This is a genomic window from Microcoleus sp. S28C3 (genome assembly GCF_036700785.1).
GTDB lineage: Bacteria > Cyanobacteriota > Cyanobacteriia > Cyanobacteriales > Microcoleaceae > Microcoleus > Microcoleus asticus.
This window is the reverse complement of sequence record NZ_JAUBPO010000036.1, coordinates 15,869-61,297: the sequence shown is the minus strand read 5'-3', so window position 1 is coordinate 61,297 and position 45,429 is coordinate 15,869. Positions and strand designations below refer to the sequence as shown.

Below are 45,429 nucleotides of genomic sequence, written 5' to 3'. Positions count from 1 at the left end.
CTTTGATAACTTTCGGGCGAGGCTATTAGCTTGCTTTTCTAATTAGTTTTGCTTATCACCTTGACTCCAGAAGAGCCAGTTTTTCCCTCTACATAAGTCTGTATCAGGGCAAATCCTTTACTGTCTGGTTCGTCAATTTCCAGGTAGTCGAGGTAGCGAGGAATTGCTGGATGATCGAGTTTTTTTAAAGTTTCCGCTTCCCGTTCAAATAGGTTGAGGTCTTGCCATTCAAAATCGTTACCAAGGAATAGCTGTTTGATGACAACTAATTCTTGAGTTTGCAAATCACGAGCCAGCAGCGTTTGGCGACCTGTTTGTTTTCCCAGTTGCCCCTGCACTTCATAGCGTTCTGCTAATACTTTCGCAATCATTTTTTTTTACCTTAATGTTAACTTGAGTGCAAGCCAAAATTATGTACGTTGGTTTGAGGTCACGAAACTCAAGTTTTCATTTAAAATAAAGTTTTGGGTTTCGCTTTTTTATTTAAAATAAAGTTTTGGGTTTCGCTATCGCTCTACCCAACCTACTTTATATAAATTTTAGACTCCACTTTTTCTTTGATACCAGCGGGCAAAATACTTGCTACTTTCCCCCATAGATAGTCCTGCAATTAGCGACGGTGCAAGCACCAAAATATAATAATAACTTGAACTTGAGTAATACGGCAGCGAAGTCTTCGGAAGGAAGTCGAGGCTTACCAAAGTACAGAGTACGATACTAATTCCATTTAAAACCTGTCGGTGAAGTTTGGGATTAGTTAGGGGGAAAAAACACAATCGGGTCACAATTGCTACGATTATTCCGTTCCCCAACCCCAGCAGCAAGCCGAGAAAAATGCCCAGGATTCCTTGGACAATTATCGTCATCAGTGCCGAAAAGAAAAAGGTGCTGTAAATTGCTGCACAAGCTCCTACAGCTAGACATCCTGTCCCAATGCTGCGCCCGATCGCATTCCAGAACAAGCTAAAGGTATTCACGGTTTTTCCCTGTTTCAATGGTAGGGAATATTTATTTATTGTCTGTGGTTTTTCGAGAACTTCTTTTGCGATTTGGACTAAGGCGGGACGGCGTTCTAAACTGGGATGCGTCATCCACTTCAGCCAATTGGTAAAACCGGGACTTAATTTGGTGAATTGCTCGAATTCGAGCTGCAAATCTTTCTGCGGCAAGTCCGCAGGATGCTGATTGGTAATTAAGGCGATTAATGTTGCTCCCAAGCCGTACAAGTCGGAAGCGGGGACTGCCCTCCCGCCAAATTGTTCGGGCGGCATATAGCCGTAGGTTCCGACAACGGTGACTGTTTTTCCTTGTTGGGTTGCTAGGGTTTGAACTGCACCGAAATCCACTAGGTAGACTTCGCCGACGCTGTTGCCCGATCGATTTTTGAGTAAAATATTGCTGGGTTTAATGTCGCGGTGAATGACGGGGGGCTGTCGCTGGTGCAGGTAGGCGAGGATGTCTAATAATGCTGTGGCTAATTGTTTGACTTCGCTTTCGCTGAAGGTGCGGCCGTCTGAGAGATATTCTTGTAGGGATTTGGCTTCGATGTAAGTCTGAACTAGGGCGAATCCTTTGCGGTTGGGAGTGTCGATTTCAAAGGAGTCTAAATATCGGGGAATTGCGACATGGGATAGGGATTTTAAGGTTTCGACTTCTCGCTCAAACAGTTTTAAGTCTTCCCAGTTAAAGTCGCTGCTGAATGAGAGGAGTTTGACGACTACTTGCTGTTGCGTTTTTAAGTCGCGGGCGAGTAAGGTTTGCCTTCCTGCTTGCTTGCCGAGCCGCCGATCGCACTGATAGCGATCGGCTAATATTTCTTTTGACAAATCGCCGATGTTTTGTCCGCTCATGTTCTCTTGCCCTAGAACCGATTAAACCTAGTTTAGTTGACTAAAAGGCAATAATCGGAAATGTTCGGGCTGCGGCAAAAAATTTTTATGTCAAAGGGCAACCGCCTTTAAGAGCCAGCGATCTCGCACAATAAAGACGCGCCTGATTTAAGCTTGAATTTAATTTTCGATTTGCTTGTAAATTGACTGCACTACGTCGAGCAGGCTCAATACTTGCTGCCATTCGGGGGCATCCGGGTTGTAACTTTTGGCGCGCTGAGTTTTCAAACTGTGGTGCAATAGGGAAAGCAGCGCGTCTGGAGACTGTAAGGAATTTTCATCTTCATCTGCTGGGGTTTCGGCTGCATTTTCTTCGATGTCTTCTTTAATTTTTTGTGCTCGATCGGCGAGGGCTAAAGCTCTGCCTGCAAGGTTTTCCGGCATTTTTGGCTGTGCGGACAAAGACGCGCTGGTTAGTTCTACCAATAGTTGGCAGACTCGATCGACCCATTCGCGATCGTTTACTGAAAAGGAACCTGATTTGAACACTTGCCCGTCAGGTCTTTGTTGAATGCTTTGTACCTTCTGGATCAGAGGGATGGCCTTAACAGTGAGATTTTCCGGGATTCTGGGGATATCTGACAGGGAGCTCCGAGCAATCTCCAGCAATAGTTGGTAAACATGATCTACCCACTCAACATCTCCTGATTGCGAATTCCAATTATTCATAACTGACGCTAGTGATTTTCTATATCTAAGACTAGAACATTGACTATCTGCGAAGGAAGCTCTTTTTAGGAGCCGCTAACGCTATTAAGACTTACGCGGGCGGGGTGAGAAACCCGGTTTTCGATCGGATGTTTCGTCGCCTTTCTCCAAGATTTTTCTCAGAAACCGGCTAACGCTGCCGCAAGTCTTAACTATTTTTAAGCGCTTCAAATACTAGAAGTGCTAAGTTTGTTGCAGTAGGTAGTGCGAACGAAACAGGTAGGGCGAAACACAGGCATCTGGCTTGCGAGTTCAAATCCGGTTATCTAACCATAATACCTGTTGGAGCTTCTTTACAATTAATCTCAATTGGATATTAAGGTTAATGGGTGGTCGGATGGGAGGCGCACCCCGATCGCGATTGCCCCCGCCCCCCCGGAACCCTGGCGCCACCGCCAGCATTTGCTGTGGGCCACTGTTATTTTTCTGTAAGATTCCAGACCCCATCCCAGTTGAGTACGTCTGAAAAACCATGCTGAAATAACATACAGCGATCGACGTGCAATTTAGCTGCCTTGTTTTTCGAGTCAACTTCCAGAACGGCGTTAAATTCGCCTTCAGCGTCTTTAAAGGCTTGCTTGGCTTTGGGTTCTAAGGCTTTCTTAAACTCGCTCAGTAGTTTTTTCACCCGATCGAGTCCCAGATTTTCAAATTTCTCATCTAACATTTCTGCAACTGTCTCGGAGGCCCGACTTTTAATTTTAGCCTGCAATAGCCGCCTGATCTCTGCAGGTTTCAGCTTCTTGATTTTGGGATTTGATGGTTCTAAGATGTCTGCTTCCAACAGCTTTTTGACTTCGCCTTCTTGCAAGTATTTAATCTCCTCTGCTGATAGCGGCTTGATTTTTGCTTGCAGCAGCATTTTGGCTTCCTCTTCCGAGAGGTTTTTGATGCCTTCCAATCTCAGCAGTTGGATTTCTGACTGTAGCAGCACAATGAGTTGGTCTGCTTCGGACAGGTTTTTTGGATCGTATTCTGACAGCTTTTTCAGTTGATGTAACAGGTTCTTGAGTTCGTCTTCCAACTGTTGATCTAAATTGTAGGAGAGGTTCTTAATCTCTGCCTCCGGCATTGCGGCGACATTATCTAAGATGTTTTTCACCTCACTTTCTGATAGTCTTTGGGTGACTGGAGTTTTGTAATGTTCGCGCCCCTTGGTGTAATGTTCTATAATTTTTTGCTGTTTTTCGGTTAGTGACTTGCCCACTGGCGAGTATCCCTCGCGGATGCCGACGAGTTCGTAAACGATTACGGGTTCGCTTTTGCCTTTGACAGTAATAAAGTCGAGTTCTCGCACGTACAGCCGATCGGCATAATCTCTGTAAGTATTGTCGCTGATGATCAAGTCGGTGCCGTACTGCTTGCTGGCGCCTTCTAAGCGAGAGGCGAGGTTTACGCCGTCTCCGATCGAAGTCAATTCCATGCGTTTGCTACTACCGATGTTGCCGCTGACAACTTCATCGGAATGTACGCCCATACCGATGCCGATCGGCAGTTCGCCATGTGCCATACGCTCTTGATTGAACTCTGCCAGTTTTGCCCGCATTTTCACTGCCGTTTGCATCGCGCACCAAGCATGATCCTCTAGGGGTGCTGGAGAGCCAAAAACAGCCATTAGAGCGTCGCCGATGTATTTGTCGAGAGTCCCTCCGTACTCGAATACGACATCTACCATCACTTCAAAATATTTATTGAGCATCACTACCACTTCTTCGGCTTGCAATTTTTCCGTAAGTGTGGTATAGCTGCGAATGTCTGAGAACAGCACCGAAACGTTTTTGCGCTTGCCGCCCAATCCAGTATCCCCTGAAGCTAACAAAGCTTCGGCTACTTCTGGGGTCATGTAACGGTACATCAAGTTTTTGACTTGCTTGGCGCTGCTAATATCTTCCATGACAACTAATGCGCCGTTGACCTTGCTGGAGTCGGTAGCGTCGGTCATTGAGTTAATCGAGAGATTGATACTCTGCGATTCTCCTTTAAAGGAGAGCAAAACTTGATCGGGGTAATACTGCTGGCGGTCGTTATCGTCTTCGGGGGACAAAGACGCATCGAACCATTTGGCAAAATCGCCTTTTTCTAACTTAATTAACTCGCGCACAGATTGACCTTCGGCTAATTCTGCATCGCTGACACCCAGTAATTTTTTGGCACTGGGATTTGTCGCTACTATATTACCTTTTTTATCGGTAGAAATCACGCCGTTAGTCAATGCGTGCAGCATATCTTTTTGTCTTTGTTCTTGCTGTTTGACTTCTGCAAACAGTTTGGCGTTTTGCAGGGCGACTCCTGCTTGGATGTTAAACGCCTTCATAAATTCCAGGTCGTTGCGATTGAAACTCGCTTTCCACTGATCGGGGGCGTGCGGCCAATCTTCCGGGTTGTAGGGCGGAAAATCTCCTTGTCGTTTTTTATTAACTAATTGGGTGACACCAATCAATTTGTGGTTGGAGTTAAACACCGGCATACACAGCATACTGCAAGTGCGATACCCCGACTTTTGATCCACTTCTTTGGAAATTGCAGCGCGGGGATCGTCGTACACGTCGAAGGGAATCAGCAGCGGTGCACTGGATTGGGCGACGATGCCTGCGAAACCGGCTGTTCTGGGTATGCGAATTTCTTGAAGTTGACCTGCGATCGGGATTTTTGTCCACAGTTGATTTCTATCTTCGTCAATTAGCCACAGGGTGCTGCGATCGGCGTTCATCAGTTCTTGGGCCTGATCCATCACCCGCTTTAGGGTATCTTCTAAGTCTAAACTGCTCTGAGAAAGAGCGTTGACGGCGTTCATCAGCGCTGTCGCCGCACGTTGTCTTTGAGTTGCTGCGTAAAAAGATTTAGAAGACTCTAGAATTAGGCGAATCGACGGGGCAAATTCTCGAAAAACTTGTTCGTCTTCTTGAGTAAATCCTGCCTTGTCAATCTGTGATTCTAAAGTACCATAATGTTCGTGGTTGGGCTTGAGTTTATTAATCAGTTGAACGACTGCTACTAACTCTCCTGTTTCTTCGTTGATCAGGGGCATCGCCAGCATTGTATAAGTGCGATATCCTGTTCTTTCGTCAGTTTTTTTGGCGTTAGCCGATCGGGGGTCGTTATAAAAATCATAAGGAATGTTCACCACTTTTTTCTCTGTGGCTACTTCTCCCGCAATGCCCACATGGGAGGGAAATCGGAACTCTAGGTTGTTGCCATTTTCGTCTTTAGCAACGATCGCCCAGAGTTCATTTTTTTCGTCGTCTAATAAATATATCGTGCTGCGAGCGGCATTTAGCAATTCCCCGGTTTTGAGGGTAATCGACTGCAACATTTCGTTAAGAATGGCGTCAAATCCCTGGCTGTCAAGGATATTGTCGAGCATTCCCAGCGTTTGATTGACAACCCTCAGTTTTTCCTCAACTTCCCTGGCGACTCCTTTAAAACTATCTTTGTTTAGGGGTGCGAGGAAACTGGAGAAGTTTCCTTGGCTTTTGACGATTTGATTATTACTAGAGGGATAATGAGAATGCTGTTCCTGATGATTTTCAGTTACAGGAGTAAAATCATCCTTTTCACTGACAACAGTGGCCTCTACTGTCATTGTCATGTTGTTTTCCATAGCTGGCAGATTGGGAGATGCAGATGTCATAGACCTTTACAGAATCTTAAGCGTAAGGGTTAGTCTCTAAGCTAGGAGAGCGGGCAAGTTCATTAGGGAGTCACCTGTCGCACAAAACTCAAGTATGTGTGAAAGTATTTCCCAGTTTACAGAACTCCGACCACAGGGCAAGGGCAATTCAGTTGGGATGGCTAGTGAACTCCTGGTGCGACGGTAATGCTGCTGTGGCATTGCTGCACTCTTTTTAGAGAATGCGAATCCTGTTTAAATGATTTATTAACTGATTTTGACATTGTGCGTGCCTGGTTTAAGTAGGTTCGGCAGGTCTAAGAGCCGATCGCCCGCAATAACATGAATGCGTACTGCAGGGAGGACTGCTGAAAGAGGGATGGCATTGTGGGACTAGCTGCAATTGTGACACCACCAGTTGCTAGTGATGTGTGCCCTTCTGTACACAATTGTGGTTTTTAACTAGAATTTCTCTCAATTTTGCTGCTCTTAGCTCTCGTCCCGTGACTAAACTCACGGGCCTTTCAGCTTTTTTTTTGTAAAACTTGCTGTTGCCATTTTTAGTGTAACCTCCGGCTCGGAAAAACTCCGCCTTTTGGCCCCCCGATCGGCTGGAGGGTCGGGTAAGGGTATGAAAAACTGAGTTTGACCCCGTTCGATCATCGGTTTCCGTTGCAGCTTTTTTTCCCGTCTTGGACGCATAAACCGGGTTTTTTTACTCCCATACTTTTTTCAACCCTCAATAAAGATTTAAGACAATCGGTTTTGGAGACTCCGAAGGCGGAGTGGACTATTTTCGACTGGCGGTGCGCAAACAATTGTTGTGTTTTCAGGGTTTTGCCCACTGAGTTTGGCGCAGTCCGGCGGCTTCGACAAGCAGGGATTCGGCGAAGGCGATCGCTTCTGTTGCTGAGCGGCCGCTGGCGAGTTGGGCGAGTTCTTCGCGCCGCTGCTCGCTGTTGAGGGCGGCAACTCTGACTACTGTGCGTTCCAATGGTTCGGAATTGGCTGCGGGTTCGCCGATACTCGGCTCTGCTTCGATCGTCTGTTTGTTGACGCGAAAATGAAAATCAGCCATCGCCGCGATCAGCGGCTGGTGCGTGACGCAGAGAACTTGGTGTTTGTCGGAAAGTTGGTAGAGTTTTTTGGCGATCGCGCCGGCGACTCTCCCGGAGACTCCGGCGTCGATTTCGTCAAAAATCAGCGTACCAGCGCTTTCTATTTGAGAAAAACAGGCTTTGACGGCGAGCAAAAAGCGGCTCATTTCTCCCCCGGAGGCGATCGCGCCCAGGGGTTGCAGGGGTTCGCCCGGATTGGGACTGAAACAAAAGGCGATTTGGTCGGCACCGCTAGCGGTTGGGGTAGAAGGCGAGATCTCGACTTGAAATTGCACTTTTTCCATTGCTAACGGCTTAAGTTCTCCTACGAGGTGCGTTTCTAGTTTGAGGGCTGCTTCGCGCCGCAGGGTAGTGAGGTGGCTGCAAGCGTCTTTTAATTGCTCTAAAGCGGTCTGATATGCGAGTTCTAAGGCTTCCATTGAGTCGCCTCCTTCTAAAAGTTCGTTTAGTTCGTTTTGAATGCTTTGGTAGTAGGCGATCGCTTCTTTGAGCGGCCCGTATTTGCGGCAAATTTGTTTGAGTTCGCGAATCCGATCTTCTACTTCTTCGAGTCTTTCGGGATCTGCTTCTAATTGTTCGCCGTAGCTGCTAATTTGCCTGCTGGCTTCTGTGGCTTGAGCTAAAGCATCGCTGACCATTTCTAGGATTGGTTGCAACTGCACATCGTAAACGGCCATGTCGCTTAAAATTACTTCCGCTTTGCTCAACAAGTCGGCGGCTGATGCGCTGTCGCCCTCGTTTTGGTACAGGGCTTGGTGGACTTGGTAACTTTGCTGCTGCAATTCCACGACGTGGCCCAGCCGGATTGATTCTTGTTCTAGCTGTTCGAGTTCGTCGGCATCTTCGATGTGGGCTTCGCCGAGTTCTCGGACTTGGTATTCTAACAAATCAAGTCTTTGCAGCCGCTGCTGTTCCGACTGACGCCTGCGTTTGAGGGCTGTTTTGGCGCTGCTGGCTGAGAGCCACGCGGAGCCGATTGTCGATCGCGCTTCAGCGAGCCTTTGGCCGCCGTATAAATCGAGCCATTCTCGCTGGAGGGTTTCTTGTCCGAGGTGGACGGTTTGGCCTTGGGCTGTCATTTCCACAAGCCGATCGCGCAATTGGTCCATTAACTGGCGGTTGACCAGAATTCCGTTCAAGCGCGATCTGGTGCGCAGAGCCCCGCTAGATGCGTTAATTTCCCGGCTGCAAACGGCTAAATTTCCGTCTATGGGTTCGATTTCTTGCTCGCCCAGCCACAAAGCTGCGGCTTTGTCCAGTTCAAAGGTAGCTTCCAATATTGCCCGCGTTGCTCCGGTGCGAATCGATCGGCGATCGACCTTGCCGCCCAACACTGCATCGATCGCATCTAGGATAATCGATTTACCGGCGCCAGTTTCGCCTGTAAATACGTTCAAACTCGGGCCAAATTCTAGATCCAGGCAGTCAATTAAGGCAAAGTTTTCTATTCTGAGGTATAGCAACATGGGGAATTTGTAATTTGTAATTTGTAATGCGTAATTGGAATTAGTAATTGGTAATGTGTAATTGTAATTGGAATTAGTAATTGGTAATTGGAGGCACAGCCGGAAAAATTATTGGTACCCAATAACAAATAACAACTGTCAACTGTCAACTGACCGAAAGTAATTAGGTCCGGGCCCCCGGATTCATCCGTGGAGGTAGAAAAAAAGCTCCGAATCATCTTGTGCTCGCCCCCGGATTCATCCGTGGGGTCGATTCTAAAATCTAAAATCTAAAATCTAAAATCTAAAATCGATTGACTTCTGCTATAGTTTCAACCATCCAAACAAATCTCCTACTGTCAGCCGCAATTCTGCTGCCCAATCTGGAACCGGCAACAATTCTTCGGGTTTTGCTAAAATTTCCGGTTGCTTTTCAGGGGGATAAATTAATATCGATCGCACCATCGGATCGATCAGCCAACCCATTTTAGTGCCGTTTTTCAGACAGTGTAAAATATTCCCAGTTACTTTAGATTGACTCTGGCCTGGAGAGAGAATTTCAATTGTCCAATCTGGGTAAGTTTCAAATACATTAGCAACATCCCCATTTTCATCAACAGGTATTCTGTCCCAAGTAAATACTGTGACATCTGGCACGATCGATCTGCCGTCAAAAGTACACCGCAATTCGGGAAAAGCTAAGGCAATTTTCGGCTTTTTAACTAAGACATTGATGGCTGGGACTAATTCACCTTGAATCCTGCTATGTTTTCCTTGTGGTATTGGTTTTTGGATGATTTCACCGTTGATATATTCGCTAGCTGGTTCTGTTTCTGGTAGTTTGAGAAACTCTGACAAAGGTAGTGTTTTTGTTTGTATCTGTACCATTTTCTACTCCTTCTATTCAATAAAACCCAAGTGTTTTCTAGCAGCAACCGTTACCATCCTTCCGCGACTTGTCCGCTGCAAAAATCCGATTTGCATTAAATAAGGTTCGTATACATCCTCAATGGTTTGAGTGTCTTCTCCTGTAGAAGCTGCGAGGGTTTCTAAGCCCACTGGGCCGCCGTTAAAATTCTCAATCATTGCTGTCAAAATCCGCCGATCTGTCCAATCTAAACCTAGCGGATCGACGTTGAATAATTCCAAGGCGAGTGAGGCAACTTCGGCATCAATTGGCTTTAAATTTTTGACTTCGCTGTAGTCTCTAACTCGCCGCAGCAAGCGGTTAGCGATCCGGGGGGTTCCGCGAGCTCGGCGGGCAATTTCTGTGGCTCCTTCTGGGGTAATTTGAGTGTCGAGAACTTGGGCGGTTCTTTGGACAATGAGACTGAGTTCGTCTATTTCGTAGTAGCGCAATCTTTGGATCAAGCCGAAGCGATCGCGCAATGGAGATGTTAGAGAACCGACTTTGGTTGTTGCTCCTACCAAAGTAAACGGTTTCAGAGGTATGCTGCGGATTTTTGCGGTTTTTCCTTGCCCGATCGTAATATCTAAGCGGCAGTCTTCCATCGCCGGATAGAGGATTTCTTCTGTAACTTTAGATAAACGGTGAATTTCGTCGATAAACAGCACGTCGCCTGCTTTGAGGTTGATCAACAATCCAACAATATCTCGCGGTTTTTCTAAAGCGGGGGCAGTGGTGATTTTGCATTCAACTTCCATTTCTGCTGCTAAAATTAGCGACATTGTGGTTTTTCCCAACCCTGGAGGCCCGTAGAGTAACAGGTGATCCATCGGTTCGCCGCGAGATTTTGCCGCTGCAATTGCGATCGCCAAAACTTCTCTCAAGTCTTTTTGCCCGATGTATTCAGCTAACCGCTGGGGTCGGATTTTGTCGTCTTGTTTGCTGTTGATTTCGTCGGGTAGTTCTTGCGATTCTAGCAAAGATTCCGTCTGGGGTTTGACGGCTTTTTTGCGACGGGTTGGAGCTATGTCTTCGGGTAGATTTGGGTCGGGGGGCTGTTGTTTGGAGGAGATAATAGCCATATTTATTTGCGATCGGGCAGCGGGAATTGTTTACAATTGTTAGCAGAATCTTTACAATTATTGAGTTCGTGATGAGTATTCCATCTTCTTTATTAGCATCGGAAAGCATAACTTTTGAGGGGGCGATCGATCTGACTGAATCTTTACTGTCGTTGATTGAGGACAATCGAGTTTCAGAGGCCGACATCGAGCAAGCTGTTAGATCTCTGGTGAAAACACAGAACGGCGCTAGGGGTTTTTTTGTCACCTATCTAACGGACGATCGACAGGAGGCAGATCGACCGTCACCCGGAGTAGTCGAGGCGCTGCGATCGGCTCCTGAGATCGTAGCAGAACTGCTGGTGAAAAATTTGGCGATGTCGGCGGCAATGGTCGTGCATCACTCGCGCCAGCAAAAGGAGAAAATGGCGGCCGGTTCTGCTAGAGTGCAGGAGCGATCGCGCAATTTAATTCAAATCCTGCAAATGCCCGCCTGTCAAACTATAGCGTCGCAAATGCTAGAAAGTTTGCAGAGTGCCAACGGCGAGTACGGAGAATTTTTCCAGCGGTGGGGCTACGACAACGAGCAAAAACTAGCGATCGGTTCGGCAGTTCGATCGGCGATCGGCTAAAATAACATCCTTCGCCAGAGTGACAGATGGTTGCTCAAAGCGACGGGGCTGTGGAATAATTGCGGTTTAGCAAAAGCTGCACAATTGTAGCTTGAGTTGATTTAGGTGTGAAGGTAGTGAACGAGGGCGAAAAAATTGCATAGAACGGTGAAAGGAGTTGCCCAAAAAGCCCGAAGGGTGGGCGGCAGGCTGCCCGGAAGTAGCCAGCGCTGGGCGAAGCTGAATCTGCTGGCAACATTGGTGCGCCGGGACTTGGAAGCTCAATACAAAGGCTCGATTCTGGGCAATTTGTGGCCGCTGCTGAATCAGCTATCGCAATTGGTGATTTACACATACGTATTTTCGATCGTCCTCAAGGTAAAACTCAGCCTTGCAGGCTTCCCGGAAAACAGCGACATTACATTTGGAGTCTGGCTGTTTGCAGGTTTGTTGCCTTGGAGTGCCTTCACCAGCGGTTTGATCAAATCGGGAGTATCGGTGGTGGGGCAGCCGAATTTAGTGAAAAAAGTGGTATTTCCCCTCGGTTTGCTGCCGTTAGTACCGATTTTTACAGCTTTTATTGAAAGTTCTCTGGGTTTAGCAGCTTTGATTGTCATAGTGGTAGTGTCCTCGCAAAAGCTCAACGCTACTTTATGCTTGCTACCGCTGGTTTGGGTTCCTCAGTTGCTGCTGACAGCGGGTTTGGGATATTTGACAGCGGGCTTGACAGTGTTTTTGCGAGACATTCCTCAGACATTAGGTGTTATTCTAAATTTTTGGTTTTATTTGACGCCGATCGTCTACCCAGCATCAGTAATCCCCCAAGAGTGGCGAGCGTGGATATTTTGGCTAAATCCAATGGCCGCCATCTCCGAGGTTTATCGAGACCTCATACTGCTTGGAGAAGTTAAGCACTGGGGCGAATGGGGTGTCGCCACCCTGATTTCTGCTGCTATATTTTGTGGAGGTTTGGCGGTTTACCGGCGTTTGCGTCCCGCTTTTGCTGACGTGCTGTAAATTTGTTTGAGAGCGAAAATCCATCTAAAATCTAAAATCGAGCGTGCTGTAAATTTGTTTTATATCTACAGTCAATCTAAAATCTAAAATCTAAAATCTAAAATCGATTGTGCTGTAAATTTGTTTAAGATTTCAAGTCAATCTAAAATCTAAAATCTAAAATCTAAAATCGATTGACTGCCGCCAATGACAGAAAATGTAATTTCACTAAAAAATGTTTCCAAATGCTTTAAGCGGTACGATCGTCCAGGAGACCGCTTAAAGGAAATTATTTACCCCAGTAAAAAACTCGCTGACGAATTTTGGGCGCTGCACGATATCAATCTAGAAATTCCTCAAGGACAAACTTTGGGAATCGTCGGTCGCAACGGTTCCGGAAAAAGCACTCTCCTGCAAATAATTGTGGGGACGCTGACCCCTACCGCAGGAAGCGTGGATGTTAAAGGGCGAGTCTCCGCTTTGTTGGAACTCGGAAGCGGGTTTAACCCGGAATTTACCGGGCGGCAAAATGTGTTTTTTAACGCTCAATTACTCGGATTCAATCAAAAAGAAACTGAAGCAAAGTTTGACGATATAGCTGCCTTTGCTGATATTGGGGATTTCATCGAACAGCCAGTCAAAACTTATTCTAGCGGTATGTTTGTCAGGCTAGCTTTTGCCGTTGCGACTAGCGTCGAGCCGGATATTTTGGTAGTTGATGAGGCGCTTTCGGTGGGCGACGAAGCTTTTCAACGAAAGTGTTTTGCCCGCTTGCAAAGCATTCAGGAAGGTGGCGGAACGATTTTATTTGTTTCTCATGCTGCTACTTCTGTGGTGCAACTTTGTACGTCGGCGATTTTAATGGATAGCGGTGAATTACTGCTGGCTCACACTCCGAAGGTGGTAATTTCTAAGTATCAAAAGCTGATTTATGCCGATCCGGATAAGGTTCTCGGGTTGAAGTCAGATATTCGGACCCTGAACCAACTGACAAAACAGGAAAGTCAAGAGAAACTTCAGGATGCTAATTTAGAAAGCACAAAGAAAGAAGTTAAACCCGAGCAACATCTCTCCAAACCTAAGGAATATTATGATGAATTTTACGATCCGGGGATGATACCGTCGAATACTGTGAGGTATCCGTCTCGCGGAGCGGAAATTATCAACCCCCGCATCGAGACGCTGAAGGGAAATGTGGTAAATCACTTGATCGGTCGTCAAGATTATATTTACACTTACTCTGTCACTTTCTCGCGGTCAACTTCCAAAGTTAGGTTTGGAATGTTGATTAAAACGATTAGCGGTTTTGAGTTGGCGGGTGCTTCTTTGAAGGGTTCTACTCAGTCAGTTCGGTATGTGGAAGCGGGAACGACAATTGTGGTGAAGTTTCAGTTTAAATGTTTGCTGAATCCCGGGGTTTATTTTCTGAATGCTGGGGTTGTGGGAACGGTTGATGGGGATTTAACTTATCTGGATCGCTGCGTTGATGTGGCGATGTTTAGAGTTCAGTCTTGTACTGAGTCGTGCGGTAACGGCATCGTTGACTTGCTGATCGAACCGTGTTTAACTGTTGTTAATCCTGATTCTCTGGTGAAAGAGCCGTCAACCGAGGTAATCTAAAATTCTGTGAAAACCATGAGCAATATCAATTTAGATTTAGTAGAAAATCCCGTAATCAAAGCATTTATTCGAGAGCAAGCTAAGTTTCCCGAAGATTTTAAACAGAATATTTGCGAAGACGATGAAATGTATTTGTTCAGCTTGAGCAATGTCAAAGACGATCGCGATCGGGCTTTCGTGCGCTATTATGCGATCGGGCGTCGCATCCTGGATACCGTTAAACAAGTTGTGGATTGGCATTTTGGGAGTTTTGAAAATGTACCGTCTTTTCTAGATTTTGCCTGCGGTTACGGTCGATTTACCCGGTTTTTGATTCAGGAAATGCCGCCGGAAAAAATTTGGGTTTCTGATATTTATGCTAACGCGGTCAAGTTTCAAACTGAATACTTTGGCGTCAGCGGTATTGTCTCGACGGGAAAACCAGAAAATTATTTAATTGACCGAAAGTTTGACTGCATTCTGGCTAATTCTTTTTTCAGCCATATGCCGGAAAGAACTTTTACGAGTTGGGTGCAAAATTTGTACGATTTGTTGACTCAAGACGGGATTTTGATGTTCAGTGTTCACGATGAGAGTCTGCTGGAATCTAGCATAGAAATGCCGGCAAAAGGAATTCTGTTTAGCGCAGATAGCGAAAGTCAGTCTTTAGATAAGGAAGAATACGGCACAACTTATGTAACGGAAAAGTTTGTTAGAGAAATTGTCGATAAAGTTAGTGGTGGCAAAGCATTTGTGCATCGAATTGAAAAAGGCATATGCAGGTTTCAGGATTTGTATGTGGTTACAAATCAACTGAATAGAGAATTTTCTAGTTTGAAATTCAGTCACCACCCGGAAGGATATGTTGATGTTGCTGCTTTAACTAATAAGGATAATTTGTATCTGGAAGGGTGGGCTGCCGATGTGAACGAGGAGGGCCGCATTGAGGAGGTGCAAGTGCTGGTCAACGGCGAATTAGTAGAGAAATGCGAGCCTTTTTACAATAGGTCGGATGTGGCTGGATACTTTAAAACAGATGCTGCTTTGCAGTCTGGTTGGCGCTGTTATTTACCGAAAAACACTGTGACGCCACAGGATGTGTTAATAGTTAAAGCAATCAATAACTACGGTGCGGAGTGGATTATGGAAACTTGCACTGTGAAATCGCTGCTGAGCCAAAGGCAATCGCAGTCTCTTTTGGGGTCTACTCAGACTAAAATCCAACTAATGGAGACTCAGTTAGCTTCGGCTCAAATAGAATGGGAGCAAAGTCAAAGTAAGTTAATGATTACTCAAACGCAGTTGGAAGAATCTCAAACGAATTTGCAAGAAACTCAAAGTCAATTAATTTCAGCTCACACGCAGTTGGAGCAAACTCAAAATCAGTTAATATCTGTCCAAATGCAGTTGGAACAAACTCAAAATCAGCTAATTAATCTCAAGGAAAAACTAGAGCAAGCGAACAGTCGAGTTTTGGCAATGGAAAGCAGCAAGTTCTGGAAGGTGAGAACCGCCTGGTTTCAAGTCAGGCGGTCGCTCGGCTTAGCGGGAGACTAGCGATCGAGTAAAATTGGTGTGGGAATTAGGGCGAGGGAGAGAAATTGTGAGTACAAATGACACCAAACCGTCGGTTTTTATTGTTACCGGAATGCACCGTTCCGGTACGTCTTTAACAGCTTCTTTGTTTCAGGAAGTCGGGGTTGATATTGGCAAAAAGTTAGTGGGCCCGGCCGACGGAAATGTGAAAGGTCATTTCGAGAATGTTGATTTTGTGGAGTTTCACAAAAGTGTTTTGCGATCGCACGGTATTGATGAACTAGGCTGTACGTTTGAAAAAACGATTCCGGTAGCAGCAGAATACGTGGAAATCGCCAAACGCGCGATCGACCAAAATCAACAAACTCACAAACATTGGGGTTGGAAAGACCCGCGAACAACTCTTTTTTTGGATTTTTGGCTGACTTTGCTCCCAGAAGCTAATTTTATCTGTGTTTATCGATCGCCCTGGGAAGTAGTCGATTCCCTTTACCGCCGGGGAACCGATGTCAGCTTGCTGCAAAATCCCGAAATGGCAGTAAAAATGTGGGTTCACTACAATCAAAAAGTTTTAGAACTTTACGAACGTTTTCCCGATCGCTGTCTGCTAGCAAACGTTTACCCGATCGGCAACACTCCCGAACTTTTCATCGAGCGAATAAACGAAAATTTTCATGTTAACTTAGGTGCGATACCGGGCGACAACTTTGAAGAATCTTTATTAGTCAACGATATTGTCAAAAGTCACAGACCGAGTTTAATAGAAAAATATTTTCCCGAAGCCTTAGAACTATATGAACTTTTGGAAACCCAAGCTGGCAATCTCAGCAGCGAATCGAAATTCGCGATCGATCGAGTTATTCATTTCCCAGCATCTCCAGTCTGGCCATTTGAAGATTGGTTGAAAATCCGCTTGCTGGAAAAACAGCAAAAAAACAGCAATTCCGAAGTCAAACAGTGGCAAGAACAATTTCACCATGCCCAGGCGAAAGTGTTGGGATTAGAGACAGAATTAGGAGCAACTCAAGTACAGCTTGCAGGCCAAGAATCAAATTTTCAAGAAGCTTTAGCGAAACTGCTCGGATTAGAAACAGAATTAGGACAAACTCAAGTACAGCTTGCAGGCAAAGAATCGCAATTTCAAGAAGCTTTAACAAAAATATTACAATTAGAAGCTGAATTAGGGCAAACTCAGGTACAGCTTGCAGGCAAAGAATCACAATTTCAAGAAGCTTTAGCAAAACTGCTCGGATTAGAAACAGAATTAGGACAAACTCAGGTACAGTTTGCAGGCAAAGAATCGCAATTTCAAGAAGCTTTAGCCAAAGTATTAGAATTAGAAGCTGAATTAGGGCAAACTCAGGTACAATTTGAAGAGACTGAATTTATATTGCAGCAAAAGTTAGCTGAATTACTTCAGTTAGAAACAGCACAAAGTCAAAGTCAGGAAAAATTAAAGGATACTCAGGAAAATTTAGAACAATCCCGCCAGGAGAATGAAAACTTCCGAACAGAACTTGCTAAAATTAAGTCTTCTAGATGGTGGAAACTCAGAGAAAAATGGTCGGAAGTTCAGCACAGAATCCGCGACTTGTTCCCTAAATTTATTTTTTCCTTAGATCAACCCACTACTTGGCAAGTTTGCGATTCCAATCTGCTAATTGCGGGCTGGGTTTTTCACAAAAAAAGAGAGATTACAGCAGTTCGCGCCCGAGTTGAAGACAAGAGTTTCGCGGGTGTTTACGGCATAGAAAGAAGCGATATAGCCCTAGCATATTGTAATATTCCGACGGCGAATAAATCTGGTTTTACAATTGAATTGCAAGCGCCTGCCGGACGGCACGAAGTGCTGCTGGAAGCACAAGACGAGCGAGGTAAATGGCATCTTTTGGCAGCTTATCCGCTGTTAGTTTCAACGATTCAAGCATCGTTAGATGTACCAGTGGTCTGGGAACAGCGTCAGGGTCAAATTTTGTTTGCAGGTTGGTGCTGTCACCACGATCGCAAAATTGCTAAATTAAGCCTTTTATGCGGCGATACTTCTGTAGAGTGCGCCTACGGTTTGCGGCGAAAAGATGTCGGCGAAGTGTTTCCCGACTGGGTTAACAGTTCGGAAAGCGGCTTTGAGGCCCTTGTCGATTTGCCGGCTGGTGAATGGCACGTTTCTCTGCAAGCTGAGTTAGAAAGCGGGGAAATTTTGTATTTTCAAGCGCCAAAAAAATTGACCGTGCGCCGCTACCATATCTGGCAGCGAAGTGCGGATAAATTTGAGGAGTTGTCGAATTTGATAGAGGCAATCCGCCAGCGGGCGAGGGAGAGAAAACAGCGTCTCGGCAGAATTGTGCCGATGCCTTGGGAAATTGTCAGGGTGATTCGCCAGTTCGGGAAGATTTACCGACAGCAAAAACAGTTAATTTCCCCGGGAGATTTGCTGCCGCCTGCGGGTTTTGTGGTGCCTAAACCTATTGATAGGTACGACGCATGGCTGGAAGTGAATCAGTGGAACGATCGCGCGCGCAATTATTTGATTTCTAGGTTAAAATCCTGCCGGGAACCGCTGCCAAAAATCTCGGTGGTGATGCCAGTTTACAATCCGCAGATAGATTTTCTCGAAAGTGCGATCGCTAGCGTGCTCAATCAAGTTTATCCAAATTGGGAACTCTGCATTGCCGACGATTGCAGCACCGAATTCACTGTTTCTGAAAATTTGAAAAACTGGGCCCAAAAGGACGATCGTATCCGCATCACATTTCGTACAGAAAACGGCAACATCAGCGCAGCAACCAACAGCGCCGCCGCCCTCGCAACAGGCGACATCATCCTGTTTTTAGACAACGACGACGAACTAACTCCCGACGCATTAGGCGAAGTCGCCTTATATTTTGCCGCGCATCCAGCCACCGATTTTCTCTACTCAGACGACGACAAAATCGACACCAAAGGTCGCCGGTTCGCCCCGCAATTCAAACCGGAATGGTCGCCGGAACTGCTGCTTTCCTATATGTATCTCGGTCATTTGTGCGCCGTTAAAAAACACATTTTTGAACAAATAGGCGGTTTGCGACTAGGTTTGGAAGGCTCGCAAGATTACGATTTTGCCTTGAGAGCAACCGAAATTTCTCGCCACGTCGCGCACCTCCCGCTAGTGCTGTATCACTGGCGAACCGCACCCGGTTCTACAGCCATATCTGGGGCTGCAAAACCCGCCAGTTTTGCCGCAGGTCAAAAAGCCATTCAAGACGCACTAAACCGCCGAAAAATTAACGGCAATGTCGCTCAGCACGCATGGGCGATTAAAGAAAATTTGGGCATATTTGCCCAGGATTTCCCGGATAACGGCCCGTCAGTAACGGTAATTATTCCTACTAAAAATCAGCTCAAATTGCTGAAAGCCTGTCTGGATTCTCTAGAAACTACAACATATAAAAATTATCAAGTTGCCGTCATCGATAACGAAAGCGACGACCCGAAAACTCTGGAATATTTAAAGGAATTAAGTTGCCAAGTTTTGCGGATAAAAAATCCTGACGGCAAGTTTAGTTTTGCAGCAATTAACAACCGCGCTGCCGAACAAGTTGATAGCGAATATGTATTGTTTTTGAACAACGATACTGAAGTAATTAACCCGCGCTGGCTTAGTCAAATGGTGGGATACGCTCAAATTCCCGCTGTCGGTGCAGTTGGCGCGAGGCTTTTATATCCCGACGGAAGAATTCAGCACGCGGGCATAATTCACGGGCTGCATCACGGTTTGGCCGGTCACGCTTTTAAGCTCATGAACAGCGAAAATCGAGGCTATCTTTCTCAAGCGATGGTAACGCGAAATTATTCTGCGGTAACAGCGGCTTGCACGATTACTCCGCGTCAATTGTTCTTAGAATTGGGCGGTTTTGATGAGGAGAATTTTGCTGTTGCTTACAATGATGCAGATTACGGATACCGACTGTTAGAACTGGGTTATCGGTGCGTATATTGTCCAGATGCGGAGTTGTTGCACAAAGAGGGAACTTCTAGGGGTTTTACCGACAATCCTCAAGAAGTGGCGGCTTTTAGACGCAAGTATGCCGGAAAAAATGACAGTTTTTACAGTCCTCACTTGTCTTTAGAAGATGAGTATTTTCATATTCAACCCCGACGGTTTTTTATTAAGGAACAAGAAAGTTTGGTCACGGATTCTGTAACGGATGCAGGGGAGAAGCAAGAACTAAAATTTGGTAATTTTGGTTCTTTGATATCAGTAAATAATTTTGTAAATCCTATCAGAGTTTTGATGTGCAGCAACTCGCTGGATTTCACGGGTGCGCCGCTGCATCAGTACGAAATCGCGGTGAAATTGGCGGCTGAGGGTGCGATCGAGCCGATCGTACTTTGCACAACAGAGGGGCCCCTGCGTCAAGCTTACGAACAGCAGGGAATTGAAGTAATTGTGCGCGACAATCCTCTCGAACACATCTACCAGCGCGATGCTTATGATGAAGCCATCCGCAGTTTTAGCACAGAAATTGCAAGTTTAAAAGTAGATGCAATTTATGCCAATACTTTAGAAAACTTTTTTGTAGTTGATGCGGCGCGGCTAATCGGAATTCCGGCGGTGTGGAACGTGCACGAAAGCGAACCTTGGCAAACTTATTTTAACAGGTTTGGTTCGGAGATTGCAGCGAGAGCTTTAGAGTGTTTTCGCTTTCCTTACAAGGTGATTTTTGTGGCAGATGCAACGCGGGACAGATATTTGCCTCTCAACAGCCACCACAATTTTACCGTAATTCACAACGGCTTAGATTTGAGCAAACTGAAAAATTCGGAGAATTCTGAATTGGCGAGAAAAAGTTTAGGTGTTGCAGCGGAAGATGTGGTAATTTTGCTGCTGGGAACGGTATGCGAACGCAAAGGACAGCAGGATTTAGTTAAGGCACTTTCACTTTTGCCTGACAAATGGCACAGTAAAATTAGGTGTTTTATTGTGGGCGATCGCCCGAGTATTTACAGCAATAAATTAGCCGAGTTGGTGGGGGAATTGCCGGAAGAGTTGCGGCAAAGGGTGACAGTAGTCCCGGAAACTGGGGAGACGGGAAAATATTACAAAGCTGCTGATATTTTTGTTTGCACTTCTCGCGTCGAAAGTTTTCCGAGAGTGATTTTGGAGGCGATGGCCTGCGATTTGCCAATTGTTACATCGCCGGTTTTTGGGATTAAAGAACAAGTGAGACCAGGAATTAACGGTTTGTTTTATACGCCCGATTGCCCGGACGAATTAGTTGCAGCTTTGATTAGTTTATTGGATGATAAATCATTGCGGCAGCAGTTAGCAGAAAACGCTAAATATGTCTTGGATTCACTTAATACTTTTGAGGAAATGACTCAAGCTTATGCAGATATTTTCTGCGAAGCATATTTCAGCAGTCATTAGTCATCTTACAATGTCAGCGTCCCGCCCAGCCAAGCGCAGTAAATCAACTCGTAGACTTTGGGCAGGATTTGATATAATTTGCCCAGACTTGCGGAACATATTGAAAATTGAGCCATCAATACTATAAAATAATCAAAAATGAACGATGAAAAAATGACCGATCGCCCAAGAGTAGATTATGAAAGGGCATGGGACAGTTACGCCCAACAGTGGCAAAAAACTAATGCCGAACTTGCCCATATTGGCGACGAATGGATAGGTAAAGCTGCCGGTGCCGCTAATTCCTTAGCCGAATACGAGGCGCTGATAGAACAGCAATTTATTGCGCCGTACATCAAAAAAGAACATAGGGTTTTAGAAATTGGTATCGGCGGCGGAAAAACAGGTTCGCTGCTGCTGAAATATTGCGATCGACTAATTTGTGCCGACATTTCCAGTCAAATGTTGCAAGCCGCCCGATCGCGCTTGGGAGACGATCGCGTTTCTTACGTCAAACTCGACGGTTTAACATTAGACGGCATCGCTCCAGGTTCAGCCGATGTCTGCTTTTGTTACGATACAATGGTACACGTAGAGCCGGTAGATATATTCAACTACCTGACTCGAATTCCCAAACTGCTGCGGGGCGATCGATTTTGCGTGTTTCACCACACAAATATTTTTAGCGAATTAGGGTGGCAAAAATTCGCCGGCGAGTGGGACAAAAACTTGCTATGGCACAGAGACGGCACAGCATTTTCAGTTATGACTGATACAATTATGGAAAAATTTCTCAACCATTTAAACTATCAAATCATCCTGAAAAATACATCTTCCGTACCGCGAGATTGCGTCTGGATCTGCAAAGCACCAACACCCAATGAATAAAACCAAAGCTTTTTAGCCGCATCAAAATATTTTATTTCAACTAACAACAGACAACAGTCAACAGTCAACAGTCAACAGTCAACTAACAACAGTCAACAGTCAACAGACAACTGACAATGAAAGCATTATTTCTCCATCCCAACTTCCCCGCCCAATACCGCCACATTATCACGGCTTTAGGCGCAGATCCGAAAAATCAAATAGTTTTCGGCACTAAAAACGAGCGTCCCGAATGGAACATTCCCGGCGTTCGCAAAGCAGCATTTACACCCAGCCGCGAACCCCACCCGCAGACTCACCAATACGTCCGCCCTTTAGAAAGTGCCGTCATCTACGGACAAGCCGTATTTAGAATGGCAGAACAACTCAAAGCCGACGGTTTTGTACCCGATATTATCTGCGGACATTCCGGTTGGGGGCCGACATTGTTTGTCAAAGAAGCTTTTCCAAATACGCCTCTTTTGTGTTATTTCGAGTGGTTTTATCATGCGATTGGTTCCGACGCAGACTTTGACCCTGCGGAACCTTTAACAGTTGACGACATGGCTCGAATTAGAATTAAAAATGCGCCGATTCTGATCGATTTATACTCTTGCGATTGGGGTTTATCGCCCACTTATTGGCAGCGATCGCAATTTCCGCCCGAATTACAAAAGAAATTGTCCGTACTCCACGACGGCGTAGATACCGATTACTTCAAACCCGACCCTGGTGCTAAACTGGTTTTGCCTAACTTAGACTTGTCCGGCGTTGATGAAATTGTCACCTACGTATCTCGCGGAATGGAACCTTACCGCGGCTTTCCAGAGTTTATTGAGTCGATCGCCTATTTGCAAGAACGCCGCCCCAACTGTCACGTTGTAATTGTAGGTTCAGAAAGAGTTTGTTACGGGCGTTCTTTACCCAACGGCGAGTCTTACAAAGACCATATGCTCAAAAAAGTGCCGCTAGATTTGTCGCGAGTTCACTTTGTCGGGCCCCTACCTTACGGACTGTATTTAAAAGTAATTCAAGCATCCGACGTACACGTTTATTTGACCAGACCTTTTGTACTATCTTGGTCAATGATTGAATCTCTATCCACAGGATGTTTAGTAATCGGTTCCGACACCGGGCCGGTGAGAGAAGTGATCCGCGACGGAGAAAACGGTTTGCTAGTCGATTACTTCTCGCCGAAACAAGTAGCCGATCGCATTGATGAAGTTTTAGACCATCCTACCCGCATGGCAGAAATTCGCGTCAAAGCCCGTCAAACGGCATTAGAACGATATAGTTTAGCTAAAATGCTACCGCAACATTTACAACTGATCGAGCAAGTAGCCAATCGTTCCATGCCGCCTACAGTTGGTATGCAACCAGAACGAGAATTAGCAGCCTCTTTTGCAGTGAGAATGTAGCAATAAAGTTGGTCAGGACTAAAGCCCATGTCACAAGCGTTCCTGTGCGACTACACCGCACAGGAACATCAACTAGACAATAAACATCAGAACATCTGGACGTTTTAGTTGCCAAATTAAATATTTTGACAGCAGTCCGTCAATCCCTTCTAGGGTACTCGGAAACTACCTTCTAGAGCAATAATTTAATCCTCTAAAATCACTTCTGCATCCTGTGTTGCTTGAGAACTTTAGCGGGACTAACAAATGAAATGCCCTGAGAAAAAGAGGTACTGATCATGACAGCTTCAATGACAGGCTCATAAACCGTTTTTTCTGCAACCCACTCCACAATAAAGTTTGCACCTGAGCCTCCACTTGTATCATTGGCTGCAATGAAAAAGTGTGTGGAAGCAAGCGGCTTGAGTTCTACAGGACTCTTAATATCCTGCCTAATCAATTGCCCATCGGTATCGTAGTAACGCACAGAAGTGATAATAATCGAATTTGTCAGATCCGTATTGCGAATACTGAGCGTGGCTGACAACTCCATCACATCATCCTGGCTATTGTAGTGATAAATATGCGAGTAAATAGGGACATATACGGTTTGTCCCATCACAACTTTTGTTTTATCTAACGTGACCGATCGCAGTGAGGTTTCACGTTTTATATCAGGTTGTTGCCTTTGTGAGGTAGTTTGCTCAGAACAAGAGGTAATGACGATCGCGGCGATCGCCCAACCAACCCAGAAATCATGTTTCAGCTTCATCGGCATTCATCCAAATACACCACATACATTGCAGTTACGTCTAAAGCAGAGTGCACATTCTCTCTCGTTTGAGGCGGCTTAGTGATAAGGTTTGAGCGGCAGTTCAATCTGAAACGTTGAGCCTTTGCCCACTTCACTCGTCACATGAATTTTTCCACCATGAGCCTGGACAATCTGTTGGACGATCGCTAACCCTAGTCCAAATCCACCACTGTCGAGCGATCGCTCAGTGTCCACCCGATAGAAGCGATCGAAAATATAGGGTAAGTCCGCTTCTGAAATACCGATTCCCGTATCGATTATCTGAATCACTGCCAAATTGGAATGAAGAACTAGGCGTATCTTTACAGTGCCGCCAACGGGAGTATATTTACAGGCGTTGTAAAGCAAGTTTTCGACTACTTGCCGCAGCAGATCGGGGTCAGCCAATAATTCAATCCGCTGTGCCGGTGATTCGCAGGTAAGTTTGATATTTTGGGGTTCTGCAAGTGCGACAAACTGGGTTGCTAAATTGCTCAGCAACTCGTTGAGATTGATTAACTTGAGCGATTCCGGCGTAAGTCGCCCTTGATGACGAGCCAACAGCAGTAAATTATTCACCAGGGCTCCCATTGATTTTGCGCTATCTACAATGTTTTCTAAGGGAGGATGGTAACGCGAATCATCAGCCGCGATGAGCAACCCAAGCTGGGCATTAGTGAGAATGGCAGAGAGGGGCGATCGCAACTCGTGAGAGGCATCGGCTGTAAAGCGCTGAAGCTGTTGATAGGCTTGCCGAATCGGTTGCATGGCCAGCCCGCTGAGAAACCAACCTGTGAGGGCAATTAAGCCCAGTGCGATCGGGACAGCGAGAGTTAGCACAATCTGAAGCTGAGTGAGCCCGTTTTGAGTTTCTGTCAGGGGAGTTGCAACCTGAAGATAACCGAGTACCCCAGTTCTACCTTCAACGGGTAATGTCACCTGACGCAGCCAGATTCCTGTTCCCAAAAGTGGATCGGTCGATCGAACTGTGACATACCCAAAGGGCGTATTTAACTGCTCTGATGAAGGAGTCCCAAAAAAACGAACTAACCGCCTTTGTGCGTTATACCAGCGTACATACATCAGATCTTCTGCAAGGGGATGAGACCCACTGCCTAACAAGGGGACATGACTCAGATCGACCTGGCTCTGGTTTTTGCGAACTTCATAATGCACGCTGGCTGCCATGACTCTAGCCTTGTCATAGAGCAGTAGGTCAACGGCTTCTAGTTTATCTTTTACCTCAATCTGGTAAATCACCCCCGCAAACAGCACGAGAATGCTTCCCATTGAGAGGGTGAACCAACGAGCCAGATTGCGACGACTTTGATTGAACACGGTTTGCTTTTACGATCGTTACTTTTCAGGCGAAGTCAGGCGATAACCCATACCGTAAATGCTATCAATCCAGTCTGCCGATCCTACAGCCTGCAAGCGCTGGCGGAGTTTGCGAACTAGAACTGCGATCGCATTGCTCTCTGGTTCAGTCCCCCATTCCCACACGCCTTGTTCAATCTGATTCCGAGTCAAAACTTGCCGGGGATGACGCATAAAATACTCTAACAACTGAAACTCGCGACAGGAGAGGGTAACGGTTGCACCTTGTCGCTCAACAGTCAGAGTATCGAGGTGGAGGTGCAGATCCTCAAGGCTGAGCGTATCTCCTTGCCAAAGGGGCGATCGCCGTCTTAATGCCCGCACTCGTGCCATGAATTCAACCAAATCGATCGGTTTCACCAGGTAATCATCTGCGCCTGCGTCCAACCCGGTCACTTTTTCAGGCGTGGTATCTCTTGCCGTGATCATCAAAACCGGAGCTGTTTTCCCTGCGGCTCGATACTGACGACAGAGATTTACCCCACTGATATGTGGCAACATCCAGTCCAAAATCAACAAATCATAATCTTTTTCGGATAACAGCCACTGCGCCGTCTCTCCATCTTTTACCCCATCTACGCTATGTCCTGCCTGAGACAGCACTGTTTGAAGCGGCATCAGTTGCTTTGGGTCGTCCTCCACAAGTAGGATTCTCATATAGCCCTCGCGGGAGTTTGGAAACCCAGTCGCTTTAGCGCTGGGAGGAAAAACGACACGGGATACTTTAGTATCCCGTTATGTTTTGCATCTACTAGATAAGTTATAATAGGCTTATGACTCAATCTATATCTGTTAAATGCAAGCTGATAGTCCCCTCCGAAATGCGTCAAGAAATAGACACCACGCTGGAAGGGTTTGCGGATGCTTGCAATCAGATATTGGTAGTAGCTAAACAGGAGAAGTGCTATAACACAACCAAACTTCACCACCTGGTCTATAAAAGTGTCCGCGCCGCAACTGGACTTAAAGCTAACCACGTCTGCCAAGCTATTAGACGAGTAGTTGGTAACTGTAGCGCCAGCAAACAAGTCCATACTTTTAGACCTACTTCTATAGCCTTGGACATCCGCACATTTAAGTATGTGGAGGACGAGCAGACTGTTGGAGTTACATTGAAGTCTGGACGAGTCAATTTTAAGTTGTCTATCGGTGGGTATCAAATTGCTTTGCTGCGCGGTCAAACTCTTACCAGTGCAACGCTGAATCAGACCCGTCAGGGGGACTACTACATCAATTTTGTAGTTGAAATTGACACGCCACCAACGGCCAAGACTCCTAAGATAATTGGTGTTGACTTGGGGCGTACTGATATCGCGACGAGTAGCACGGGCAAAGCTTGGAATGGTAAACAATTGCAGGCTACTAGAGATAGATACAGTAGGGTTAGGGCAAACGTTCAACGCAAACGCACTAGGTCGAGTAGACGGTTGACTAGAAGGCTTCAAGGCAGAGAACAACGCTTTCAAAAATGGCTCAACCATAATATAAGTAAGGAATTGGTGCAGGACGCAAAACGATTAAATGCAACACTTGCTTTTGAGGATTTGACGGGTATCAGGGAAAGCCTGAATACTAAGCCCAGAAGCAAGATTGAGCGGAGGCGGACGAACAATTGGGCTTTTTACCAGTTGCGTTTGTTTGTCGGATACAAGTCTGCAATTGCGGGTGTTCCAGTTGTTTTTGTACCTCCTGCCTATACTTCCAAAACTTGTAGCCGTTGCCACCATGTTCACCCCGAAACCGATCAGAAAAAGTCTTATCGGAACGGGAAAAAATTTAAGTGCGGGCATTGTGGTTTTGAACATGATGCTGATCTAAACGCCAGTAAGAATATTGCTGCTTTGGGGTTGTCTGTAATCCAGCCCGAAAGTCCGGGGATAACGTGCCAACTGCAAGGGCAAATGTCTTTGTTCGGTATGTTTGACTGGGGCTAAAGCCCCGTGTCTTTAGACCGGGGTTGCTTACAATGAGAATTGCTGTTATGGCACAGAAGTTTGAACTGGTTAGGACTCTGGGGCGGACGATGGAAGTGGACAGACTTCCATAGCTTGAATCAAGCCGCGATCGAGGGTGAATCGATGACCCACGTGCTCATCGACAAGAACTGATCCAGCCAAGTCACGCACGACCTGATGCACATCGACCAAAATGCGCCCAGCTTCCTCCGAGTAAAAGGAAACCGGCTCGACGTGCGGATCGATCTCGCTCCATTGCTCAGTCCAGTAAGCGCGAACTTCTTCAGGTCCACGGACAAAACCGCCTTTGAACGCTTTCGGCCAAGCCACGTCGGGAGTCATGAGGGCAAGGGCAGCGTCAATGTCTCGCGCGTTGAAGGCTGCGTAAGCCGCATGGAGCAGTTCGATTAGGAGTGCAGTTCGATCTGACATAAGTTGATCTGACATAAATAGTGCAAGGGTTTCAAAATGAGAATTGCTGTTGATATGCTGATAAAATTTACCTATTTTAAGCATGAATCTAAAAATGGCAACACTTGCTTTTTTTCTACTTGCGGCTCTAGCAGAAATCTCTGGGTGTTACGCTTTCTGGGTCTGGGTGAGACTTGAAAAGAGTATTTTGTGGATTGTTCCAGGCATTTTAGCTTTAATCAGTTTTGCACTTTCTCTAACTCAAGTCAATGCTTCAAATGCTGGAAGAGTATATGCTGCCTATGGAGGTATTTACATTCTTGGAGCTCTGGTTTGGTTGTGGCTCATTGAAGGAGTTAAGCCAGATAAGTGGGACTTGCTTGGTGTTACAATTTCCATGGTGGGAACCGTTGTAATTTTGTTCAGCCCACATCACTGATCGGTGTTTATATCGAACTAAAACAGTTCACGCATCTCTCTTGAGTAGGATTTCAGCAGAGCGATCGCTCCACTAAAGTGCAAATAGATCGCGGGCCAAGCGTTTAAAACAGATAGGTGTAGTATGTGGCAGGTTACTAAACGTTGGCTAAAAGCATCAGGCGCAGAATTTTGGTTGCCGCTACCGTTTGTGGCGATCGCGTTTTGGGTTGGTTCCGGTTTCCTAATGGCTCAAGAATTACAACAACCCGAGATCGCAAAGAATAAACTTCAGGCAGATACCCAGCTTAAAGCAACGGTGTCTGTCAATATATTGCTGATCAACGCGGTGATTAACCGAAAACAAGGAACAACCCTGGTTGCGGTAGAAACAGCAGAACCCATTTTGAAGCGATTGCAATTAGAATTGCCAATGACTGACGCAACCCAGATAGAGACAGCGATCGCCCAAGAACTACAGTTATCGCGTCAAAATGTTCGCCAGTTAGTCCGTTACGAGATCGTTGAATAAGTTTATTGTTTCAATATTGCGATCGCATCCAGTCAAATAAGGTTGGATAATCCATTGATTTGCTGGCTGCGATCGCGCAATTTTGTTAAGTGGCAAGAGCCTTTGGCGCTTGCCACTTCACTGTTAGGAACTACTGAGTGACGATTTCGTTAGTGATGGAAACATTCGCTGCAACTTGCCGAGCGATTTGTTCTGCCAATGCTTTTTGTTCGGCCGTTTGAACGCGCCCGGTTAACACAATCGCATTAGCTCGATCGTCTGCGTCCAAATCGAATTGCTTGAGGGTGGTATCCGAGTCCAAGGCATCTTCTACGCGATCGGCAATATCGTCAATGTTTTGATTGTCAGCCGTCTGTGCGGTCGTGGTTGCAGGCGCAGAAGCGGTTGGAGCAGTCGTATTTTCAGTGGCAATTGTGGGAGCAGAAGTAGATGGAACAGTTGTCTGTGAATTATTGGGGGAGGTGCAAGCACCTAAACCCAAAATTGCAACAGTGCTGACGCTGATTCCTTGCACCAAGAGCTTTAATAATTGCATATTATTTGCCTGTTTTGTTGGTTTTGAAACGCAATTTTGCCGAGAAACCTCAGCATGAACTTTTTCATCATCTCAACTTAACGAGTGAATGTACGATAGTTCATCCATCAAAAGTAATGCTTTTTATAACCCTATTAAAAGGAAACACTAAATCAAATGCAGTGAACTAAGGTTGGCAAGTTCACAAGCTACCTCAATCGGTTCTCTGCGTAAGTAGACGGAGCAAATGTGATCGAAATGTGAGTAACAGAAATCAGTCGATCATTTTTTGCTCACATTCATCAATGACGCTAGAAACAAGACGAAACAACAGACAAGCACTTGGCTTGACAAGAAGCGTTATGACTGCAACGAATGTAGAAAAATTAGTAGAACACTCTTGGCATGACCTCTCTGTCGAGAAAGTGGCTCGGCTTTTAGAGAGTGACCTGGAAATAGGCCTATCTTCCGATGTGGCAGCGGAACGGCGCGAGATCCTCGGGCCCAATCAACTAACGGCTCAGAAGCCGCAAAGTGCCTGGTTGCGATTTTTTCAGCAACTGAATCAGCCGCTAATCTACATTTTGTTAGCTGCTGGGATAGTTACAGCATTTCTGAAAGAGTGGATGGATTCAGGGGTAATTTTTGGGGTTGCTCTGACGAATGCCACCATTGGTTTCGTTCAAGAGTCAAAGGCAGAGAATGCGATCGCCGCTTTAGCAAAATCTGTTGCAACTGAGGCAACGATTCTCCGCCACGGTCAAAAGCAAGTGGTTTCATCCAGCGAACTGGTTCCTGGCGATCTCGTCTTGCTGTCTTCTGGGGATAAAGTCTCTGCGGATCTGCGACTGATCGAAGTCCGTGACTTACAGGTCGATGAGTCAGCGTTAACGGGAGAATCTGTCCCGGTTGAGAAGGAATCCCAGCCCTTAGAGGCAGACACTCCGCTGGCCGAGCGCAGGAACATGGCGTATACCGGAAGCCTGGTAACGTTTGGACAGGGACGCGGACTGGTGGTCAGCATTGGCGAGATGACCGAGACCGGACACATCTCCCAACTGATGCAGCAAAGCACCACGTTGGAAACCCCACTGAGCCGCAAAATTGACAAATTTAGCAAAACCTTGCTCTATGTCATTTTAGGTTTGGCTGCCTTCACCTTTGTCGCAGGCATTGCCCAGAAATTTTCTTGGGTTGAGGTGTTCAAGGCATCTGTAGCGCTTGCAGTCAGCGCAATTCCTGAAGGCTTACCCGCGATTTTAACGGTGACACTGGCGATCGGGGTTTCCCAAATGGCAAAGCAGCACGCCATTATTCGCAAACTTCCGGCAATTGAGACGCTGGGCAGCACCACCGTGATTTGTTCCGACAAAACCGGAACCTTGACTGAGAATCAAATGACTGTTCAGGAAATTGATGCCGGTGGAAAGCGATATCGGGTTAGCGGTGGAGGATATGCACCAGACGGGAAAATTTCTGTAAATGGACGCTCCGTTGACCTGGCGATCGCACCTGCTTTATATGAATGCCTGCAAGCAGGATTGTTGTGCAACGATTCTTATCTAGACGTGCAAGACGGGAACTGGACTGCGATCGGTAGTCCAACGGAAGGGGCGCTGGTTGCGGTAGCCCAAAAAGCGGGGTTAATTACTGAGCAACTGGAGGAAGCGCTTTCTCGGCTCGATACACTGCCGTTTGAATCTCAGTTTCAATACATGGCAACCTTACATGACGATCGTCCAGAACGGTTGATTTATGTCAAGGGTTCAATTGAGGCAATTCTCAAGCGGTGTCGCCAGATGCTCGATGAAGAGGGAGAGGCGATCGCCATCAACCCAGCGCCGATCGAGCAAGCCGTCGAGAGGATGGCGAAAAAAGGGTTGCGAGTTCTGGCACTTGCCAAGAAAGTTGTACCCGCTTCTCAATCTTCTATTGAGCATTCTGATATTGAGCAAGGGTTAACTTTTCTGGGGCTGCAAGGCATGATCGACCCGCCTCGCCCCGAAGCCATTCAAGCGATTCAAGCCTGTAGGTCTGCGGGAATTCAGGTCAAGATGATTACCGGCGACCATGCCAAAACAGCAGCAGCGATCGCGCACCAAATGGGACTACATCAAACCCAAAAGGCTCCCGTTTTTACCGGTCAAGAACTCGCTCAAATGAATCAGCAGGAATTAGCCAATGCTGTTGAACAAAGCTGCGTTTTTGCTCGTGTAGCGCCAGAACAAAAGCTCCGCATTGTCGAAGCACTTCAGTCTAAGGGCGAGATTGTGGCAATGACTGGAGATGGAGTTAACGATGCTCCCGCCTTGAAGCAAGCTGATATTGGGGTAGCGATGGGCATCACGGGCACTGAAGTCACAAAAGAAGCCGCAGATATGATTCTGACGGATGACAACTTTGCTTCGATCGAGAAAGCAGTTGAGGAAGGACGCACGGTTTATAAGAATCTGCTGCGGGCGATCGCCTTCATCCTGCCCGTAAATGGTGGAGAGTCCATGACCATCTTGATTGCCGTACTTTTGGCAACCCCGCTACCCATTTTGCCAGTACAAATTCTGTGGCTGAATATGGTCAGTTCAGTTGCGTTGAGCTTACCGTTGGCATTTGAGCCGCCCTCTCCCGATGTCATGCAACAGCCGCCTCGACCTGCCAATGAACCGCTTCTGTCTCGCAACCTGACGGCTCGGATTCTGACAGTTTCGGTATTTAACTGGATTGCGATCTTTGGAATGTTTGAATGGATTGTCCAAACCACAGGCAATGAAGCTCTAGCCCGGACGATGGCAATTCAAGCATTGGTTGCAGCCGAAGCTTTTTACCTGTTAAGTATCAGTCGCTTCGTTCCGGCGATCGTCGCCAAACTACGCGGTAAAGATGAATCAGTTGGCTACGCGGTAGCGATCGGCATTGGGGCTATTTTCATTCTCCAATTCCTGTTTAGCCAATGGGGCACGATGAATCAGTTATTTGACACTGAAGCTTTGAGCGCAATCCAAGCCTTAATTTGTATCGGATTCGGACTGCCCATGATTGCTTTGTCAGCTTTGCTAAAGCGTTTTGCACCTCTGAACTAAGTGGTTTTTGTGATGCGGCTATTCACAGCGGCTTTACACACTATTTACCAATTTTGTAGCGTTGAATATTGAATATTTCTCATGAATTACCAAAATCTAAAACGTGCTAGCGGCCTATTTACTAATGATCGAAACGTAAAGCAGGCGCTAGTTGAGCTAAAAAGCAGGGGCTTCCCCATGCACAAGATTTCAGTGATTGCTAAACCTTCTGACAATGATGATTTGGACTCTTTGGGCGTGAAGCAAATTTTAATGACAAGAGCAGCAGGCGCACAAGTAGGCGCGATCTTAGGCAGCATACGACTAGGTTCACTAGCCTTAATTGTTGGACTCAGCAGCCTGCTAATTCCCGGTATTGGTCAGGCATTAGCGGTGGAAAGCATTTTAGCAACTTTCTTTGGAAGTGGGATTGCTGCAACTGCTGGCGGTCTATATGGCGCACTTCAAGGATGGTTGGTGCCAGAAGAACAAGCAAGAATGTACAATGACAGATTTAACCAGGGAGATTATTTGCTCGTCATAGAGGCAAGAGAAAATGAGATCGTGATTGCTGAACCTGTCCTTAAACGTTGGGAGATTCTGACGTGGCGTGTCTGTGATGCTACCTAAATTCAAGGTCAGAAAGGACGATTACCTGCGAGGAATTTAGTCCCGCGAATCAGAACGTCCAAAACCCACTCAAAAATTTGACGATGGATGATTTTGGGCGATCGCTCTCCTACTCATTACATATGGATTGACAACTTCCAGTACCCGCCTTAGCGGCAAGCGCGATCGGGTCAGCAACACTTCAGAAGAGACTGTTTAAAAAAAATAAAAACCACCACAATTAAGAGCAATTAGCATCCTGTAAGGGTTTGGAAATCATCCAGATATACCAAAAAAATTGCACTCTAAAAACGCCCCGATCGCCCAACCCACCCAGAAATCCTGTTTCAGCTTCACCGGCATTCATCCACATACACCACATACATTGCAGTTACGCCTACAACAGAGTGAACCGTCTCCTGTAGACTAAAACCGTAGTTACTCTGTCAATTTCTTTGAGGAAAACGAGTTTATGAGAGGAGTATCGGCGATCGAGTCGATTGTAGCGCAACCACCTCCCTTGGACAGCAATCCTGCTACAAATAGCCAAACGGCAGGAGTTATTCCTGAATTGGTCATCATCTTGATCATTCTGCTGCTGATTGCAACTGTTGTGGCACTCGTAACCCAACGGTTGCGAATTCCCTATGTGACGGGCTTAGTGTTAGCAGGTTTGCCCATTACGGAGCTCTTGTCGCGTCGAATTGGTTTAGACCCATCTTTAGTATTAAATCTTTTCCTACCAATTCTGATTTTTGAAGCCTCGATCAATACTGATATCAGCCGTCTCCGCAGCACTTTTAAGCCGATCGCGCTGCTGGCGGGTCCCGGCTCTATCTTTTCTTCAGCAATTATCGCTGTTCTGGTTAAATTTGGGCTGGGGCTAGACTGGATTCCAGCGCTGCTGATCGGAGTCATTCTGGCAAACACTGATACAGTGTCGATGATCGCGGTTTTTAAAGAGATCCGCGTGCCTTCTCGATTGTCCACCATTGTTGAGGGAGAAACTCTGTTCAATGATGCGGCTGCTCTAATTTCATTTAATTTGGTTTTGGTAATTTATACGACAGGCTCTCTCACCGCTATACAAGGCGTGAAGGAACTGCTCGTGGTTGCCTTAGGTGGGGCAGTGGTCGGGGGTGTTTTAGGTTACTTGAGCGTGCCGATATTTGTTCGCTTAAACGATCCGTTGAGTAGCCTTTTGCTAACCGTCGCTCTCGCATTGGGAACCTTCCAAATCGGACAATTTTTAGGCGTATCGGGCGCAGTGGCGGTGGTCATCACCGGACTTGTTTTTGGCAACCTCGGGCTGCCTCGCAGTTCGTCTGCCTCGGATCGGATTACCTTGCTGAGTTTCTGGGAATACGCTGGTTTTGGCGTCAATACGTTTATTTTCCTGCTGATTGGAATTGAAATTAACCCGCTGACGCTGTGGAGAATTTTGCCATCCATTTTATTGGTCATTCTGGCCTATCAACTGGGACGGATTCTCTCGGTCTATTTGTTATTAGCGGGGCTGCGCTGGTTCGATCGCCCCATTCCGCTACGCTGGCAGCACATTTTGGTTTTAGGGAATATTAAAGGGTCTCTCTCAATGGCCTTAGCTCTTGCGATTCCCTTGACCCTACCAGGACGGGATAACATTATTGCCTTGGTTTTCGGTGCAGTTTTATTCTCCTTGGTCGGACAGGGATTAAGTTTACCGTGGATAGTAAAACGACTAAAAATTAGCCGTGTTTCTGATGTAATGCAGGAAGCTGGGCAGTTACAGATTCAGTTGATCGCTTCCAAAGCGGCTCAAGATGAGCTAGATAGTTTGCTGAAATCTGGCGTGTTGCCGAAGGCAGTTTACGAAGAGTTGTGGGCATCGTATCAAGCACGAGTAGCACATTCTGAGCGAGTGCTGCGCGATCTCTACAATAAACATCGGGCCGGTCAAATAGAGGGCGATCGCAGCGGGCTAGATACGATTCGACGGCGATTGCTCCTAGCAGAAAAAGGAGCCGTTAGCGATGCCCTGCGCAAGCGAATTGTTCCAGAGGATCTGGTTCATCCTTACATCAAAGATTTGGATGAGAAACTTCTAACGTTGGCAGATGACTAGCGCGAATGCCGAGGTAATCAATCATGGGGTGAACTAGCTCTGGACGAGTAACGACGAGAATGGTAGAACCTGCTTCAAGAACAGTATTGCCGTTCGGAATCTCCAGATTGGCGCAGGCATGGCATTGATAACCAATAATCAGCGAACCTGTGGGAAAGCGGGGGTCTTGAGCAATTTGGGCAACGCTGCGACCTGCCACATTGCAATCGCCTGGAACGGGCAGCTTTAGCACCTCGACTTGTCCTTGTTCAAAGTGCATCATCGATTCGATTTGAGGGTATTCAATCGCATTTGCCATTGTTGCGACTGCCAAATCAATTGTGCTGATGATGTGACTGGCTCCGGCAAGTCGATAGGCTTCCATGAATTCGCGATCGCGCATTCGCACCACAATATGAGAAATGCCATAGCTCCTGGATAGGGTGATCAGCGCTAAATTCAGTGCATCATTCCTCAGTGATGCAACGACTGCGCTTGCTTGTTTAATTCCGGCTTCCAGAAGAACCGTTGTGCTAACTGCACTGCCTTCAAATGTCATCACTCCGATTTTTTCACGAGCAAAGCGACAGGCAAGCGGGTCAACATCAATGATTGCAACCGTATGACCGACGTTTAATAACTGCTGGGCTAAACTCAGCCCCATCATTCCTGCTCCACCAATTAATACGTACATGACTGACTGTGATCCCAAGACTGAACATTACAGATTTATCACTATAAAGCTACATAATCTTAGGAACTTTAAAAAACTCCCCATCGCGATCGGGTGCTCCCTCCAAAATACTTTCTCCGTTAGCAAAAGGTTGCAAATCGTCCGATCGCATCACATTGCTAACATCGATCGCCCGCGTTGTCGGCTGTACCTTGCTCGTATCCAGTTCGCTTAACTGCTCGAAATAATCCAAAATACCGTTGAGTTGACCAGTAAACTGCTCTTCTTCTTCAGGCGTTAATTCCAATCTAGCTAAATTCGCTACTTTCCGAACTTCTTCTCTGTCAATCATAAAAATGGGGAATGGGGAATGGGGAATGGGGAATGGGGAATGGGGAATGGGTTATTAGAAACAATAACAAACAACAAACATAGAACAAATAACTAATGCCCCATCCCCCATGCCCATCATAGTTAAAAATACACATCAATCTGCGATCGGCCACTCGTCTTCAGCCAATTTTGCACCTCAATGTAATTGTTCGGGGCCAAGCGAATAGCCTCCTTCCAATAATCCGCAGCTTTATCAAACAGCCCTTCCGCCACTTCAAAATTGCCAGCTTCCTTTTCCTTTTCCCCTTGATAGTGGTAAATCACAGCAATATTATTTAGCGCTTGCGGCATTCTCGGATTGAGCTCTAGGGCCTCGTCGTAATACTCCAAAGCTTTATCGTGTTCGCCGTTGCTAGTATGGATCAGCCCCATATTGTACAAGACATAACTGCGATCGTAAGGATCTTCCTCCAGCTTCAGCGCCTCATGATAATTGTCCAGCGCTTCAGCATATTCGCCATCTGCTTGAGCTGACATACCATCCCGGTAATAAGCAAAAGCTTCCTTCGCTTGCTTTTTCGCCGGCATAATCTTCAGGATGATATCAGCCATTACCGTGAAACTTTTGTCAATAAAGTTATCGTTGCGTTGAGTTCTTGGCATATGCGATTCTTTGGTTAGCGGCTAATCAGAAAAATTAGCCTGTAAAGTTTTCCTATTAATAATTGCGCAACTGTTTTAGTTGGCATTTGTGTTGAGAGCGCTAAAAAGCCTACTCGATCGCAAGTGCGAACCTTAAAACACGCCCTTGGGTTTAACACTCGCACAAGCTCTATCTATTTTATAGAACTCTTGCAAGACTTGCAAAAAAACTAGATTTCTTTAACATATCTCTGGCACTCTACACAAAACTTACAAAAACCGCGCTGAAGGGAAAAGTTGTGCTGTAGGGTGCAGGCGCGATCCTCTTCGAGAGCTATCCTTCGGCTCGCTTCGCTAACGCCAACGGGCGATCGCGCACCGTACCCTACTAACTGTACCCACAATCCCCCGCCATTGCCCCTTTTGGGAAACCAGCAAATAGCCTGCCGAGGAGAAATTCGATCGCAAAGTTTTATTAAGCTATCCGGGTTGAGCCAAGACTTAAAAGTTATTCGGCAAAACACTAGCAATATTTTGCCCCTAAGTCAAGGGCATCTTCAAAAAAAATCATAAACCAGGACACCAAAACCAGCTCGAATTCCCGCAATATATAATAAAAATAACCGGGTAATTTTCACAGAGAGAAACCTATGGCTCCGAATCCCACCATTATGCAAGCCGTCGAACAACTTGGCTACCGCGTTACGGTTGGAGACGTGGCGGCAAAAGCTGGATTAGATGTCAATTTTGCGCAGCGAGAACTGTTAACCCTCGCATCCGAAGCAGGCGGCAACCTGCAAGTAGCAGAATCCGGCGACATTGCCTACCTATTTCCCAAAAACTTTCGAGATATTTTGCGAAACAAATTCTTGCGCTTGCAGTTGCAGGAATGGTGGCAAAAAATCTGGCGCATTCTATTTTATCTGATTCGGATATCTTTCGGTGTTGTGCTGGTAGCTTCTATCCTCTTAATTTTTGTTGCTATCACGCTTTTACTCTCCAGCAGCAGCGACAATAACGGGGGAGGAGGAGGAGGAGGAGATGGTGGGGGCGGCAACAGAGGCGGTGGCTTTTTCTTTTTTCCCTACTTCTGGAACGACTTACTCTGGATATTTTACTGGAACCATGACGAACCTTACTACCAGCGATCGCGCTTAACTGGCCAAAAAACCCAGATGAGTTTTCTGGAAGCAGTTTTCTCCTTTCTCTTTGGAGACGGCAATCCCAATCACAATCTAGAAGAGCGCAAATGGAGCGATATTGCCACGGCAATTCGCAACAACCGAGGCGCCGTCGCCGCTGAACAAATTGCCCCGTATCTCGACAATCTCGGACAGGGATACAGCCGAGAATACGAAGAATATATGTTACCTGCTCTCGCCCGTTTTGACGGCCGGCCCGAAGTCAGTCCCGAAGGGCAAATAGTCTACCATTTTCCGCAATTGCAAACCACAGCCACCGAGAGAAATTCTGAACCAGTAGCAGCTTATTTGCGAGAAATGCTGTGGCGTTTCAGTCAGGCCAGTTCCGGCCAAGTCATGCTCGCAGCAGGGTTAGGAGCCGTCAATATTGTCGGTGCGTTAGTTTTAGGAAATTTATTAGCTAAAAGTGCGATCGCAGGTGGATTTATCGGTTTCGTCAGCGCTGTTTATCCAATGCTCCTGATTTACGGCGTCGGATTTCTCGCAATTCCTTTAATTCGCTACTTCTGGATTCAGTGGAAAAATAGCCGGATAGAAGCCCGCAATCAAGAGCGTCAGCAGCGAGCGAGATTATTAAACGAACCCGATGCCAATTTGCTCCAAAAACTGGCTTACGCTCGGGAATTTGCAGGAGAAAACCTTCTGACTGAAGAAGACTTAGCTTATACAACAGAAACCGAGTTAACCCAACAAGAACTAGAACAGTCAGCAAAAATAGATGCCGAATGGCAGCGCAGAATCGAACGCTCGGAAAACTTGTAATACTAATGACAAAAAACCGTTGTTTGTTGTTAAGTTAGGTTGAACTCAAATCTGGCAGATTTTTTAATAATAGACAGAAAGCCTGTTCCACAATAAAATATATTGGTTGCGGAACGGGCTTTTAGCTCGTTGCTAAGAAGAGTGGAAAATGTCAAGCTTTATTGAGGTCATAATTTTTTATACTCCGATTTTTTTTAAATAATCTTAGGGCGTTTAAAAATTAAACAATTTTGGTCATACTTCGAGTCGTGATACAAAGTCACAAGTTCCCACCCCTCCTCCCCCAACTGGTTGACAAATATATGCAGCGATCCTTGTTTCCAATCTCGCTGTTCTTCACCGTTTACATATAAACTAATAAGCTTGTTTCCAAAAGGATACATATTCGCATCCACAAATAAATACTCCCACTTTTGCATAGCAATCCTTAATGTAGTTAGCCATCAGTCATTAGTCATCAGTCAGTCGATTTTAGATTTGAGATTTTAGACTTCGGTGCGATCGCTCCGTCGAAAGATTTGAGATTTACTCCACAGACGAATCTGGGAGCTTGAACAAGAGTCTAAAATTTTCATCTATCCAGGACAGGAGTTGGGGGCTTGTATCGGTTTTTGGGCGGGGTCATTAGTCATTAGTGATTCCCAATTCCCCCTTCCCAATTCCCTGTATTCACGACACGGAAGTCACGGATACAGAAATAGCTGTTTTTCCCTTCTTCCTTCTTCCTTCTTCCTTCTTCCTTCTTCCTTCCGCCTTCTTCCTTCCCCCTTCCCAGCAGTTACTGCACTGCAATTCTAGCCAAAGTAGCACCCCGGTAATAGTGCAACAAAATCTGCTGGTAGCCGTATCCCTGCCTGGCCAAATTATAGGCCCCCCACTGACTCATTCCTACAGCGTGACCGAAACCTTTGCCAGCAACTTGAAAACCAGTAGGAGCTTGGTTGCTATTCCTTGGTTTCCCACCGCCGGCATACTGAGGAATCACGGTAAAGCGGGTACTCCTCAAACTTAGAACCCGGCGTAAATCTGCGCCGGTCATGACCCTAGAACCGCCATCTCCAACTACTTTCATCCTCAAAACGCTCCCGTAAGCCGTAGTCCGTTCTGGCTTTATCGAGATCACATTGCCCACGCCAGAAATCTTGCTGCTGATTTGAGCCCGGGAAAAATTTTCTTTCCACTGGTAAACGGGGGCTCCTTGGTCGAAGTCAGGAACAGCACGCAGGTAAGGCAGAGGTTCCGTCCAAACATCCTCGACATTTTCAGTATGTCCCCCAGAGGCAGAGTGGAAAACGGCTAAAATAATCTGACCGTTGTAAGCCAGAACTTGACCGGCGGTTGCATCGACTGCGGAATAAGTGCCAGAAGATTCTGTTTGCAGTCCTTTGTAAACCTGCGAAGACTGAGTATTGTCCACGTCGTAAAGCTCGGTGTCGCTTTTGAGGCGCTGGTGGATAGCGTAGGAACGGGCGGCGACAGCTTGGGCTTTCAAAGCTTCAATAGGCCAATTGCCACTCATTTCAGCACCGAGAACGCTGTAGAGATACTGTTCGATATCGACGTAGTTGACGGCAGTCAAGCCTCCTTTTTCGGGAACTAGAAGCGTGCGTCCCCGATACCAACGATCGCCAATCCAGACATAACCGTTTCCCGTCGGCTCGATCCAAACTTGGTTGGCGGCCCAGCGACCGATCGCCACTTTTCCCGATCGAAATTGAGCTGACTGAGAACTGTTTCCCGACAGTTCGCCCAAATTGCGCCCGCTGCCGTCGCGGATTGCAGCCTTAGTAGAACTCCCGACTTTTATCTGACTTGCCCCGTCTTGTACCGCAACTCGCAAAATCAGCGCGGCCTGGGCTGGGGCTACCATTACCAGCCAAAACAACAACGAAATCCAAAAGTAGCGTTTTTTTAATGTCGAAAGAACGGAAGCAAAAAATACTCCTGACTGCATTTGAAAATTTTCCTTTTATGCTGTATATGTTTGACAAGTTTTAAGGGGAAGCTGGGGTTCGGGAAAAAGGAAGAGGAACGAAAGAAAGAAAACGTTAGAATTGGGTTTGGCACTCTGTGCCGTTGTCGAAAATGATTTTAGCAACTAGATGTTCGCAGGAACAGCGATTTATCCCGGTTCCTGGCTGCGACTATTTCCTGTATGTCGGATTTGTCGCACTCTGGATATATGTAACATATTTTTAAAGACTTAATTGAGGTGATTTGACTCTTGCAGATTACATTTCTCGGAACTAGCTCCGGCGTCCCCACGCGATCGCGCAACGTTTCCAGCATCGCCCTCCGGTTGCCCCAGCGAGCGGAACTGTGGCTGTTTGACTGCGGCGAAGGAACTCAGCACCAGTTTCTCCGCAGCGACCTAAAAGTCAGCCAACTAAGCCGCATTTTCATCACTCACCTGCACGGCGACCACATTTTCGGCTTAATGGGTTTGCTGGCTAGCTGCGGTTTGGCGGGGAATGTCAAGCGCATCGATCTTTACGGGCCTCCGGGACTTGAAGAATATTTGCAAGCTGGCGTTCGCTATTCTCAAACTCATTTTTCTTACCCGGTTAAGGTACACAAAATTCACGAGGGAGTCATCTATGAAGATGACGAATATATTGTTAGCTGCGGCCCTTTGAAGCACCGAGTTACTGCTTTTGGTTATCGAGTAACTGAGAAAGACCGTCCGGGACATTTTGATGTAGAAAAAGCGAAGGCTGTGGGTATTCCTTCGGGACCGCTTTACGGTCAATTAAAACAAGGAAAGACGGTAAAGTTATCGGACGGGCGACAGTTTAAAGGTACTGATTTTTGCGGCCCGGATCAAATCGGGCGCAAGTTTGTGTATTGTACTGACACGGTTTTTTGTGACGGGGCGGTGGAATTGGCGAAGGATGCTGATTTGTTGGTGCATGAAGCTACTTTTGCTCATCAAGATGCTCAAATGGCATTCGATCGCCTGCATTCAACTTCCACAATGGCGGCTCAAGTGGCTTTGACGGCTGGGGCGAAACAGCTAATTATGACGCATTTTAGCCCGCGTTACGCTCCGGGAAATGCGATCGTCCTGGATGATTTGCTCAAGGAAGCGCAGGCTATTTTTCCGAATACGAAAATGGCCTATGACTTTTTGACTTACGAAGTGCCCAGACCTGTTTAAAACTAGGGTTAATTTGGCCTGAGATGTGACAGCTTTTTCAATAAGGGCGATCGGGGCGGGCTAGGATGGCCCGTTCAAAACTTACGCATTGGCTGTGCTGTTTTGGAATGGTTGAAATCTCAAGGTCATGGTAAAATGTAAAAATTAATTCGATGGTGTTTTATGTCAAATCTTGAATTATTAGCCCAACTTCGGCAATTGTCTCGTGCTGAGAAGTTTCAAATGATGCTGTTTTTAATAGCAGAATTGGCGAAAGAAGAAGGAATGGTAATGGGTAATGAATCTGCTGAAATTATATATTCAGTGCATACTTCTAATAGTGCAGCAGAGCAATTGACGCAGTTACTAGAAATAGAGCAGAAACAAACTCAAAATGTTTAATAGTAGGCGATATCCTTTTCAACCTCAACGAGATGGAATGGGTGTTTTAGCTGATGTTCCGTATCTGCCTTTAACACTAACTTATCAAAATCGTTCTGTTGACGTGATGGGTTTACTGGATACAGGAGCTAGTGTAAATGTTTTGCCCTATAATGTGGGGGTGCAGTTAGGGGCAATTTGAGAAGAGCAAAGATTTTCTGTTACTTTAGCGGGGAATTTAGCGAGTGCTGAAACGAAAGGGTTATTAGTCTTGGCAAAAGTAGGGGACTTTGAGCCAGTTCAGTTAGCTTTTGCCTGGACTAGGGTGAATAATATTCCGATTATTTTAGGGCGAACTAATTTTTTTACTGAGTTTGATGTTTGTTTTTATGGATCACAATTAGCGTTTGAAGTGTGTCCTAAATTTAGAGATAGTTGAGATTATCAATGTTGGTGGATATAAACGCAATTATGTCCACAAACTTAAACACAAATATTTAAAATTACCATGACATTTGAAATCGGAGCATTAGGCTTAAAGCTAGCACAAGCAATCGCGCCTAAACTTGCAGAAATAGGATTCAAAGAAGCTATTAAAAAATTTAATCCTAGCGATTTTGAAAAAGCTTGTATTTGTGGGATCGAAGCTGCCGATAAAAATAAATTATTCTCTGCTTGCGAACAGGGTGTAGTCGAAGATTTTCTTAAAAGTTTCTTGACGGGTGCAGCACTTCCAGAACTCTTGAAACCTTTCAACGACCAAGAAAAGCCTCAAGTTGAGTTTTTAGTTGCAGCTTTTAATGCGACAGTCCCAGAACACAAGAAAATTCAAGACCGATTCGCACCCGAAAGACTGCATAATTGGTTGGAGGTTTTTGCTGAAACCTATTTCCATAAAACAAGCAGTTATTTAAGGTTTAAAGTTGCCAAAGCAGACTATTTGAAGCAACTGGCTAACTGGTTTGATGATGTTAAGTTTGCTGGCATTGCTGTCGAAGGTCAGGAAATCGAAAAATCGGAAAAATTGGCTCAGATTTTTGTAATGCCCGATGTCTTGGAAGAGGTAAGTATTTATTTGGAATTGGATATCCAAGGATGGGAAGAAGGCAAAAAGCTGCAACTCTGGCAGAGAGAAACTCGCTCTGGTATAAAGTTTTTAGCATCACAACTATTGAAGCAAAATCAATCAAATAAATTTGTGTTGCTGGGCGCTCCTGGTTCTGGCAAAACAACTTTACTGAGCTTTTTTGCAGTGATGTTGGCTCAGAATTATCCAGAAAAAATCGGCTGGGATTCTGAGAGAGATTGCTTGCCGATTTTGATTAATATTCGGGATTTTGCTAGGCTTTCAGATATCAATCTCCTCGACTATGCCCGCCAGTTTGCTGAGAAAACTATGTCGGTGAGACCGCTGCCAGAAGGCTTCTTTGAGTATTGGCTGGCAGACGGTAGGGCGATGATTTTGTTGGATGGATTGGATGAGGTTGTGGAAGAATCCAAGCGCTATGCGGTGGTGCAGCAGATTGAGAATTTTTTGGGGCAGTATCATCAAAATCTGGCAATTATTACTTCTCGCCCTGCTGGTTACAAACGCGATTTTTTTAATACTTCGGAGTTTGAACACTATCAGTTACAAGTGTTTGATAATCCTAAGGTTAATGAGTTTATTAATCGCTGGTACGACAGCCGCGTTCCAGATGCGGCGGAAGCTCAACGCCGCAAAGATAGCATTAAAAAAGCTCTGGATGAAAATGACCGAATTAAATTGTTGGCGAGAAATCCGCTATTGCTGACAATCATTGCTTTGATTCACCGCTATCAAGCGGTACTGCCGAGGGCACGCCACAAGCTTTATGAAAAAGCTGTGGAGACACTGTTAAAGTGTTGGGATGCTAACAAAAACATGACTGAGCAGTCAGTATTCAAATGTTTAGATGCAGACGACTTACGGCGGCTGATGGAAATTCTCGCCTATTGGATTCACACTCACGGTAGTACGGATAATCCTGAAGGCGGGACTCTGATTGCTAAGGATGAATTGTTAGAGCAGTTAACTCTGAATATTAAAACCAAAAAACAGGTTGAACGGTTCCAGGCAAAAGAGGAAGCTAAACGATTTGTTGATTTTATTCAACAGCGGACGGGATTGCTCAACGAACAAGGACAAGATTTGTACGCCTTTGTACACAAGACTTTTCAAGAATATTTGTGCGCTCAGGAAATCGGCTATCAGGCAGATGATGAGGATGATTTTGAGATTGTTCTCAAGCATATTCGAGAGCATTTGCATGACCCCCACTGGCGGGAAGTGTTGTTGCTGTTGATTGCTCAACAAAAACCGAAAAAAGCGGCGAAAGCGATGCGGGCAATTTTGGCGGCCAATAGCGAGCATGAGGAATGGTTGCACCGAGATTTGTTTTTTGCTGGCAGTTGCCTTGCTGAAAATATTAAAGAGTTAAAGGTGGCAGATTCCAGTCTAACTGTGGAGATTTTGGAGAAGTTGGTTGAGTTGGAAGTAAGCGATGAGGAACTGGTTGGTGAGAGGGTTCTGTCTCAGGTTTTGCAAATCCTTTGCAGTATGAATGAGACTGAGTTTGAGGCGCAAACTTTGCAACTTTTGAAAGCAAGGGGTGTTGATGAAAATCGATTGTGGAGATATCAAGCAGCATTAGGGGAAAAAGAAGCTGTGATCACTGCCATGCTACTACGCCTCGAAGATGGGAATGAGAATGTGCGTCGTGAGGCAGCATTTGCCTTGGGCGGGTTGGGAAATGCTTCAGAAACCGTCATTAGTGCCCTGTTGTTACGTCTTGAAGATGGCAATCACTCGGTGCGTTTCTATGCAGCACGAGCCTTGGGCAGGTTGGGAAATGCTTCAGAAGCCATTATCGGTCACCTGCTGCCACGTCTCGAAGATGGCAATAACTCGGTGCGTTTCTATGCAGCGGAAGCCTTGGGCAGGTTGGGAAATGCTTCAGAAGCCGTGCTCAGTGCCTTGGTGTTACGTCTCGAAGATGGGGATAACTCAGTGCGTAGCTCGGCAGCGCAAGCCTTGGGCAGGTTTGGAAATGCTTCAGAAACTGTCACCAATGCTCTGCTGCTACGTCTCGAAGATGGGGATAACAGGGTGCGTAGCTCGGCAGCAGAGGCCTTGGGCAACTTGGGAAATGCTTCAGAAACTGTCACCAATGCTCTGCTGCTACGTCTCGAAGATGGGGATAACTCAATGCGTCGCTCGGCAGCAGAGGCCTTGGGCCGGTTGGGAAATGCTTCAGAAACTCTCACCAATGCTCTGCTGCTACGTCTCGAAGATGGGGATAACTCAGTGCGTAGCTCGGCAGCATCAGCCTTGGGCCGGTTGGGAAATGCTTCAGAAACTCTCACCAATGCTCTGCTGCTACGTCTCGAAGATGGGGATAACTC

General features: G+C 46.1%; 38 protein-coding genes. 18 read left to right on the top strand and 20 right to left on the bottom strand.

Annotated elements, in window-relative coordinates; genetic code table 11:
* Positions 1-38: 38 nt before the first annotated feature.
* From QUA13_RS13270 to ruvB, 7 genes are all read right to left on the bottom strand, one after another.
* Positions 39-371 (bottom strand): hypothetical protein, encoded by a 333-nt coding sequence (locus QUA13_RS13270; protein ID WP_333199065.1) that lies wholly within the window; start codon positions 369-371, stop codon positions 39-41.
* A 168-nt stretch (positions 372-539) separates the two neighbouring features.
* On the bottom strand, positions 540-1,850 hold the full coding sequence (locus tag QUA13_RS13265; RefSeq protein WP_333199063.1) for a serine/threonine-protein kinase: 1,311 nt from the start codon (positions 1,848-1,850) through the stop codon (positions 540-542).
* Positions 1,851-2,009: 159 nt separating this feature from the next.
* Positions 2,010-2,558, bottom strand: coding sequence for an inorganic pyrophosphatase (locus QUA13_RS13260; RefSeq protein ID WP_333199062.1), 549 nt, complete (start codon positions 2,556-2,558; stop codon positions 2,010-2,012).
* Between the two features lie 457 nt (positions 2,559-3,015).
* On the bottom strand, positions 3,016-6,228 hold the full coding sequence (locus tag QUA13_RS13255; RefSeq protein WP_333199060.1) for a GAF domain-containing protein: 3,213 nt from the start codon (positions 6,226-6,228) through the stop codon (positions 3,016-3,018).
* A gap of 808 nt (positions 6,229-7,036) precedes the next feature.
* Entirely contained in the window at positions 7,037-8,791 is a 1,755-nt protein-coding gene (gene recN, locus QUA13_RS13250; RefSeq protein WP_333199058.1) for a DNA repair protein RecN, read from the bottom strand.
* A 303-nt stretch (positions 8,792-9,094) separates the two neighbouring features.
* Entirely contained in the window at positions 9,095-9,658 is a 564-nt protein-coding gene (locus QUA13_RS13245) for a Uma2 family endonuclease (RefSeq protein WP_333199056.1), read from the bottom strand.
* Positions 9,659-9,670: 12 nt separating this feature from the next.
* Positions 9,671-10,759 (bottom strand): Holliday junction branch migration DNA helicase RuvB, encoded by a 1,089-nt coding sequence (gene ruvB, locus QUA13_RS13240; RefSeq protein WP_333199053.1) that lies wholly within the window; start codon positions 10,757-10,759, stop codon positions 9,671-9,673.
* A 71-nt stretch (positions 10,760-10,830) separates the two neighbouring features.
* Here ruvB and QUA13_RS13235 point away from each other — a divergent pair, with 71 nt between their 5' ends.
* The 7 genes from QUA13_RS13235 (at position 10,831) to QUA13_RS13205 (ending at position 23,151) form a co-directional block, all read left to right on the top strand.
* Complete coding sequence (locus tag QUA13_RS13235; protein ID WP_333199051.1) at positions 10,831-11,370, top strand: hypothetical protein; 540 nt, start codon at positions 10,831-10,833, stop codon at positions 11,368-11,370.
* A gap of 147 nt (positions 11,371-11,517) precedes the next feature.
* On the top strand, positions 11,518-12,366 hold the full coding sequence (locus QUA13_RS13230; protein ID WP_333199049.1) for an ABC transporter permease: 849 nt from the start codon (positions 11,518-11,520) through the stop codon (positions 12,364-12,366).
* A 186-nt stretch (positions 12,367-12,552) separates the two neighbouring features.
* Positions 12,553-13,965, top strand: a complete 1,413-nt coding sequence (locus QUA13_RS13225; protein ID WP_333186456.1) for an ABC transporter ATP-binding protein — start codon at positions 12,553-12,555, stop codon at positions 13,963-13,965.
* A 15-nt stretch (positions 13,966-13,980) separates the two neighbouring features.
* Positions 13,981-15,501, top strand: coding sequence for a methyltransferase (locus QUA13_RS13220; protein WP_333199047.1), 1,521 nt, complete (start codon positions 13,981-13,983; stop codon positions 15,499-15,501).
* 46 nt (positions 15,502-15,547) lie between these two features.
* On the top strand, positions 15,548-20,887 hold the full coding sequence (locus QUA13_RS13215; RefSeq protein WP_333199045.1) for a glycosyltransferase: 5,340 nt from the start codon (positions 15,548-15,550) through the stop codon (positions 20,885-20,887).
* 138 nt (positions 20,888-21,025) lie between these two features.
* A complete protein-coding gene (locus tag QUA13_RS13210) occupies positions 21,026-21,754 on the top strand; it encodes a class I SAM-dependent methyltransferase (protein WP_333199043.1) in 729 nt (242 codons plus the stop codon).
* Between the two features lie 116 nt (positions 21,755-21,870).
* Positions 21,871-23,151 (top strand): glycosyltransferase family 4 protein, encoded by a 1,281-nt coding sequence (locus QUA13_RS13205; RefSeq protein ID WP_172186806.1) that lies wholly within the window; start codon positions 21,871-21,873, stop codon positions 23,149-23,151.
* 199 nt (positions 23,152-23,350) lie between these two features.
* Here QUA13_RS13205 and QUA13_RS13200 read toward each other — a convergent pair whose 3' ends face one another.
* The 3 genes from QUA13_RS13200 to rppA all read right to left on the bottom strand — a co-directional run bounded on the left by QUA13_RS13200 (position 23,351) and on the right by rppA (position 25,957).
* Complete coding sequence (locus QUA13_RS13200) at positions 23,351-23,902, bottom strand: DUF3124 domain-containing protein (RefSeq protein ID WP_333199040.1); 552 nt, start codon at positions 23,900-23,902, stop codon at positions 23,351-23,353.
* Positions 23,903-23,980: 78 nt separating this feature from the next.
* Positions 23,981-25,261, bottom strand: coding sequence for a HAMP domain-containing sensor histidine kinase (locus QUA13_RS13195; RefSeq protein WP_333199038.1), 1,281 nt, complete (start codon positions 25,259-25,261; stop codon positions 23,981-23,983).
* 18 nt (positions 25,262-25,279) lie between these two features.
* On the bottom strand, positions 25,280-25,957 hold the full coding sequence (rppA, locus tag QUA13_RS13190) for a two-component system response regulator RppA (protein WP_172186809.1): 678 nt from the start codon (positions 25,955-25,957) through the stop codon (positions 25,280-25,282).
* A 116-nt stretch (positions 25,958-26,073) separates the two neighbouring features.
* Between rppA and QUA13_RS13185 the strand changes: the two genes are divergently transcribed.
* Positions 26,074-27,234 (top strand): transposase, encoded by a 1,161-nt coding sequence (locus QUA13_RS13185; RefSeq protein ID WP_333199035.1) that lies wholly within the window; start codon positions 26,074-26,076, stop codon positions 27,232-27,234.
* Between the two features lie 69 nt (positions 27,235-27,303).
* Here QUA13_RS13185 and QUA13_RS13180 read toward each other — a convergent pair whose 3' ends face one another.
* The gene (locus tag QUA13_RS13180) at positions 27,304-27,771 is read right to left on the bottom strand and encodes a nuclear transport factor 2 family protein (RefSeq protein ID WP_333199033.1); all 468 of its coding nucleotides are present in this window, start codon (positions 27,769-27,771) and stop codon (positions 27,304-27,306) included.
* Between QUA13_RS13180 and QUA13_RS13175 the strand changes: the two genes are divergently transcribed.
* On the top strand, positions 27,770-28,105 hold the full coding sequence (locus QUA13_RS13175; protein ID WP_333199030.1) for a YnfA family protein: 336 nt from the start codon (positions 27,770-27,772) through the stop codon (positions 28,103-28,105). The two genes, QUA13_RS13180 and QUA13_RS13175, sit on opposite strands and share 2 nt — an antisense overlap.
* 123 nt (positions 28,106-28,228) lie before the next feature.
* Positions 28,229-28,615, top strand: a complete 387-nt coding sequence (locus QUA13_RS13170) for a hypothetical protein (RefSeq protein WP_333186481.1) — start codon at positions 28,229-28,231, stop codon at positions 28,613-28,615.
* Between the two features lie 130 nt (positions 28,616-28,745).
* On the opposite strand, the gene QUA13_RS13165 is transcribed toward QUA13_RS13170, so the two are convergent.
* Entirely contained in the window at positions 28,746-29,150 is a 405-nt protein-coding gene (locus QUA13_RS13165) for a BON domain-containing protein (protein WP_333199027.1), read from the bottom strand.
* Between the two features lie 341 nt (positions 29,151-29,491).
* On the opposite strand from QUA13_RS13165, the gene QUA13_RS13160 reads away from it, so the two are divergent.
* Complete coding sequence (locus QUA13_RS13160; protein ID WP_333199024.1) at positions 29,492-32,206, top strand: cation-transporting P-type ATPase; 2,715 nt, start codon at positions 29,492-29,494, stop codon at positions 32,204-32,206.
* A gap of 81 nt (positions 32,207-32,287) precedes the next feature.
* Entirely contained in the window at positions 32,288-32,815 is a 528-nt protein-coding gene (locus QUA13_RS13155) for a hypothetical protein (protein ID WP_333199021.1), read from the top strand.
* A gap of 220 nt (positions 32,816-33,035) precedes the next feature.
* On the opposite strand, the gene QUA13_RS13150 is transcribed toward QUA13_RS13155, so the two are convergent.
* Positions 33,036-33,176 (bottom strand): hypothetical protein, encoded by a 141-nt coding sequence (locus QUA13_RS13150; protein ID WP_333199019.1) that lies wholly within the window; start codon positions 33,174-33,176, stop codon positions 33,036-33,038.
* A 90-nt stretch (positions 33,177-33,266) separates the two neighbouring features.
* Between QUA13_RS13150 and QUA13_RS13145 the strand changes: the two genes are divergently transcribed.
* Positions 33,267-34,898 (top strand): sodium:proton antiporter, encoded by a 1,632-nt coding sequence (locus QUA13_RS13145; protein ID WP_333199017.1) that lies wholly within the window; start codon positions 33,267-33,269, stop codon positions 34,896-34,898.
* Here QUA13_RS13145 and QUA13_RS13140 read toward each other — a convergent pair.
* The 4 genes from QUA13_RS13140 to QUA13_RS13125 form a co-directional block, all read right to left on the bottom strand.
* Positions 34,855-35,571 carry a TrkA family potassium uptake protein gene (locus QUA13_RS13140; RefSeq protein WP_333186502.1) on the bottom strand — a complete coding sequence of 239 codons (717 nt, stop codon included), beginning with the start codon at positions 35,569-35,571 and terminating at the stop codon, positions 34,855-34,857. The two genes, QUA13_RS13145 and QUA13_RS13140, sit on opposite strands and share 44 nt — an antisense overlap.
* Positions 35,572-35,620: 49 nt before the next feature.
* Positions 35,621-35,902 carry an Asp-tRNA(Asn)/Glu-tRNA(Gln) amidotransferase subunit GatC gene (gene gatC / locus QUA13_RS13135; protein WP_332978921.1) on the bottom strand — a complete coding sequence of 94 codons (282 nt, stop codon included), beginning with the start codon at positions 35,900-35,902 and terminating at the stop codon, positions 35,621-35,623.
* A gap of 122 nt (positions 35,903-36,024) precedes the next feature.
* The gene (locus QUA13_RS13130) at positions 36,025-36,546 is read right to left on the bottom strand and encodes a photosystem I assembly protein Ycf3 (protein ID WP_172186918.1); all 522 of its coding nucleotides are present in this window, start codon (positions 36,544-36,546) and stop codon (positions 36,025-36,027) included.
* A gap of 209 nt (positions 36,547-36,755) precedes the next feature.
* Positions 36,756-37,049: a hypothetical protein gene (locus tag QUA13_RS13125; protein ID WP_333199015.1), complete on the bottom strand. Its 294-nt coding sequence runs from the start codon at positions 37,047-37,049 to the stop codon at positions 36,756-36,758.
* A gap of 126 nt (positions 37,050-37,175) precedes the next feature.
* On the opposite strand from QUA13_RS13125, the gene QUA13_RS13120 reads away from it, so the two are divergent.
* On the top strand, positions 37,176-38,489 hold the full coding sequence (locus tag QUA13_RS13120) for a hypothetical protein (protein ID WP_333199012.1): 1,314 nt from the start codon (positions 37,176-37,178) through the stop codon (positions 38,487-38,489).
* A 194-nt stretch (positions 38,490-38,683) separates the two neighbouring features.
* Here QUA13_RS13120 and QUA13_RS13115 read toward each other — a convergent pair whose 3' ends face one another.
* The 3 genes from QUA13_RS13115 to QUA13_RS13105 form a co-directional block, all read right to left on the bottom strand.
* Positions 38,684-38,908 carry a hypothetical protein gene (locus QUA13_RS13115; RefSeq protein WP_333199010.1) on the bottom strand — a complete coding sequence of 75 codons (225 nt, stop codon included), beginning with the start codon at positions 38,906-38,908 and terminating at the stop codon, positions 38,684-38,686.
* A 250-nt stretch (positions 38,909-39,158) separates the two neighbouring features.
* On the bottom strand, positions 39,159-39,281 hold the full coding sequence (locus tag QUA13_RS13110) for a hypothetical protein (protein WP_333199008.1): 123 nt from the start codon (positions 39,279-39,281) through the stop codon (positions 39,159-39,161).
* A complete protein-coding gene (locus tag QUA13_RS13105) occupies positions 39,268-40,443 on the bottom strand; it encodes a SpoIID/LytB domain-containing protein (protein ID WP_172186921.1) in 1,176 nt (391 codons plus the stop codon). The genes QUA13_RS13110 and QUA13_RS13105 overlap by 14 nt, the downstream gene beginning before the upstream one ends.
* Before the next feature lie 270 nt (positions 40,444-40,713).
* On the opposite strand from QUA13_RS13105, the gene QUA13_RS13100 reads away from it, so the two are divergent.
* The 4 genes from QUA13_RS13100 to QUA13_RS13085 form a co-directional block, all read left to right on the top strand.
* Positions 40,714-41,646: a ribonuclease Z gene (locus QUA13_RS13100; RefSeq protein ID WP_333199007.1), complete on the top strand. Its 933-nt coding sequence runs from the start codon at positions 40,714-40,716 to the stop codon at positions 41,644-41,646.
* Positions 41,647-41,808: 162 nt separating this feature from the next.
* Positions 41,809-42,027 carry a hypothetical protein gene (locus QUA13_RS13095; RefSeq protein WP_333199005.1) on the top strand — a complete coding sequence of 73 codons (219 nt, stop codon included), beginning with the start codon at positions 41,809-41,811 and terminating at the stop codon, positions 42,025-42,027.
* Entirely contained in the window at positions 42,020-42,208 is a 189-nt protein-coding gene (locus QUA13_RS13090) for a hypothetical protein (RefSeq protein WP_333199002.1), read from the top strand. Before QUA13_RS13095 ends, QUA13_RS13090 begins: the two co-directional genes overlap by 8 nt.
* 306 nt (positions 42,209-42,514) lie before the next feature.
* The coding region (locus QUA13_RS13085) for a HEAT repeat domain-containing protein (RefSeq protein ID WP_333198999.1) at positions 42,515-45,429 on the top strand (2,915 nt) is incomplete at its 3' end.

Coding starts and splice junctions, on each gene's coding strand:
- QUA13_RS13255 (WP_333199060.1), bottom strand. CDS start 6,228: ATGACATCTGCATCTCCCAATCTGCCAGCTATGGAAAACAACATGACA.
- gatC (WP_332978921.1), bottom strand. CDS start 35,902: ATGATTGACAGAGAAGAAGTTCGGAAAGTAGCGAATTTAGCTAGATTG.
- QUA13_RS13210 (WP_333199043.1), top strand. CDS start 21,026: ATGAACGATGAAAAAATGACCGATCGCCCAAGAGTAGATTATGAAAGG.
- QUA13_RS13185 (WP_333199035.1), top strand. CDS start 26,074: ATGACTCAATCTATATCTGTTAAATGCAAGCTGATAGTCCCCTCCGAA.
- recN (WP_333199058.1), bottom strand. CDS start 8,791: ATGTTGCTATACCTCAGAATAGAAAACTTTGCCTTAATTGACTGCCTG.
- QUA13_RS13140 (WP_333186502.1), bottom strand. CDS start 35,571: ATGTACGTATTAATTGGTGGAGCAGGAATGATGGGGCTGAGTTTAGCC.
- QUA13_RS13150 (WP_333199019.1), bottom strand. CDS start 33,176: ATGTGGTGTATGTGGATGAATGCCGGTGAAGCTGAAACAGGATTTCTG.
- QUA13_RS13175 (WP_333199030.1), top strand. CDS start 27,770: ATGAATCTAAAAATGGCAACACTTGCTTTTTTTCTACTTGCGGCTCTA.
- QUA13_RS13260 (WP_333199062.1), bottom strand. CDS start 2,558: ATGAATAATTGGAATTCGCAATCAGGAGATGTTGAGTGGGTAGATCAT.
- QUA13_RS13145 (WP_333199017.1), top strand. CDS start 33,267: ATGAGAGGAGTATCGGCGATCGAGTCGATTGTAGCGCAACCACCTCCC.
- QUA13_RS13090 (WP_333199002.1), top strand. CDS start 42,020: ATGTTTAATAGTAGGCGATATCCTTTTCAACCTCAACGAGATGGAATG.
- QUA13_RS13095 (WP_333199005.1), top strand. CDS start 41,809: ATGTCAAATCTTGAATTATTAGCCCAACTTCGGCAATTGTCTCGTGCT.
- QUA13_RS13105 (WP_172186921.1), bottom strand. CDS start 40,443: ATGCAGTCAGGAGTATTTTTTGCTTCCGTTCTTTCGACATTAAAAAAA.
- QUA13_RS13205 (WP_172186806.1), top strand. CDS start 21,871: ATGAAAGCATTATTTCTCCATCCCAACTTCCCCGCCCAATACCGCCAC.
- ruvB (WP_333199053.1), bottom strand. CDS start 10,759: ATGGCTATTATCTCCTCCAAACAACAGCCCCCCGACCCAAATCTACCC.
- rppA (WP_172186809.1), bottom strand. CDS start 25,957: ATGAGAATCCTACTTGTGGAGGACGACCCAAAGCAACTGATGCCGCTT.
- QUA13_RS13235 (WP_333199051.1), top strand. CDS start 10,831: ATGAGTATTCCATCTTCTTTATTAGCATCGGAAAGCATAACTTTTGAG.
- QUA13_RS13270 (WP_333199065.1), bottom strand. CDS start 371: ATGATTGCGAAAGTATTAGCAGAACGCTATGAAGTGCAGGGGCAACTG.
- QUA13_RS13265 (WP_333199063.1), bottom strand. CDS start 1,850: ATGAGCGGACAAAACATCGGCGATTTGTCAAAAGAAATATTAGCCGAT.
- QUA13_RS13130 (WP_172186918.1), bottom strand. CDS start 36,546: ATGCCAAGAACTCAACGCAACGATAACTTTATTGACAAAAGTTTCACG.
- QUA13_RS13180 (WP_333199033.1), bottom strand. CDS start 27,771: ATGCTTAAAATAGGTAAATTTTATCAGCATATCAACAGCAATTCTCAT.
- QUA13_RS13245 (WP_333199056.1), bottom strand. CDS start 9,658: ATGGTACAGATACAAACAAAAACACTACCTTTGTCAGAGTTTCTCAAA.
- QUA13_RS13155 (WP_333199021.1), top strand. CDS start 32,288: ATGAATTACCAAAATCTAAAACGTGCTAGCGGCCTATTTACTAATGAT.
- QUA13_RS13165 (WP_333199027.1), bottom strand. CDS start 29,150: ATGCAATTATTAAAGCTCTTGGTGCAAGGAATCAGCGTCAGCACTGTT.
- QUA13_RS13225 (WP_333186456.1), top strand. CDS start 12,553: ATGACAGAAAATGTAATTTCACTAAAAAATGTTTCCAAATGCTTTAAG.
- QUA13_RS13115 (WP_333199010.1), bottom strand. CDS start 38,908: ATGCAAAAGTGGGAGTATTTATTTGTGGATGCGAATATGTATCCTTTT.
- QUA13_RS13220 (WP_333199047.1), top strand. CDS start 13,981: ATGAGCAATATCAATTTAGATTTAGTAGAAAATCCCGTAATCAAAGCA.
- QUA13_RS13200 (WP_333199040.1), bottom strand. CDS start 23,902: ATGAAGCTGAAACATGATTTCTGGGTTGGTTGGGCGATCGCCGCGATC.
- QUA13_RS13160 (WP_333199024.1), top strand. CDS start 29,492: ATGACTGCAACGAATGTAGAAAAATTAGTAGAACACTCTTGGCATGAC.
- QUA13_RS13120 (WP_333199012.1), top strand. CDS start 37,176: ATGGCTCCGAATCCCACCATTATGCAAGCCGTCGAACAACTTGGCTAC.
- QUA13_RS13170 (WP_333186481.1), top strand. CDS start 28,229: ATGTGGCAGGTTACTAAACGTTGGCTAAAAGCATCAGGCGCAGAATTT.